47 protein-coding genes (1 of these 47 cut by a window edge) are annotated in these 57,671 nt (G+C 58.7%); 28 read left to right on the top strand and 19 right to left on the bottom strand.

What is annotated here, in order from left to right:
• The 4 genes in view from WC392_06925 to WC392_06910 are tightly spaced (at most 12 nt apart) and all read left to right on the top strand, a layout consistent with a single transcriptional unit that may run on beyond the window.
• Positions 1–2,202, top strand: the 3' portion of a protein-coding gene (locus tag WC392_06925) for an N-6 DNA methylase (protein MFA5242094.1). It extends 285 nt beyond the left edge of the window; only the last 2,202 of its 2,487 coding nucleotides appear in the window; its start codon lies off the left edge, out of view; it ends in the stop codon at positions 2,200–2,202.
• 3 nt (positions 2,203–2,205) lie between these two features.
• Positions 2,206–2,937 (top strand): hypothetical protein, encoded by a 732-nt coding sequence (locus WC392_06920; protein ID MFA5242093.1) that lies wholly within the window; start codon positions 2,206–2,208, stop codon positions 2,935–2,937.
• 12 nt (positions 2,938–2,949) lie between these two features.
• Positions 2,950–3,960, top strand: coding sequence for a DNA-binding protein (locus WC392_06915; GenBank protein ID MFA5242092.1), 1,011 nt, complete (start codon positions 2,950–2,952; stop codon positions 3,958–3,960).
• Position 3,961: 1 nt separating this feature from the next.
• Positions 3,962–4,414 (top strand): type II toxin-antitoxin system death-on-curing family toxin, encoded by a 453-nt coding sequence (locus tag WC392_06910; protein ID MFA5242091.1) that lies wholly within the window; start codon positions 3,962–3,964, stop codon positions 4,412–4,414.
• 177 nt (positions 4,415–4,591) lie between these two features.
• Here the strand turns inward: WC392_06910 and WC392_06905 are convergent, their stop codons facing one another.
• From WC392_06905 to WC392_06870, 8 genes are all read right to left on the bottom strand, one after another.
• On the bottom strand, positions 4,592–6,061 hold the full coding sequence (locus WC392_06905) for an NADH-quinone oxidoreductase subunit M (protein ID MFA5242090.1): 1,470 nt from the start codon (positions 6,059–6,061) through the stop codon (positions 4,592–4,594).
• A gap of 202 nt (positions 6,062–6,263) precedes the next feature.
• The gene (locus WC392_06900) at positions 6,264–7,778 is read right to left on the bottom strand and encodes a proton-conducting transporter membrane subunit (protein ID MFA5242089.1); all 1,515 of its coding nucleotides are present in this window, start codon (positions 7,776–7,778) and stop codon (positions 6,264–6,266) included.
• Complete coding sequence (locus WC392_06895; GenBank protein ID MFA5242088.1) at positions 7,778–9,331, bottom strand: proton-conducting transporter membrane subunit; 1,554 nt, start codon at positions 9,329–9,331, stop codon at positions 7,778–7,780. The genes WC392_06900 and WC392_06895 overlap by 1 nt, the downstream gene beginning before the upstream one ends.
• Positions 9,328–9,510, bottom strand: a complete 183-nt coding sequence (locus WC392_06890; protein ID MFA5242087.1) for a hypothetical protein — start codon at positions 9,508–9,510, stop codon at positions 9,328–9,330. Before WC392_06890 ends, WC392_06895 begins: the two co-directional genes overlap by 4 nt.
• Entirely contained in the window at positions 9,507–12,800 is a 3,294-nt protein-coding gene (locus WC392_06885; GenBank protein ID MFA5242086.1) for a DUF2309 domain-containing protein, read from the bottom strand. The genes WC392_06890 and WC392_06885 overlap by 4 nt, the downstream gene beginning before the upstream one ends.
• A gap of 243 nt (positions 12,801–13,043) precedes the next feature.
• Complete coding sequence (locus tag WC392_06880) at positions 13,044–14,495, bottom strand: NADH-quinone oxidoreductase subunit M (GenBank protein ID MFA5242085.1); 1,452 nt, start codon at positions 14,493–14,495, stop codon at positions 13,044–13,046.
• A gap of 48 nt (positions 14,496–14,543) precedes the next feature.
• Positions 14,544–16,691 (bottom strand): solute carrier family 23 protein, encoded by a 2,148-nt coding sequence (locus WC392_06875; protein MFA5242084.1) that lies wholly within the window; start codon positions 16,689–16,691, stop codon positions 14,544–14,546.
• A gap of 4 nt (positions 16,692–16,695) precedes the next feature.
• The gene (locus WC392_06870; GenBank protein ID MFA5242083.1) at positions 16,696–17,106 is read right to left on the bottom strand and encodes a hypothetical protein; all 411 of its coding nucleotides are present in this window, start codon (positions 17,104–17,106) and stop codon (positions 16,696–16,698) included.
• A gap of 254 nt (positions 17,107–17,360) precedes the next feature.
• On the opposite strand from WC392_06870, the gene WC392_06865 reads away from it, so the two are divergent.
• Both WC392_06865 and WC392_06860 read left to right on the top strand, forming a co-directional pair.
• Complete coding sequence (locus WC392_06865; protein MFA5242082.1) at positions 17,361–18,839, top strand: ATP-binding protein; 1,479 nt, start codon at positions 17,361–17,363, stop codon at positions 18,837–18,839.
• A gap of 4 nt (positions 18,840–18,843) precedes the next feature.
• Positions 18,844–20,208, top strand: coding sequence for a sigma-54 dependent transcriptional regulator (locus WC392_06860; protein ID MFA5242081.1), 1,365 nt, complete (start codon positions 18,844–18,846; stop codon positions 20,206–20,208).
• 4 nt (positions 20,209–20,212) lie between these two features.
• On the opposite strand, the gene WC392_06855 is transcribed toward WC392_06860, so the two are convergent.
• The gene (locus WC392_06855; protein ID MFA5242080.1) at positions 20,213–20,773 is read right to left on the bottom strand and encodes a carbonate dehydratase; all 561 of its coding nucleotides are present in this window, start codon (positions 20,771–20,773) and stop codon (positions 20,213–20,215) included.
• Between the two features lie 80 nt (positions 20,774–20,853).
• Here WC392_06855 and WC392_06850 point away from each other — a divergent pair, with 80 nt between their 5' ends.
• From WC392_06850 to pal, 4 genes are all read left to right on the top strand, one after another.
• Positions 20,854–22,647, top strand: a complete 1,794-nt coding sequence (locus tag WC392_06850; GenBank protein ID MFA5242079.1) for a SulP family inorganic anion transporter — start codon at positions 20,854–20,856, stop codon at positions 22,645–22,647.
• A gap of 69 nt (positions 22,648–22,716) precedes the next feature.
• Positions 22,717–23,055, top strand: a complete 339-nt coding sequence (locus WC392_06845; protein ID MFA5242078.1) for a hypothetical protein — start codon at positions 22,717–22,719, stop codon at positions 23,053–23,055.
• A gap of 14 nt (positions 23,056–23,069) precedes the next feature.
• Positions 23,070–24,995 (top strand): TSUP family transporter, encoded by a 1,926-nt coding sequence (locus tag WC392_06840; GenBank protein ID MFA5242077.1) that lies wholly within the window; start codon positions 23,070–23,072, stop codon positions 24,993–24,995.
• 63 nt (positions 24,996–25,058) lie between these two features.
• Complete coding sequence (pal, locus tag WC392_06835; GenBank protein MFA5242076.1) at positions 25,059–25,574, top strand: peptidoglycan-associated lipoprotein Pal; 516 nt, start codon at positions 25,059–25,061, stop codon at positions 25,572–25,574.
• A 287-nt stretch (positions 25,575–25,861) separates the two neighbouring features.
• Here pal and WC392_06830 read toward each other — a convergent pair whose 3' ends face one another.
• Positions 25,862–27,727: a SulP family inorganic anion transporter gene (locus tag WC392_06830; protein MFA5242075.1), complete on the bottom strand. Its 1,866-nt coding sequence runs from the start codon at positions 27,725–27,727 to the stop codon at positions 25,862–25,864.
• A gap of 187 nt (positions 27,728–27,914) precedes the next feature.
• On the opposite strand from WC392_06830, the gene WC392_06825 reads away from it, so the two are divergent.
• The 8 genes from WC392_06825 to WC392_06790 are packed head-to-tail and all read left to right on the top strand — an operon-like array spanning position 27,915 to position 35,483.
• Positions 27,915–28,883, top strand: coding sequence for a chromate resistance protein ChrB domain-containing protein (locus WC392_06825; protein ID MFA5242074.1), 969 nt, complete (start codon positions 27,915–27,917; stop codon positions 28,881–28,883).
• The gene (gene chrA / locus WC392_06820) at positions 28,880–30,223 is read left to right on the top strand and encodes a chromate efflux transporter (protein ID MFA5242073.1); all 1,344 of its coding nucleotides are present in this window, start codon (positions 28,880–28,882) and stop codon (positions 30,221–30,223) included. Before WC392_06825 ends, chrA begins: the two co-directional genes overlap by 4 nt.
• Before the next feature lie 10 nt (positions 30,224–30,233).
• Positions 30,234–30,548: a rhodanese-like domain-containing protein gene (locus WC392_06815; protein MFA5242072.1), complete on the top strand. Its 315-nt coding sequence runs from the start codon at positions 30,234–30,236 to the stop codon at positions 30,546–30,548.
• A complete protein-coding gene (locus tag WC392_06810) occupies positions 30,545–31,000 on the top strand; it encodes a chromate resistance protein ChrB domain-containing protein (GenBank protein ID MFA5242071.1) in 456 nt (151 codons plus the stop codon). The genes WC392_06815 and WC392_06810 overlap by 4 nt, the downstream gene beginning before the upstream one ends.
• A complete protein-coding gene (locus WC392_06805; GenBank protein ID MFA5242070.1) occupies positions 30,997–32,235 on the top strand; it encodes an MFS transporter in 1,239 nt (412 codons plus the stop codon). Before WC392_06810 ends, WC392_06805 begins: the two co-directional genes overlap by 4 nt.
• A 21-nt stretch (positions 32,236–32,256) precedes the next feature.
• Positions 32,257–32,487: a PP0621 family protein gene (locus WC392_06800; protein MFA5242069.1), complete on the top strand. Its 231-nt coding sequence runs from the start codon at positions 32,257–32,259 to the stop codon at positions 32,485–32,487.
• Between the two features lie 18 nt (positions 32,488–32,505).
• Entirely contained in the window at positions 32,506–34,128 is a 1,623-nt protein-coding gene (locus tag WC392_06795) for an ATP-binding protein (protein MFA5242068.1), read from the top strand.
• Positions 34,125–35,483, top strand: a complete 1,359-nt coding sequence (locus tag WC392_06790; GenBank protein ID MFA5242067.1) for a sigma-54 dependent transcriptional regulator — start codon at positions 34,125–34,127, stop codon at positions 35,481–35,483. Before WC392_06795 ends, WC392_06790 begins: the two co-directional genes overlap by 4 nt.
• 150 nt (positions 35,484–35,633) lie before the next feature.
• On the opposite strand, the gene WC392_06785 is transcribed toward WC392_06790, so the two are convergent.
• On the bottom strand, positions 35,634–37,634 hold the full coding sequence (locus tag WC392_06785) for a TonB-dependent receptor (GenBank protein MFA5242066.1): 2,001 nt from the start codon (positions 37,632–37,634) through the stop codon (positions 35,634–35,636).
• A 57-nt stretch (positions 37,635–37,691) separates the two neighbouring features.
• Positions 37,692–39,293, bottom strand: a complete 1,602-nt coding sequence (gene nadB / locus WC392_06780) for an L-aspartate oxidase (protein ID MFA5242065.1) — start codon at positions 39,291–39,293, stop codon at positions 37,692–37,694.
• A 195-nt stretch (positions 39,294–39,488) separates the two neighbouring features.
• Here nadB and rpoE point away from each other — a divergent pair, with 195 nt between their 5' ends.
• The 6 genes from rpoE to WC392_06750 all read left to right on the top strand — a co-directional run bounded on the left by rpoE (position 39,489) and on the right by WC392_06750 (position 46,112).
• Positions 39,489–40,088: an RNA polymerase sigma factor RpoE gene (gene rpoE / locus WC392_06775; GenBank protein ID MFA5242064.1), complete on the top strand. Its 600-nt coding sequence runs from the start codon at positions 39,489–39,491 to the stop codon at positions 40,086–40,088.
• A gap of 2 nt (positions 40,089–40,090) precedes the next feature.
• Complete coding sequence (locus tag WC392_06770) at positions 40,091–40,579, top strand: sigma-E factor negative regulatory protein (GenBank protein ID MFA5242063.1); 489 nt, start codon at positions 40,091–40,093, stop codon at positions 40,577–40,579.
• On the top strand, positions 40,576–41,532 hold the full coding sequence (locus WC392_06765) for a MucB/RseB C-terminal domain-containing protein (GenBank protein ID MFA5242062.1): 957 nt from the start codon (positions 40,576–40,578) through the stop codon (positions 41,530–41,532). The genes WC392_06770 and WC392_06765 overlap by 4 nt, the downstream gene beginning before the upstream one ends.
• Positions 41,533–41,536: 4 nt before the next feature.
• Entirely contained in the window at positions 41,537–42,010 is a 474-nt protein-coding gene (locus tag WC392_06760) for a SoxR reducing system RseC family protein (protein MFA5242061.1), read from the top strand.
• A gap of 5 nt (positions 42,011–42,015) precedes the next feature.
• Positions 42,016–43,395 carry a DegQ family serine endoprotease gene (locus tag WC392_06755; GenBank protein ID MFA5242060.1) on the top strand — a complete coding sequence of 460 codons (1,380 nt, stop codon included), beginning with the start codon at positions 42,016–42,018 and terminating at the stop codon, positions 43,393–43,395.
• A 71-nt stretch (positions 43,396–43,466) separates the two neighbouring features.
• The gene (locus tag WC392_06750; protein ID MFA5242059.1) at positions 43,467–46,112 is read left to right on the top strand and encodes a cation-transporting P-type ATPase; all 2,646 of its coding nucleotides are present in this window, start codon (positions 43,467–43,469) and stop codon (positions 46,110–46,112) included.
• Here the strand turns inward: WC392_06750 and rsgA are convergent.
• The 5 genes from rsgA to WC392_06725 form a co-directional block, all read right to left on the bottom strand.
• Complete coding sequence (rsgA, locus tag WC392_06745) at positions 46,096–46,959, bottom strand: ribosome small subunit-dependent GTPase A (protein ID MFA5242058.1); 864 nt, start codon at positions 46,957–46,959, stop codon at positions 46,096–46,098. The genes WC392_06750 and rsgA overlap by 17 nt on opposite strands.
• A gap of 70 nt (positions 46,960–47,029) precedes the next feature.
• Positions 47,030–47,584, bottom strand: coding sequence for a hypothetical protein (locus tag WC392_06740; GenBank protein MFA5242057.1), 555 nt, complete (start codon positions 47,582–47,584; stop codon positions 47,030–47,032).
• Between the two features lie 92 nt (positions 47,585–47,676).
• A complete protein-coding gene (locus tag WC392_06735) occupies positions 47,677–48,036 on the bottom strand; it encodes a hypothetical protein (protein MFA5242056.1) in 360 nt (119 codons plus the stop codon).
• Positions 48,037–48,124: 88 nt separating this feature from the next.
• Positions 48,125–48,436 carry a cytochrome c gene (locus WC392_06730; GenBank protein MFA5242055.1) on the bottom strand — a complete coding sequence of 104 codons (312 nt, stop codon included), beginning with the start codon at positions 48,434–48,436 and terminating at the stop codon, positions 48,125–48,127.
• A gap of 68 nt (positions 48,437–48,504) precedes the next feature.
• On the bottom strand, positions 48,505–49,755 hold the full coding sequence (locus WC392_06725) for a M48 family metallopeptidase (protein ID MFA5242054.1): 1,251 nt from the start codon (positions 49,753–49,755) through the stop codon (positions 48,505–48,507).
• A gap of 99 nt (positions 49,756–49,854) precedes the next feature.
• On the opposite strand from WC392_06725, the gene orn reads away from it, so the two are divergent.
• Both orn and glgP read left to right on the top strand, forming a co-directional pair.
• Complete coding sequence (gene orn / locus WC392_06720; GenBank protein MFA5242053.1) at positions 49,855–50,403, top strand: oligoribonuclease; 549 nt, start codon at positions 49,855–49,857, stop codon at positions 50,401–50,403.
• Between the two features lie 60 nt (positions 50,404–50,463).
• A complete protein-coding gene (glgP, locus tag WC392_06715; GenBank protein MFA5242052.1) occupies positions 50,464–53,025 on the top strand; it encodes an alpha-glucan family phosphorylase in 2,562 nt (853 codons plus the stop codon).
• A 7-nt stretch (positions 53,026–53,032) separates the two neighbouring features.
• Here glgP and glgA read toward each other — a convergent pair whose 3' ends face one another.
• On the bottom strand, positions 53,033–54,505 hold the full coding sequence (glgA, locus tag WC392_06710; GenBank protein ID MFA5242051.1) for a glycogen synthase GlgA: 1,473 nt from the start codon (positions 54,503–54,505) through the stop codon (positions 53,033–53,035).
• A gap of 44 nt (positions 54,506–54,549) precedes the next feature.
• The gene (locus WC392_06705; GenBank protein MFA5242050.1) at positions 54,550–54,930 is read right to left on the bottom strand and encodes a DsrE family protein; all 381 of its coding nucleotides are present in this window, start codon (positions 54,928–54,930) and stop codon (positions 54,550–54,552) included.
• A gap of 317 nt (positions 54,931–55,247) precedes the next feature.
• Between WC392_06705 and gnd the strand changes: the two genes are divergently transcribed.
• Together gnd and zwf are read left to right on the top strand one after the other, a co-directional pair.
• The gene (gnd, locus tag WC392_06700) at positions 55,248–56,168 is read left to right on the top strand and encodes a decarboxylating 6-phosphogluconate dehydrogenase (GenBank protein ID MFA5242049.1); all 921 of its coding nucleotides are present in this window, start codon (positions 55,248–55,250) and stop codon (positions 56,166–56,168) included.
• On the top strand, positions 56,165–57,649 hold the full coding sequence (gene zwf / locus WC392_06695) for a glucose-6-phosphate dehydrogenase (GenBank protein MFA5242048.1): 1,485 nt from the start codon (positions 56,165–56,167) through the stop codon (positions 57,647–57,649). The genes gnd and zwf overlap by 4 nt, the downstream gene beginning before the upstream one ends.
• Positions 57,650–57,671: the final 22 nt, after the last annotated feature.

Below are 57,671 nucleotides of genomic sequence, written 5' to 3'. Positions count from 1 at the left end.
GTCCCGCCGCTGTTCCGCGACATCTTCAAGAACGCCTATCTGCCTTACCGCGACCCTGAAACATTACGTAGTTTCCTCAAGGAAATAAACGGCTTCACCTACGACCACTCTGAGCGACTGGGCGATGCCTTCGAATACCTGCTTTCCGTGCTTGGTAGCCAAGGCGATGCCGGTCAATTCCGCACCCCGCGCCACATCATCGATTTCATGGTCGAGATCGTCGACCCGAAGAAGAACGAAAGCATTCTCGACCCGGCCTGCGGCACGGCGGGCTTCCTGATTTCCGCCTGGAAGCACATCCTCAAGCACAACACCAAGGAGCGCAGCGGCGACCTGCTCACCCCCGACGAGCGCCAATACCTCGCCGCCAACATCCACGGCTACGACATCTCGCCCGACATGGTGCGCCTGTCGCTGGTCAACCTGTACCTGCACGGTTTCACCGATCCGCACGTCGTCGAATACGACACGCTGACCAGCGAAGAGAAGTGGAACGAAACCGCCGACATCATCCTTGCAAACCCGCCTTTCATGTCGCCGAAGGGCGGTATCAAGCCGCACAAACGTTTTTCGGTGCAGGCCAGTCGCTCGGAAGTGTTGTTCGTTGATTACATGGCCGAGCACCTCAGCCCGCAAGGCCGTGCCGCCATCGTTGTGCCGGAAGGGATCATTTTCCAGAGCGGCACCGCCTACAAGCAACTACGTGAAATGCTGGTAAAGAACTCGCTGGTGGCGGTGGTATCACTGCCTGCCGGGGTGTTCAATCCTTACAGCGGCGTCAAGACCTCGATTCTGATTCTTGATAAACGATTGGCGAAAACCACTGATTCGGTGCTTTTCGTCAAAGTGGAAAACGATGGCTACAACCTCGGCGCACAACGGCGCGCGGTGACGGGGAGCGGCCTGCCGGAAGCTCAACGGCACCTGCGTGAGTTTTTTTCCAATGCCGAGGCTTTTGAAAATAGTGCGATGGCGCACAAGGTAGAGCGGGCGCGGATAGGTGAGAACGGTGAATGGAATCTGAGCGGGGAGCGCTACCGTGACAGGGAAACGACTGCCAGCGAGTATCCTCATGTGCCCCTCGCTACCATAGCCGAGATCGCCGCAGGCAATTCTGCGCCGCAGGATGCCAAGTACTTCGAAAATGGCAAATTTCGCTTTGTGCGGACTTCGGATGTCGGAGCGGTTCATCTTTCTGATTCGTTCGCCAGCAGTGCCGACAGGTTGAATGAGTTAGCCGTGGAAGAACTACGGCTACGACTGTTTCCGCCAGGCACGATTCTGTTTCCCAAGAGCGGCGCTTCGACATTTCTGAACCATCGCGTGGTTCTGAAGGAAAGCGCCTATGTTTCCAGCCACCTTGCCGCAATCATTTGTGACCTCAGCAAAGCATTACCAGCGTTTGTCTATCGTCTGCTATGCGAGATTGACGCACGGACGCTTACGCCGGATCAGGCATATCCATCTCTGAAACTGCCGGACATAGGTGGAATATCAATTCCCCTCCCGCCCCTCAAAATTCAGGAGGAAATCGTCGCGGAAATCGAGGGCTATCAGAAGATCATCGACGGCGCCCGGCAGGTGGTAGAGAACTACCGGTCGCGAATCAATGTGCAACCGGATTGGCCGCTTATTCCACTCAGCGAGTTGTTCAGTACAAAATCAGGCACAACCCCAAGGAGAGATAACCCCGCCTATTTTTCAGGCGGACACATTCCATGGGTGAAGACGCTCGATCTGAGCGATGGGCCAATCCACGACACCGAGGAGCGGGTTACTGACTTGGCACTTGCCGAAACTCATTTGGAGATTTTGCCGAAAGGCACTGTATTGATCGCGATGTATGGCGGGTTCAACCAGATTGGGCGAACTGGTGTTTTGGAGATTGGAGCCGTCCATAATCAAGCGATGACCGCACTACTGCCGACTCCCAAAGTCGAACCCTACTACCTCAATGCGATATTCGTGTCGTTCAGAGAACATTGGAAGACGGTTGCCAACAGCACCCGGAAAGACCCGAACATCACCAAGAGTGACGTTATCAATTTCCTTCTCCCCCTTCCAGATATTGACACCCAGCGCGCCATCGTCACCGAAATCGAGGCCGAGCAAGCCCTAGTCAACGCCAACAAGGAACTGATCACCCGCTTCGAAGTCAAGATCAAAGCCGCCATCAACCGCGTCTGGTCTGAAGCCGAGTAAACCATGGATGACGCACTGGCGATTCGCGATTACCTCCCCAATTCGTTCAAGAATTCGAACGATGGGGATTACATCGCCTTTCTGTGGGAGGTATTCGAGAGCAACTACGAAAGCGGCAAATACCAGTTCGCCATGCTGGCGTGCCACATGCTCTACATGAGTTTCGTCTATTTCTCGGTGTGGCAAATCAAAACCAGGCGGAAGGATGCGTTCTCCATGTCTCTGGTCGGCTTCTCCAAGGACGATGAAAAAGGGTTACTGGAAGCCACTTCGCCATTTTCATTCTGGACAATCAACGAGGCACGGATCTTCCGCTTTCTCAAGCTGATCGGTTGCACCAACAACGACATAGGCAAGTTTGCAAAGCTGGTGCAGCAACGCAACGACATCGCCCACTCCAACGGCAATATTTTTTTCAGCGATCAAGCTACCGCCGACAGCAAGATTGGCGAGATATTGGACCAGATGGCCGCCATCCAGAGCCACATGCGCCCGGTGATTCACGAATGCCTGAAACACTTCCTGCTGGAAAGCCACAACCCGGACGAACGGGAATACTACGATGACGCTGACCAGATTCGGGAAGTGCTGATCCACGCCAATTATTTTTCGCAGAAGGACATCGAGGATTGTTTGGGCTTCGATATAGACAGCTTAAGCGGTCACGCGCATTTCGAGGCGCTCAAGACGCTGTTCGCGGCATACCTGGCGGAATACACACAACAAGATGATTAAACGGAAATAACTATGGCTGAAGACCTGACCACCTCGCAGCGCGAGCGCCAGAATATTCTCAATAACCGCTATGCCTTGGCAAAGGCCGAGGCGCATCTGGCGTTGGGCGGTTTGCCTTATGACGGTGAGAGTGTATTTACCAAGGCCCAAGCCGCAGAACTGTTTGAGGTAGACGACCGCACCATCGAGCGCTACCTGGCCAGCAACGGGGACGAACTGAGCCAAAACGGTTATCGCCTGTTAAAGGGAAAATCTCTTAAAAACTTCAAGTTAGCCCATGTCTCCGACATCAATGTCGGAGACAAGGCGGCAACCCTTGGGGTGTTCAGCTTCCGGGCGCTGCTTAATCTCGCCATGTTGCTGACCGAAAGCGAGAAAGCCCGCGCCATCCGTAGCCGTATTCTGGACATCGTGCTGGACGTGGTAGCGGAACGCTCCGGCGGGCATACCAAGTTCATCAACCAGCGCGACCAGGATTACTTGCCTGCGGCGTACCAGGAATTCAGCTACCGGCAAGTGTTTACCGATGCCCTGCGTGATTGCCTGTCGATGGGCGATATGAAATACAGCATTTACACGGACAAGATTTACAAGGCAATTTTCAAGGAAAACGCCCAGCAGTATCGCCAGATTCTGAAGCTGGCCGACAAGGACAATACCCGTGAAACCATGTATGCGGAGGTGCTGCGCACCATCGCCAGTTTTGAAAGTGGACTGGCAGGCCACATGCAGCAATTTGTTGAAGCTCAGGGGCGCAAACTGACCCCGCGCGAACTGGATGCCATGATTGCCGATGCGGAAGCCAGCCCATACATGAAACCAATCCTGGACGATGCGCGCAGCCGTATGGCAAGCCGTGATTTGTGTTTCAGGGATGCCTTGCATCATGCGCTGGAGTCGTATGTTCAGACCGTGCCGGAAGCCGACTTTGAGCGCTTCTTGGGAGAAACCAGCCGGACGCTGGAAGAGCGATTAAGCGATCCTGAAACGCTAGCGGTATTCAAGCGCCTTAAAGATCGGTGACATGAGCGACATCCGGATATTCTATTTCGATGCCGCCCACGCGATTCGGGAGCATGACTGGATCATCGAAAATTCAGGTGGCTTGGCTGGTATCCGGGAAATCGGCTACCTTGAGAGTGTTCTTGATCATATCCAGAACGACCTCTACTACCCGGAGTTTGAGGGAAAACTGTCGCACCTCATTTTTGCCATCAACAAATTTCATGCTTTCAATGATGGCAACAAGCGTTCCAGCATCGCCTTGGGTGCGTATTTCCTTGAATTGAATGGCTTTGACTACTGTGTCACCAAATTTGTCTGTGAAATGGAAAACATCGCGGTCTGGCTGGCTGAGGACAAAATTGGTAAAGAACTACTTGGTGAAATCGTGGTATCCATAATCATGGATGATGATTATCCGGAAGATTTGAAGTTAAGGATTCTTCATGCGGTTAGTGGTGAGACCGGACCTTGAACCACAATGAAAATCTAATCCATCCATACTCACAATGCCGGCCCCCTCGGCTCACAGGTTTTCGATTTCCGCGATGACTGAAGCGGCGAAACCGCTTCGCGTATCTTCTTTAGTGGCCCGAATGGATGCGGCAAGTCGTCTGCGCTGCGCGGGGTGGCTAAGCCACGCCTTTGATGCTTACCGTTTCTGAAAATTAGCAACCCAGGCTTCACCAGCCGGTTTGATCACATCTAGCACGAGTGAGGGATAAAAACCAACAGCCAGGATCAGGAAGGCAAAGATCACGGCGATTGCCAGCTCGCGCGGCCGCAGGTCCATGGCATCCGCCACCACCGGATTGGTGACCGGGCCAAGGAAGGTTTTGCGGTAAAGGCTGAGGAAATAGGCTGCACCCAGCACCATGGCGAACAGGGCGGCAAGTCCCGCGCCGGTGTGGTGCTTGAACACCGAAATCAGAATCAGCAATTCCGCGGGAAATCCGCTGGTGCCCGGCAGGCCCATGCCGGCGAAGCCGAACAGCAGAAAGAAACTCGCGAGCATCGGCATGGAGCGTGCCGCACCGCCCAGGCTCAACTGGTCTGTCGAGCCGGTGCGGTGGTGCAGGGCGCTGATGAGCAGGAAACCGCCGCCCGCCGCCAGGGTGAAATTGAGCAGTTGCAGCACCGATCCCTGCAATCCCTGCAAGTCGTAAGAGGCAACCCCCAGCACCACCAGGCCCACGTGCGACAGGCTGGCATAGGCCAGCATGCGGCGCAGATTGGTTTGCGCCAGCGCGGCGACCGCACCATATATCACGCCCATGGTCCCCAGCGCCACCAGCAGCCAGTGCATCTGTTGTGCCGCTTGCGGCGCCAGCGGGATGGCGAAGCGGATCAGGCCGTAGGCGCCGAGCTTGATGCCGACCAGCAGGGCAGTGACCGCCGCCGGCCCCTCCATGGCCACCAGCGGCAGCCAGGTATGGAGCGGGAAAACCGGAATCTTGACGGCAAACCCCAGCAGCAGGAGTAAAAACACCGCGAGCTGCATTTTTGCGGGGATCGGCGTTGCCAGCAAGGTAGGCAGGTCAAATACCAGTTCTCCGCCGCTGGTCGCATGGCTGAAGGCGAGCAGGATGAAGCCGAACAGCAGGGGGATGCCGCCCGCCACCATCACCAGGATGTATTTGACCGCCGCATAGCGCCGGTTCGGCCCGATCCCCCACAGGCTCACCAGGAAATAGAGCGGGATCAGCGACAGTTCCCAGAAGAAGAAAAACAGCATCGTGTCGAGCGAGCAGAAAATGCCCAGGGTGGCCGTTTCCAGCACCAGCAGCAGGCTGTAGTAGAGGCGCGGCAAGGTGGTCACGCTGTTCCACGAAGACAGGATGACGCCGATGAACAGCAGGATGGTGGCGGGCAGGAACAGCAGGGAAATGCCGTCCACGCCGACCAGGTACTGGATGTTGAGGCTGGGAATCCAGCGCGCCTGCTCCACCAGCTGAAAACCGGACTGGCTGGGGTCGAACCGGAATATCACCGCCAGAACGATGCCCAGGTCGAGCAGGACCGTCGCCAGGGCGATGCGCTTCGCCCATTCCGGGCGCGGCAGCAGCCAGGTCAGCGCGGCGCCGAGCGGCAGGGTGAGAAAGAGCAGGCTTAGCAGAGGCATGTTCATCCTAAAAACCTCAGTTCGATAACCACGGAGGGCACGGAGAACACGGAGAAGCAGGGTAGGCAGGGATGGGCGACTTGTCGCCCAACTCGCAAAGGTAGTTTGCGGTCACCCAACGGGTGATTGCCAAATATCATGCTATCTATTGTTTTTACTCCGTGTTCTCCGTGAACTCCGTGGTTAACAGCTTTTTCTAGGTTCATGGGTGTGCGAATCTCCCCGCCAGCGCATGCAGCGGCGCCTCGATCAGCTTCATCCAGGGTTCGAGGTAGAAGCCGGCGATGAGCAATACGGCCACGGCGCTCCCGGCTACCAGGTATTCCATGGGCAGGGTGCGTTCGATGGCGCCTACCCTGGATGTTTCGCCGCGCGGCGCGAGGAAGGCGCGCTGGAAGGCCCACAGCAGGAAGCCCGCCGCCACCACGTTGCCCAGCGCCACAGCGACGGTGAGCAGGGCGCCAAGGCGTTCGATGGAGGCTTCCAGCACCAGATGGACAGCATCGAAGCCTGGCGTGCCGGGCATGCCCACGATGGCCAGGCCGCCGAGCAGGAAACTGGCGCCGATGAAGGGGATGCGGTCGAACAGGCCGCCCAGCTGGTCGAGCACGGTGGTGCGGGTACGGCGATAGACAAAGCCGACCATGAACAGCATCACCGTCATGGCCAGACCGAAATTGACCGCCAGCAGGATGCTGCCCTGGAAGCCCTCGGCGTGCAGCGAGAACAGCCCGATAATCAGCAGACTGGTGTGACTGACCACGGCGAAGGCCATCAGGCGGCGCAAATCGCTTTGCAGGAAGGCCAGGAAGGCGGCGTAGAACACCCCTGCCGCGGCGAAGGCCACGGCGAAGCTATGCCATTGCACCACCGCATCCGGGACGATGGGGAACACGAAACGCACCAGGCCGTAGATGCCGACCTTGACGCCGAGCAGGATGGCGGGCGCGATGGCGACATTGCCGTGCTGCGTCACCCAGGGCAGCCAGCCGTGCAGGGGAAAGATCGGGGCGCGAATACCCAGGCCATAGAACAGCAGGAAGAAAATCACCGAGCCGACCGCGCCGCTGATGGGCACGGCGCTCAGATCGGCCAGTTCGAAACTCCAGTCGCCACCCGTCGCCTCGGCGTGGAACCAGCCCAGCAGCAGGGTGCCCAGCAGCAGCAGCAACAGGCCGGTGCCCTGGAACTGATAGAAGCGCGCCAGCATGGTGTCTTTTTCCGGCGAGGTGGCCCAGTTCCACAGCAGATAGCCGACCAGCCCCAGTTCCAGCGCGGAGGCGAGCACGAACCACAGCAGGTTGGTGGTCACCAGCAGCGACATCAGCACGCCTTCAACCGCCAGGATGACCGCCAGCAGGCGTGCCGGCTCGGCCAGGCCGCGCACCAGGCTGTAGATGGTGAGCAGCAGCACCAGCAGCGCGGTGAGCAGGACGAACAGCACGGTGACGCCATCGGCGGCGGCATGATAGGAAAAGGGGTCGAGCAGGACCAGTTTTTCGGCCAGCTGAAAGGCGGGTGAGGCAGCCTTGATGGTGCGGAACAGGTCGATCGCCAGCAGCAGCTCGATAATGGCGACACCCCGGCCGATGACTATGGCGTCGCGCCGCTCCCCGAGCATGAGCAGCAGGCCGGCGCCCAGCAGGGGAACCAGTTGCAGCATGCCGAGAATGGGGTAGGCCGCCTGCTGGGTCCAATGTATTTCGTTCAGCATCATCACAGAATCACCACCAGGGTTGCCATGATCAGCAGCAGGAGATAGCGCGGCTGCGAGAGCAGCCCCTCCATCGCCAGCAGATAGCTGCCGATGTGAGCCAGGGTGCGGCTCAGCCTGCTATCGCCGCCCTGGAACAGCAGGCGCGATTCGAAGCGGTGCAGCTTGAGCGCGGCCCATTCCAGGAATGCGCCAGCCAAACCGCTGCCACGCACGATTTTGTCCTGATTCATTTCTTCGCCGCTTGCCACCTTGAAGGCCGGGACCACCGCGGATTCGGGCAGGCCGACCAGGCGGCTCACCACGTTGTCATCCAGGTTGCGGACGTCCCTCGCGAGTTGCTGGGTGGGCCTCACCAGCAGCCAGTCGCTCAGGTGCTCCAGCCAGAAGCGTTGCAGCGCGGCGGTGTAAAGCTTTTGTTTGCCCTGCAGCCAAGCCGGGGCAGCCCGGGTGGGGCCGCCCATCAGGTGCATGTAGGAGGGCGAGGCGAGGAACTGCCAGGCGCGCCAGCTGGCGTGCAGCCCGAGGTGCCAGGCGGCGAGCGTGAACCAGCCCATTCCGCAGGCGAGGAACATCAGCCCGACCTGGGTGGTGGTGGCGAACATCAGCGCGCTTTTCACGTCGCTCTGGGTGAGGCCGCTGAAATAGCCATACAGTGCGGTGAGCAGGCCCAGCACCGCGATCAGCGACATCAGCGCGGGCGCCTGGCGCAGCAGCGGTTCCATGCGTATCAGCAGATATACCCCGGCATGCACCATCAGGGCGCCGTAGAAAATCGCCGAGGAGGGGGTCGGGCCTTCCAGCGCGCGGGCGATCCAGGGCGAGAAGGGGACTTGCGCCGACTTGGCCAGCGCCGCCACCACGAAACCCAGGGCGAGCAAACCGGCGGAGAGCGTGCCGAGCTGGTTGGCGTGCAGCAGGCTGGGCCATTCCACGCTGCCTAGCCAGATGAATGCCAGCGAAATGCCGAGGATGAAACCGGCATCGCCGATACGGTTGGTGACAATGGCGCGCAGCGCATTGATGCTGGCGGTGGGGCGGTCATAGGCATAGCCGATCAGCATCCAGGAACTGACCCCCGCCAGTTCCCAGCCGGCGAAGGTCAGCGCCACGTTGCCGGCCAGAACGATCAGCAGCATGCCGGCAGTAAACAGGCTCATGCCGAGGAAGAAGCGGTGGAAACCGGCCTCGCGGTGCAGGTAGTTGCGCGAGAACATCAGGGTAAAGGTGGCTATGAAGGCGACCAGCGTGGCGATGGGCAGCGACAGTGCGTCGAGCATGAAGCTGACGGGCAGATTGATTGCGCCGCTGGAGAACCAGGTGCCGACGCGTACATGGCCCGGCACGCCCTCGAAGAGGGCGAGGATATCCAGGCCGAGCAGCAGCAGCAGCGCGGTTCCGGCACAGTAAATGGCAATGCGTGCGCTGAGCGGTTCGGCCAGGTCGCCTTTATCGCTCCCGCTGAGGATGCGCAGCGCAATTCCCGCCGCGCCCAGCAGGGGCAGCAGGGGGATCAGCCAGGCCTGTTGCGGGGCCAGTTCGAGCAGGTAGTTCATGCTGAAATCCATTTTTTAACCACGGAGGGCACGGAGAGCACGGAGAGCACGGAGTTAAAACGGCCGATGGCATGCTGCAGGGTGACCATCTTCCAGGCGAGGCTGCAAATATCCCAGGATTGCTTTTCTTCGTGCTCTCCGTGCCCTCCGTGGTTATGCAATGAAATTTCAATATTCATTTCCCGGCCTCCAGTTCGACCGGGCATTGCAGCAGCGCGGGCGGCAGCGGGTCGCGCCGGCCCGCGAACCAGTCGAGGGAGCGCGCCACGGTGGGCAGCGTTTCCTCATTGCCATGCCAGGGCAGCCAGCCCCGGGCCGGGTCGAACAGCTGGATGTCCGCGCTGTCCGGGTCCTTGGCGGCGACTACCATCCATTCCTTGCCGACCAGCTCCTGCAAGGCAGGCTGGCGCTGGTAGATGGCGGTGATCAGCTCGATTTTGGCTTCCACCACCACCAAGAGGCGCATCGGCTCGTGAATTTCGATCATCTGGCGCGGCAGGCCGGTGCGCAGGTCGGAGGAGGCGCCCTCCATGACGCCGAACAGCCCGGCGATGTTGTGCATGATCTTGCTGCTGCAGCCGTAGTATTCGTTGTCCACCATGGAAAAATAATATTCGAGCGAAATTCCGGCGCCGACCGGGCCGTTGATCAGCAGGTGGCGTTCCAGGATCAGGCCTTCCGGGTCGATGGTCGTATCGTATGAAATCAGGAAAGCGCGCCGGTCAAAAAATGCCCCCCGGCTCATGGAGCGCCGCCCGATGAAGGCGCAGGCATTGGTGGCGTGCCCCAGCTCCGGGCGCGGCTGGGAGAAATCGTGGCGGCGGTTCTGGATGTGGCGCCAGGCTTTCATCAGGGCGGGGTTGCCGGGCGCGGAGGCGAAGCGGCGGCAGCGTTCCTGGGCGTGCAGGCGGGATGCCTGCGCCACTTCCTGGCGCAGTTTGGCAAAGGCGGCTTGCAGTGGTTCGGGGACGAGGTCCTCGTCGTACCAGGTCACGATGTCGTCGCAGGTGTTGTGTTCCGCGCTCAGAAACCAGGTCGATGCGGGAATGACGATGCCTTTTTCGGCCAGCATGGCGCGGATTTCCGGGCGGTTGACCATGGTGGCGAAGGCGCGCGCGTTGGGGCCGCTGTGGCGGCCCGAGCAGGCGCCGCAATCGTAGGCGGCCATGTGCGGGTTGTTCTGGCTGTTGGAGCCATGCCCGGCGATGACCACCAGCGGCGCAAAACCTGAAGCCAGGCCCATGCCGCGCAGGAAACCGTACATGCGCTCGGCCTGCTCGCTGCCGGTAAAGCCCAGGCGCGGCGCTTGCGGCGTGGCAGCGGGACTGTCGTCGGGCGCGGTCAGGGTAATGCGGGTGGGAACGGGCCGGTCGAAGGCGCTGGCGAGTTTTTTTGCCCATCGCCCCATGCGCGCCGGCGCCAGCAGCTTGCCGCCCAGCACGGCGAGCGTGGCCGGAGCCGCCGCGGCCGCGATCAGCGCGGGCAGGATCAGTCCCCGGCGCGTGTCCTGGTGCAGGTGTCTGGACCAGCGCATGCGCCGCTCGTGGCGCTGGTCATGCGCCGCGCGCTGCTGTTCAAAACCTGCCTGCTCGATTTCCCGGACTTCGTGGGCGGGGATGATGACCACGGGGATGACCGGGCACAGCGGGCCTGCCTCCTTGTCATCCAGCCCGCGCCAGTTCATGAAGATGCCGTAATGGGCCGCCGCGCCCAGGGTTTCGAGCCGCGGGTTGACTTCTTCGACATGGCGGCGCAGGCCTTCCTCGCGGTCGTCCAGGCAAAAAACCAGCTGGGCCTCGGGCAGGCGCTCGCGCGTTTTCCACGGCCCGCGTTCATGGTTGGCCTGCAGGGCGGCAAAAATTTGCTCGCGGTAGTTGCGCTCGTAAGCCAGCAGCCAGACATAACCGCGCTGGCCGGAATCCAGCAGCTTGAGGCAGTCGAGCAGGGCTTCCGCGCCAGCGCGCCCCATGGCCGAAATGTCGCGGCCCGCCAGGCCGAGGTGCTGGGCGAGACAGAACAGCGGCCAAGCCGAGCCGGAAACGCTGACGCCGCCGCGCCGGTCGCCGGCGGGGGTCTGCTGCCAGCTCCACAGCAGCTGGGCCATGGTTTGCCAGCCCTCGTCGTGGGTGTTTTCCTTGCGGTTGGGGGCTTCGCGCGTGAGTTGTTCGGCGAAGCTGATGAGATATTCCGGCAGGCGGCCCTCGAACAGGGCGTGGCGCACCATCAGTTCGGCGGGCAGATGGCGGAAGTACCAGCGCAGCCCCGAAAGCGTGGCTTCGATGCGCCAGTGGCGGCGGCACAGGCGCTGGGCGAAGAGGCGCTCCATCACCAGGCGCACGGCGAGGTAGTCCATCATGTCCACCGGCGTGGCCATGCCGCCATAGCCGGGGTGGTTGTGGCGCCACAGCGCCATGCCGGACCAGCCTGGAATCTCCAGCGCCAGCCGTTCCAGGTAGCCTTCCCAGCGCTCCTCGGGCAGGCCGAACAGGCGCAGCTCCTGGATGATGGTGTCGAGCGGATCGGCGGGCAGGCGGTCGGCCAGCATGCGCCAGTCGGAAAGGTCGTTGAGCACCCAGGACAGGTCGTTTTCCGCGCTTTCGCGGCAGGCGGCGTAGAAGCCTTTGGGCCGCGCCGGGTTGTGCCAGGCGGCCATGCCCTGGTCGAGGTGGGCTGACAGGTAGCGGATCAGCAGCGGGCGGATCTCGTCCAGCAGATCCTCGCCGGTCAGGGCCAGCAGCAGGCCGCGCAAGGTCCATTCGCTGCCCACCTTGTCGAGCAGGGTGTCGAGCAGATGGGCGGCGTCCTTGCGGATCAGCCGCTCCACCAGCGGGCCTTCGCCAGCGTGGCCGGTTTCCTCCGCGATGCGCGCGGCCATTGCCTCAACGTGGTCGGGCGAAGGATCGAGCAGCTCTTCCGGGTGGCGCAGCTCATGTTCCAGTCCCAGGGTGGTGAGGCAGGCGGACCACAGTTCAGTCAGGGCGGTTTTTTCATCCGTGCCCGTGGTCAGGCGGTTTCTGCTTTCCTGCCCGGCCGTGGGCTGGAAACGTTCCAGGGCATGCAGCTCCTCCACCTGCCATTTAAGCTGGCTGCGCGACAGGCGCTTGAAGGAATGCAGCAGGCCGGGTATCAGCACGTCGCGGCGCTGCAGCGGGCCGGTAGTGGTGTGCGCCACTACGGCAGCGGCGTCGAGCGCGGGCAGGCTGTCGAGCGCGGCAACCAGGTCGCCGCGCGTGATGCGGCCCTCGGCAAACCAGGCGCGGTAGCGTTCCTCCGGCAGATAGCCCTGGGCGCCGGTGAGCTTGCACGAGGCGGCGAGCGCCTGGTCGAAAGGCAGGTGCTGAAAGCCGTGCAGCGTGTTGTGGTGGACGAAATCCCGGATCGGCGCCTGCGCGGGCAGGACATGCTCGAAGTGATGAATCAGCGCATGCAGGCGGGTGCGGATGTCGCGGTTTGGCGTGTCTGCGTTCATCCTGAACCTTAGTTTGAAACCACGGAGAACACGGAGGACACGGAGAAGCGGGGTAGGCAGGGATGGGCGGCTTGTTGCCCAACTCGCAAAGGCAATCTTGGGCCTTTTATGGCTTCACCCAACGGATGAATGCCAAACGATATGCAATCGATTGCGATGCACTGAGTTTGCCGAAGTGTTTTTACTCCGTGCTCTCCGTGCTCTCCGTGAACTCCGTGGTTAACTGGTTTTTTCAGGTTCATCTCAGCCAAACACCTTGCTCAATTGCCCGACCGAGGAGGAAATCAGCCCCAGGGCCGCGCCGGGAAAAATGCCCACCAGCAGAATGCCGCTCGCCAGCACGCTCACGGCGGCGAGTTCAGCCCGGCTGAGATCGGGGATCTGGCGCATCTCTTCGCGCACCGGTCCGGTGAACAGGTGCCCCACGGTTCTGAAGGCGTAGGCGGCGCTGATCAGCACGCTCAGGGAAAGGATGATGATCCAGCCGCTCCAGCGCGCGAAACCGCCCGCCAGGACGTGAATTTCGGCAATGAAGCCCGCCGTGCCGGGAAACCCTACCGCCGCGACCAGCGCCAGTACGGTGAAAAAGGCGAAGCGCGGCATGACCTGCACCAGCGAGCTGTAGTCGGCGATGTCGCGGGTGTGGGTGCGCTCGTACAGCAGGCCGATGAGCAGGAACAGCGAGCCGGCCACCAGCCCGTGCGCCACCATCTGCATCACCGCGCCGTTGAGGCCGGCTTCATTGAGCGTGGCAATGCCCAGCACCACCACGCCCATGTGCGACATGGAGGAGTAGGCCACCATTTTTTTCAGGTCGCGCTGGTGCCAGGCCAGCACCCCGCCGTAGATCATGCTGATCATGCCTAAAGCGGCGAGCCAGCCCTGCAGCGCCTGCACCGCCAGGGGCAGCATTTCCGCGGCGCGGATCAGTCCATAGGCGCCCATCTTGGCGAGGATGCCGGAAAGCAGGATGGGCACCGGGCTGGGGGCTTCCACGTAGGCCAGGGGGAGCCAGCCGTGGAGGGGGAAAATCGGCACCTTGACCCCGAAACCGATCAGGAGGCCGAGGAAAATCATGATTTGCGTCTCTCGCGGCAGGCCGCGCGCGCCCTGGGCGATGGAAGTGATATCGAAGCTGTGGCCGGGGTTGGCATCGTAAAGCAGGAGCAGGGCGATCAGCATGAATACCGAACCGCCCATGGTGTAAAGCACGAAGTTGAGTGCCGCGCGGTGCTTGTTGGCGCCGCCCCAGCGGTCGATCAGGAAAAACAGCGGGATCAGGGTCAGTTCCCAGAAGACGTAGAAAAGCGACCAGTCGCGCGCCATGAACACGCCCAGCATGGCGGATTCCAGCAGCAGGACCAGGGCGTAATAGCCCTTGACGCGCTTGGTGATGCAATTGGACGCCAGGAGCGTGACCACGGTAAGCAGGGTGCCGAGCAGCACCATGGGGAAGGAAAAGCCGTCCACGCCGAGGGAAAACGCGCTGCCCAGGCGCGGGTTCCAGACATGGGTTTCGAACAGCTGTATGCCCGGGAGGGCGGGGTCGAAGCGGCCCAGCAATCCCCACGCCAGCGCCATGGCCGCGCCTGCCGCAAGCAGGGCGGTGAGGCGGATCAGGCGCTGGCTGTTGCCCGGCATCAGGGCAATGAGGACTGCGCCCAGAATGGGAATGAGCAGGAGGATTCTTAGCATGGCCGGTTCAGAACCCGATGTTGCCCAGCCTGAATGGCGGCGACGGCATCATGCCGGGCGCCGCAACTGGCAGAAAGCGCCTTCGTGCGTGCCCAGGCAGTTATAGATGGCCTCGAAGGCCTGATCCTCGTTGGCGAAGATGTTGTTCTGGGTGATCAGCTCGAACAGGCCGGTGTGGCGCATGACATCGAGCACCTGCTTCTTCAGGCCGGTGAACACCATGGTCATGCCGATGCTTTGCAGGCGCTCCACCAGGTGATGGATGACTTCCTCGCCGGAGGCGTCGAGCTGGTTGATGCCGTCGCCCACCACCACGAGGTATTTCGCGTTCGGCTTGTTGGCGGCCGCTTCCAGGATGGCGTCCTCGAAGAAGGGCACGTTGGCGAAATACAGCGAGCCGTCGAAGCGCAGCACGATGATGTTCTCGTCGGTCGGCAGATCCTTGTGCACGCTGATGTCGCGCAGGGTGCCATCCTTGTAGCGGCCGAGAATGGCGACGCGCGGCGACATGGTGCGGTAGAGATAAAGGATGATGGCCAGGCCCGCCCCGGCCATGATGCCGTTGTCGAGGTGCGGCGCGAAGGCCAGGGTGGCGATGAAGGTCACCACGGCGGCAACGCCGTCGTGCTTGTGCGCGTGCCAGGCATGCTTGATCGCCTTGAAATTGACCAGGCCGATCACCGCCATCATGATCACCGCCGCCAGCACCGCCTGCGGCAGGTGATACAGCAGCGGGGTGAGGAACAGCAGGGTGACCAGCACGATAATCCCGGCAAAAACGCTGGACATGCCGGTCTTGGCGCCGGCCCCGATGTTCACCGCGGAACGCGAGAACGAACCCGATACCGGGAAAGCCTGGCTGAAGCTGCCGACGATGTTGGAGAGGCCCTGGCCCAGCAGTTCCTGGTTGGGGTCGATGCGCTGCTTGGTCTTCGCGGCGATGGCCTTGGCGATGGAAATGGCTTCCATGAAGCCCACCAGGGAGATTACCAGGGCGCTGGAGAGCAGCGTCATGATGGTCTCCCAGCTCAGTTGCGGCAGGCCGAACTTGGGCAGGCCGGAAGGAATGGCACCAACCACCTCGCCGCCGCCGGAGAGCTTGAGCTCGCCCTCGCTGAGCTTTTTGATGCGATAGCGGTAGCCGTCGGGCTGCTCGCCCTGCGGTACCGTGCCTTTCAGGTAGAGCCGGTCCGGCGCGCCATTGGCGCCAGGCACCAGTTCCAGCTTGAACTTGCGCAGCGTGCGGGCTGACTTGCGGTTTTCATCCTCCACGTCCTTGAGCGTGCCTTCCAGCAACTCGACCTCGTAGTGCAGCGTGGCGATGGAGGTGTCGTTGTCGCCCTCTTCCTTTTCCAGTTTCTTGATGCGCACCTGCCGGGTGGCGATCTGGTTGCCGATGGCGCTGATGCGCGCCTCGGTCTGGCTGGCCAGGTCGGCCACTTCGCGCACCTCGGGGGTCATGATCTGTTCGGTTCTGGCCTTGGCATTGTGCTCGAAGCCGAGCGACCAGCTGGCGATGGTGGTGACGGCCACGGCAATCAGCACGCCGGGCATCTTGGGCGCGTATTTCTTCAGCCCCCACATGATGGCGAAAGCGGAAACGCCCATGATCAGGGTGGGGATATGGGTGTCGCCGACCTGTTGCAGCACGCCCCAGATGTCATTGATGAAGTGCTCGCTGCGGCCCATGGAAACGCCGAACAGCTTGTTGAGCTGGGACAGGCCGATGATGAGGGCGGCGGCGTTGGTGAAGCCGACGATCACCGGGTGGGAGAGGAAGTTGACCACCACGCCGAGCTTGAAAATGCCCAGTGCCAGCTGGATCAGCCCCACCAGCAGGGCCAGCAGGATGGCCAGCGCGACGAACTGCTCGGAGCCGGTGGCGGCCAGCGGAGCCAGGGCGGAAGCGGTCAGCAGCGAGGCCACGGCTACCGGGCCGGTAGCAAGCTGGGCCGAGGAGCCCCACATGGCGGCGATGATGCCGGGCAGAAAAGCGGCATACAGGCCGTAGTAGGCGGGCAGCCCGGCCAGCTGGGCGTAGGCCATGGACTGGGGAATCAGCACCAGCGCCACGGTGATGCCGGCGATCAGATCGGCCTTGAGGTAGGCAGGGCGCAGGGGGAGCCACTTCAAAAAGGGCAGGAACCTGGTGAGAGACATGGAACGGCTCGATGTTTGTGCTATTTCGCTGGACATTTTTTTATTCCTGATTCGATTTACGTGGGGCGGCTGTTACCAGCGGGCATTCCAGTTTTTTCCAGGGGTCGCTGTTCCTGTCCTGGGCTAGCGATTCCCAGCCCTCCAGGGAGTCGATCACCACCGCGGAGACGCATTCGTGCGTGTTGGCATAATTCACAATGTCGCGCCGCCGCAATGCCGGCTTCCTGGTCAGGCTGTAATACAGCCCTTCCTGGCGCAAGGTTTCGAGCAGCTCCTGCAATGGCAGGGGCAAGGTTTCGTCCTTGACGATCGCCATGATTTCCAGGCCGGCATCCATTCTTTTGCACAGGCTGAGTGCGGATGCAAGCAAGCGCTGGTCGATGCTGTCCTCGCGCACGGCAAGCAGTACTTTTCTCTCCGGTTCCGGCCGCGCCGGTTGTATGCGGGACATCGCCGTTCCTCCCTTGGACGCCTGTGACATAGCGGTTTTCGTGCCAGGCCTGGATGGCTATTCCTATCGTGATGAATAAAAAGGAGAAATGCCGGTTACGGGAGATTCTCTTGGATTCTATTCTTATGTTGCAAATTGCAATCATGAATCTGTTTTTTATTGTAAATCGCTATTTGAATGGCTTTTTATCAGGTGTTGCCGATGTGTTATGGTTCGTTGCAAATTGCAATTGTTTTGCTGTATGCTCCACAGCGATGAACTCACTGCGCCAGAAAATCACTTTCGGCTACTATGCGATCGGCACCATGATGGTCGGCATATCGCTGTTCGCTTTCGTGGAACTGCGCCTGATCGAGGAGAAAATTCTTGCTGGAGGGCTGATTTCGGAATTTTTCGATACCACCCTGGAGGTTCGCCGCTTCGAGAAGAATTATTTTCTCTACCGGCAGGCTGCGGACATGGTGGAGAACCGGCGCTATGTCCTGCATGCGCAGGCGCTGCTGCGCGAGAATGACGAGGCCTTCGGCGCATTTGCCAGTGCGCCGCGAATCGCTGGTCTGCATGACGGTTTGAGCCGCTATGCGGTCCTGATGGACGAATACGAGCTTGCCGGGGAAGCGGATGAGTCTCGCAAAGAAGGCCAGGTAGCCCGCATCCGCAAGCTCGGCCAGGAAATCGTCGCCGTGGCCGAGGAAATCGCCCGCGCCAAGCGCTCCACGCTGCAAACCTCGGTTGCCCGCTACCGGCTGGCGCTGCTTGCCTCGATTGCGCTGCTGGTGCTGGCGGTGATCGCCATCGGCCAGATTTTGTCGCGGCGCGTGGCCCTGCCGCTGAAAAATATGGAAGAAAGCATGGAAGCAGTGGCCAATGGCAAGCTGATGCAGCTCGATATGCCTGCCAATGACCGCGAGATTGCTTCCCTTGTCAATGCCTTCAATCATGTCCTGCGTGAGCTGGAATTGCGCCACCTGTTGCGCTCCGAGAAGCTGGCTTCGCTCGGAACAATGCTCTCCGGCGTGGCGCATGAGCTTAACAACCCTTTATCCAATATTTCCTCTTCCTGCCAGATCCTGATGGAGGAGGGCGAAACGGCTGATCCGGCTTTCAGGAACGAGTTGCTGGGGCAGATCGACGAACAGACTATCCGGGCGCGCAATATTGTCCGTTCCCTGCTTGATTTTGCACGCGACCGGGAGTTCAAGATCGAACCCCTGAATCTGGCGCAACTGATTGAGGAAACCTTGCGTTTTCTCAGGGGTCAGGTGACAGCCCAGATTGCACTGACCGTCGAGGTGCCGGCGGGCCTTGTGCTGCAGGGCGACAAGCAGCGTCTGCAGCAGGTGTTCCTCAATCTGGTCAAGAATGCGCTGGAGTCCCTGGAAGGGGCGGGTGAGGTACGCATCAGTGCCGTGCTGCGCGAGGACGCCTCTGCTTCCCCGCCGCTCGGCAGCGGCGCCCATTTTCATCTCTTGGGTCGCTGTGAAAACCGTGGAGCGGTGGTCGACATCGGAATCCGGGATAACGGCAGCGGCATCCCCGCCGTTACCCTGCCGCGTATTTTTGACCCGTTTTTTACTACCAAGGATGTGGGTAAGGGTTCGGGCCTGGGGCTTTTCGTCGTTTTTGAAATCATCGAGGAACACGGCGGCTGCATCGCGGTGGAAAGCGAGCCCGGCAAGGGCACGGCTTTCCTGATCCGTCTGCCGTTACATCAAGATCACAAGGAAATATAACTGCATGGCTAATCAGGGAAGACTGCTGATTGTGGACGACGAAAAGGTCGCCCTCAAAAATCTGGAACATGTCATGAAGAAGGAGGGCTACGAAATCGTCGCCACCCAAAGTGGCGCCAATGCACTTGCTTACCTTGAAAAGCAGGCCTTCGACGTGGTGCTTACCGACCTCAGGATGGAGAAGGTGGACGGCATGCAGATATTGAAGAAGTGCCGCGAATCCTGTGCCGATACGGAAGTCGTGCTGATTACCGGTTTTGCTACCCTGGAATCGGCGGTGGAGGCGATGAAGCATGGCGCTTTCTACTACATTGCCAAACCCTTCCGGCTCGATGAAGTGCGCCAGGTGGTAAGCGAGGCACTGGAAAAGGTGCGCCTGCGGCGTGAGAACCGTAGCCTGCGCGAGCAAGTGGAAAGTTTTCAGGGCAAGATCAGGATCATCACCCAGGATGCCGCCATCCAGCGTTTGCTGGAAATGGCGCGCCAGATCGCCCCCACCGGTTGCAACGTCCTGATCACCGGCGAATCCGGCACAGGCAAGGAACTGTTCGCGCGCTACCTCCATACTCACAGCGAACGCAGCGAGGGACCGTTTCTGGCCATCAATTGCGGCGCCTTCAACGAGGAACTGCTCGCCAACGAGCTGTTCGGCCACGTCAAGGGGGCCTTCACCGGCGCCGGCAGTGACAAGAGAGGCCTGCTGGAAACAGCTTCCGGAGGAACTCTGTTTCTTGACGAGATTACCGAGATGTCGCCCTCTATGCAGGTGAAGCTGCTGCGCGTGATACAGGAGAAGGAAGTGCTGCCGCTGGGCGGAACTTCGCCGATCAAGGTAGATGTGCGCTTCATCGCAGCAACGAACCGCGATGTGCAGGACATGGTGCGGCAGGGTGGTGGTTTTCGGCAGGATCTGTATTTTCGCCTCAACGTGGTCAACCTGCACATCCCGCCCCTGTCGCAGCGCAAGGAGGATGTGCCTCTTCTGGGGTATCACTTCCTGCGCAAATACGCGACGCTGATGAAAAAGAACATGACCGAGATTGCGCCCGAGGCCATGGATTTGCTCAAGATTTATGATTTCCCCGGCAATATCAGGGAGCTGGAGAATATCATCGAACGCGGGGTCGCCATCGCCAACGGCCCGGTGATCGAGGCTGCCCATCTGCCCGACGACCTGCGCGAATTGTCCATCCGTACTTTCCGCAAGAAGGATGGACGCATTCCCTCGCTGGAAGAGCAGGAGAAGGATTACATCCGCTGGGTACTGCAGGAGTCCGGCGGCAACCAGACCCTGGCGGCACAGATACTGGGCATCGACCGGGTGTCGCTATGGCGCAAGCTCAAGCGCTATGAGCTGGAGATGCAGTGAGCTCTTAAAACTCGTTCTGCAATTTCTTGTAACCCCTCACCAGTTCCTGGTTGGCGCGGGCTACTGATTCGGAGAAATCCGCAGCCTGTGGGGTGACTTGTTGGATGGTTTGTAGTTCCTCGCTGGAGTGGATGTTGGTAGTTGAGGGGACATAGAACCCTGGAGGGATTGAGCAGCCTTCCACAACCGAATTGTGGCGCACCACTGAGCGATCTCCCACGGTGCAGTTGAACAGCACCGAATTGAAGCCGATGAATACATTGTCGCCTACCTCGCACGGTCCGTGCACGATGGAGCGGTGCGCGATCGAGGTGGTTCGACCGATTTTTACCAGCCCGCCAGCCTTGGAGTGGATGACCACTCCGTCCTGAATGTTCGAGTTCGCGCCGATCACAATTGGTTCCATTTCCCCGTCTTCATTTACCTCGTCGGCCCGGATAACGGCATAAGGCCCGACAAACACATTCTCTTCAATAAATACCTTGCCACAGATGATGGCGGTTTGGTCTACATAAGCAGATTCATGGATAGACGGCAGGTCACCGTTCGGGTTTTTGCGGATCATTAATATCTCTAGTATCAGGTTAATCGGTGATATTATGATGCAAAATACAACACCAGTATTAAATTATGCAATCCGATGCAATGATAAAGAAACCGCAAAGCTGCAATCTCTGGTTTAACAAGCTGTTTCCCTTTTTGCGCTGGTGGCCGCTAGTTGACCGTGCGTCCACCAAGGCCGACCTGATCGCCGGCATCACCGGCGCGATGATCGTGCTGCCGCAGGGCGTGGCCTTTGCCACCATCGCCGGCATGCCGCCGGAATACGGCCTCTACGCCGCCATGGTGCCGGCCATCATCGCCGCCCTGTTCGGTTCCAGCCTGCACCTGGTGTCCGGCCCGACCACCGCCATTTCCATCGCGGTGTTCGCCGCCATCAGCCCCTTCGCCGATCCCGGCTCGCCGCAATTCGTCAGCATGGTACTCACGCTCACCTTCCTCACCGGCCTGTTCCAGCTCATCCTCGGCCTCGCCCGCATGGGGGTGCTGGTCAATTTCATTTCCCACACCGTGGTGATCGGCTTTACCGCCGGCGCGGCACTGCTCATCGCCGCCAGCCAGGTGAAGAATTTCTTCGGCATCAGCATCGAGCGCGGCGCGCACTTTCACGTGGTGATCGAGCAGCTGTTCCTGCAGGCCGGCAACATCAATCCCTATGTCGCGACCGTGGGCGCCATCACGCTGGCGACCGGCATTGCATCGAAGAGATTCTTGCCGAAAATCCCCTACATGATCGTGGCCATGGTGGCCGGCAGCGTGGCGGCGTTGCTTGTCAATCTGGAATTCGGCGCGGAAACGACGGTGATCAGGACGGTCGGCGCGCTGCCAGCGCATTTGCCGCCCTTATCTGCGCCTGATTTCAGCCTGGATACCTTGCGCAAGGTGCTGTTTCCGGCGCTGGTGGTGACCATGCTGGCGCTGACCGAGGCGGTTTCCATCTCGCGCTCCATCGCCACCAAATCCGAGCAGCGTATCGACGGCAACCAGGAATTCATCGGCCAGGGTGTGTCCAACCTGATCGGCAGCTTCTTCTCCGGCTATGCCTCGTGCGGCTCCTTCAACCGCAGTGGCGTGAATTACGCGGCGGGTGCGCAGACGCCGCTGGCCACGGTGTATGCCTCGATTTTCCTGCTGCTGATCCTGCTGATGGTAGCGCCCTTGGCTTCTTACCTGCCTAACGCCGCGATGGCGGGCATCCTGTTCCTGGTCGCCTGGGGACTGATCGACTTTCACCATATTTTTTCCATCGGCAAAACCAGCAAGGCGGAAACCGTGGTGCTGTGGGTGACCCTGATCGGCACCCTGGTGGACCTGGAAAAAGGCATCTTCTTCGGCATCCTGCTCTCGCTCACGCTCTATCTCTACCGCGTGTCCCGTCCGGCCATTGACCCGGTGGTGCCGGCCAAAGAGGAAGGCGCCTACCACTTCGTGGACGCCCACGGCCAGCACGAATGCCCGCAGTTCCGCATCGTGCGCATCAACGGCTCGATTTTTTTCGGCGCGGTAGACCATGTGCAGAGCAGCCTGACGCAGATCGACGAAGCCAACCCGGCACAAAAAACCGTGCTGATTGTTGCCAGCGGCGTCAATTTCATTGACGTGGCAGGCGCGGAAATGCTGGCCCAGGAAGCCAGGAGAAGAAGAAAGCTGGGCGGCGGCCTGTACTTCTACCGCTGCAAGGATTCCATCTACAAATTCCTGCACAAATCCGACAAGCTCGACGATATCGGCGAGGGGGGGTTCTTCCCCGCCATGTCGAACTGGATTCACCCGATTTACGACACGCTGGACCCTGAAATCTGCCGCAGCTGCCAATACCGCATCTTCAGCGAATGCCAGAAGCGCCTGCCGGGTGGAGAGCTGAGGGCGGAATCCTGATCTGAATGGCAACGGTGGTGCCGTGAGCTTGCAAGAGGCAAGGAGCGAATTATCTTGAGGAGCGTCACCATGAATCTGCACAAGGCACATTGGGGTAAAGTGATTTTCTGGGGTGGCATGACGGCCCTGCTGTATGTCGGCCTGTTTTACTATTCCGACCTTCTCCTGCATTTCGCCCACACCACGCCCGATGCCTGTGTCGTGGGTCATGGCGCCGAAGCGGTCTACTTCCACAAGGCGGATGTGTCGGCTTGTGCCGCCCAAGGCGGCCTGCTCGAAAAAGGCCACTGGCTCTATACTTTTATTCCCATCCTGATCGCCTTTGCCATTTCCTTCACGCACGGAATTTTCACCGGGCTGTTCTGGGACATCATGGGCCTCAAGCCCGCGCACCACGAAGCTAAATAACCAACGAGGCAGCCATGGAAACGGTCCAATTCATCGATCTCAATGCCGCCACGGTTTTTCTGCTGGTGCTGATCGGCTTCGTGGCCGGCATGGTGTCCGGGTTCATCGGCTCGGGCGGCGCCTTCGTGCTGACGCCGGCCATGATGGCGCTGGGGGCGCCGGCCATCGTGGCGGTGGCCTCGAACATCTGCCACAAATTTCCCAAGGCCCTGGTCGGCACGGTCAAGCGCCACAAATACGGCCAAGTGGATATCAAGCTGGGATTGGTAGTCGGGGTTTTTGCCGAATTTGGCGTGCTCTACGGCAAGCATGTCATGACCGGGATCAAGCGCGATTTCGGCGCCGTGGGGACCGATCTTTATGTCTCGGTGGTTTTCATCGTGGTGCTGGCGGTGGTCGGCGGCTTCGTGCTGCGGGATTATCGCAAGCTGAGGAACATGGACCACGAGGCGGAGCAAGAAATACCGAAGCTGGCGAAGTGGGTTCATTCGGTCAGGATCCCCGGCACCATGGTGTATTTCCCCTCCGCCAAGGCCAGTATTTCGTTGCTGTTCATCATCCCCACCGGCTTCGCCACGGGCTTTCTCGCCTCGGCCATCGCCGTGGGCGGCTTCATCGGCGTGCCCGCCATGATTTACCTGCTGGGTGTCCCGGCCATCATGGCGACAGCCACGGAACTGCTGATCGCCTTCATCATGGGCCTGGGCGGCACCATTTTCTACGGCCTGGAAGGCGTGGTGGACGTGCGCCTCTCCATGCTGATCCTGCTCGGCTCGCTGTTCGGCATCCAGCTCGGCGCGATCGGCTCCACCTACATCAAGGACTATCAGATCAAGCAGGTGATGGCGACCATCATGCTGACGGTGCTGTTCTCCCGGTTTTTCTACATTCCGGGCTATCTCTCCGATCTGCATCTGATCGGCGCCATGGCGCCGGGCAACATCGCCACATTGAAAACTCTGGGGGACAGCGTGCTGGCTGTCGCCCTGATCCTGGGGGCTATTTCCGTGCTCACCGCGCTCACCCGCGGCATCGCGGAGCACCGCAAGGCCGAGCTTGCCGCCGAGCGGACGGAAAAACTGGAGGCTATTTCATCCAGTGTCAACCTCGATCCGACCGGGCGCTTCGAACGCATCATGGTGGCAACCGACGGCTCGGAATTCAGCAGCGGCGCTATCAGGGTAGCGACCGAAATGGCCCGCCGCAACCATGCCAAGCTGCTGATCGTGAGCGTCGCCGTTTTCAACCCCGAATACAGCACCTCGGTTCCCGGCCTGGAAGCGGCGGCGGACGAGATGGCCCGGCGTCATGCCAAGAGCGCCATGGAACTGGCCGCCGGGCTTGACCCCGAACTGGTGGTGATGAAGGCGGAAGACCCCTACATGGGGATCGTCGAGGCGGCCGAGGAATATCGCGCCGACATCATCGTCATGGGGCGGCGCGGCAAGCGCAACCTGGCGCGCGCCATGGTGGGTGATGCCACCGCCAGGGTGATCGGGCGTGCATCCTGCAATGTCCTGGTGGTGCCGCGCGGGGCGGGAAATTGCAAAACCGGCATCCTGGTTGCCACGGACGGCTCCCGTTTCTCCGATGCGGCGGCAGTGACGGCCGGGAAACTGGCCGCTGCCAACAATTTGCCCCTCACGGTAGTTTCTGTCGTGTTGCCGAGCCACAACCAGCAGCGCAGGCAGGAAGCGCAAATCGCCGTCGAGCGCGTCAGGAAAGGTCTGGAACGGGAAGGCCTGGCGGTATCCGTCGCTGTGGTGGAAGGTGAGCGCGCCGATGAGGTGATCGTGGCCCAGGCGCGGAAATCCGGCGCGGACATGATCGTCATGGGCAGCCACGGGCGCACCGGCCTGGATCGCGTATTGCTGGGCAGTGTTGCCGAGCGCGTGATCGGTCGCAGCGAAATTCCGGTACTAGCGGTCAAAGCGGCGTGAAATGGGCAAGGTATTTTTTATCGGTGTGTTGGGTTGATTAATTTAGTGCAAGGAGTGTTGGCGATGAAGAAAGTGGTACAGGGTTTGTTATTGGTCGGTGTGCTGGGTGGCTGTGCTGCCCAGGACGTGAAGGATACTGGAGTAGCGAAGCAAGCAGCTCCGGCGGCGCAGCAGGGCGTGGCCAAACCGGCAGATCAGAAGGCGGTGCCAGTCAATCCGCTGAAAGATCCAAACAATATTCTTTCCAAACGCAGCGTCTATTACGATTTCGACAAGCCGGACGTGAAGGCGGAGTACAAGCCGATGGTCGAAGCGCACGCCATGTATGTGACCGGCCACAAGGACGTCAAAATTACGCTGCAGGGCAATACCGACGAACGCGGCAGCCGCGAGTACAACATCGCTCTGGGTAACCGCCGCGCAGAGGGCGTGAGAAAAATGATGAACGTGCTGGGCGTGCCGGACAGCCAGATTGAAACCGTCAGCTTTGGCGAGGAAAAGCCCCGCGCCACCTGTAATGACGAATCCTGCTGGAAGGAAAACCGCCGCGCAGATATTGTCTACGAGGGCGAAAAATAACGCGCTTTAAGGTGATTACCCCGGCCGGGTGGAGCGATCCCCCGGCTTTTTTATTGTTCATCACAAGGTTAAAACCACCGGCTTTAGCTGGTCAGTTTTAGCTGAATTGATGCTTTATAACCATTCAGGAAGGAGTAGAACTTCGCCATAAGTCCGATGTAGGTTGGGTTAGGCGCGGTTTTTGCGCCGTAACCCAACAAACCTGACCATCAAGAACAGGTTTTGAAGTTTGGGTTTGTTGGGTTACGCGATAAGGCCGCTAACCCAACCTACATGAGACGCGTCGTTCAATCGACGCGTATCCGGACTTTCAGTCCGAAATTCAAACCCATCAGCTTTAGCTGGTGGTTGTTTATTTCGCTGTGACCGGCAACTCTCAGCTCTCCACCCGGCAGGCGTTTCTGGCATTCGCTGAAGATGCGGTATTGGCAGCTGCGGCAGATTTCAGGGTCGAGCGTGTCGTAAATCGGGTGAATCCAGTTCGACATGGCGGGAAAGAATCCGCCCTCGCCGATGTCGTCGAGCTTGTCGGACTTGCGCAGGAATTTGTAGATGGAATCCTTGCAGCGGTAGAAATACAGGCCGCCGCCCAGCTTTCTTCTTCTCCTGGCTTCCTGGGCCAGCATTTCCGCGCCTGCCACGTCGATGAAATTGATGCCGCTGGCGACAATCAGCACGGTTTTTTGTACCGGGTTGGCTTCGTCGATCTGCGTCAGGCTGCTCTGCACATGGTCCACCGCACCGAAGAAAATCGAGCCGTTGATGCGCACGATGCGGAACTGCGGGCATTCGTGCTGGCCGTGGGCATCGACAAAATGGTAGGAGCCTTCCTCTTTGGCCGGCACCACCGGGTCGATGGCCGGGCGGGACACGCGATAGAGGTAGAGCACCAGCGAGAGCAGGATGCCGAAGAAAATCCCCTTTTCCAGGTCCACCAGGGTGCCGATCAATGTCACCCACAGCACCACGGTTTCCGCCTTGCTGGTTTTGCCGATGGAGGCGATGTGATGAAAGTCGATCAGTCCCCAGGCGACCAGGAACAGGATGCCCGCCATGGCGGCGGTGGGCAGGTAGGAGGCAAGCGGCGCCACCAGCAGCAGGATCAGCAGCAGGAAGATCGAGGCGAATACCGTGGCCAGCGGCGTTTTCGCGCCGGAGGCGTAATTCACGCCGCTGCGGTTGAAGGAGCCGCACGAGGCGAAGCCGGAGAAGAAGCTGCCGATCAGGTTGGACAGCCCCTGGCCGATGAATTCCTGGTTGCCGTCGATGCGCTGCTCAGACTTGGTGGCGATGGAGCGCGAGATGGAAACCGCCTCGGTCAGCGCCAGCATGGTGACCACCAGGGCCGGAAACAGCACCTTGTGGATGGTGGCATAGGAAAAGTCCGGCAGCGACAGCGGCGGCAGATGCGCCGGCAGGGCGCCCACGGTCTTGATCCTGGTGATCGCCGTGCCGAATTCAAGGTTCATGAAGTAAGCCAGGATACTGCCGGCCACCATGGCCACGATCATGTAGGGGATTTTCGGCATGAATTTTCTGGAGACAATGCCGGTCGCCAGGGTAACGGCACCCACGGTCGCGACATAGGGATTGATGTTGCCGGCCTGCAGGAATAGCTGCTCGATCACCACATGAAAGTGCGCGCCGCGCTCGATGCTGATGCCGAAGAAATTCTTCACCTGGCTGGCGGCGATGAGCAGCGCGGCGCCGGCGGTAAAGCCGATCACCACGGTATGGGAAATGAAATTGACCAGCACCCCCATGCGCGCCAGGCCGAGGATGAGCTGGAACAGGCCGGTGAGGAAGGTGAGCGTGAGCACCATGCTGACGAATTGCGGCGAGCCGGGGTCGGCGAAGGGGCTGATGGCGGCGAACACCGCGATGGAGATGGCGGTGGTCGGGCCGGACACCAGGTGCAGGCTGGAACCGAACAGGGCGGCGATGATGGCCGGCACCATGGCGGCGTAAAGGCCGTACTCGGGCGGCATGCCGGCGATGGTGGCGAAGGCCACACCCTGCGGCAGCACGATCATCGCGCCGGTAATGCCGGCGATCAGGTCGGACCTGGTGGAGTTGCGGTCAACCAGTGGCCACCAGCGCAGGAAGGGGAAGACACGGAACAGCCAGAGTTTGCAGGAAGGGCAGTTTTCCAAGAGGTAATCCTGTTTTGCTTTAGAGATGGTCTAAAAAAATATTAAAAAATGAATTTGTTTTGATTTGCTAATGGAGGCTTATTTTACAGGTGCTTATGGGTGACATAAAAGTGAAATGATTTAATAATTGTTCAATTCGTAACGTAAATATGTAACAATAATTACAACCATTCAAATCTGGATGATCATGAAACCTGCTTACAGCACCGACAAATGGCTGGCCCTGGTGGTCAGCCTGCCCGCTGCCAATGCCACCCTGCGCATGCGCATCTGGCGTGCCACCAAGGCGCTGGGCTGCGCCGTGTTGCGCGATGGCGTCTATCTGCTGCCTGCCGGGCGCGGCCTGCGCCAGGCACTGCGCATGCATGCGGAAGAGATCAAGCAGGGCGGCGGCAGCGCCTATCTGCTCAATGTCGCCAACCCCTCCACCGAGGAAAAGACCGATTTCCAGAGCCTGTTCGACCGTGGCGAGGAATATCGCCAACTGATGGAGCGCATCAACGCATTCACTGCCGCGATCGGCACCCTGGATGCGGCTGCCGGGCGGCGCCAGCTCAAGGTGCTGTGGCGCGATTTCGAGGCGCTGGTGGCGCTGGATTATTTTCCCCGTGGCGGCAAGGTGGAAACCGATGCCCTGCTGGCCGCGGCGGAAGCAGCCTTCCTCTCCAGCCTGACGCCGGGCGAGCCGCAGTTTGCCCCGGGCAGCATTACCGGGCACAACCGGGCGGATTACCAGGGACGCCTGTGGGCCACGCGCAAGCATTTGTGGGTGGATCGCATGGCCAGCTCCTGGCTGATTCGCCGCTTCATCGACCGCGATGCCCGTTTCCTGTGGCTGGAAAAGCCGGAGGATTGCCCGCCCGAGGCGCTGGGCTTCGATTTTGACGGCGCCGCATTCACCCATGTCGGGCAGCGCGTGACGTTCGAGGTGCTGCTGGCGAGTTTCGGGCTGGAATCCGATCCCGCCCTGATGAAGCTGGCGGGGCTGGTGCATTACCTCGATGCCGGGGGCCTGCCGGTGGCCGAGGCGGCGGGGCTGGAACTGGTGCTGGGCGGGCTGCGCGCCAGCCAGCCGGATGATGATGCCCTGCTGGCTGCGGCGGGCGGGGTTTTCGACGGGATTTACATGAATTTCAACACAGGAGAATCGATATGAGCGAAGCAAACGGTCTGGTGCGGCCCGCGCACCCGACATTCTGGGAGGCCTTCAGGTACTGGCTCAAGCTGGGCTTCATCAGCTTCGGCGGCCCCGCCGGGCAGATCGCCATCATGCACCAGGAACTGGTGGAAAATAAGCGCTGGATTTCCGAGCACCGCTTCCTTCATGCGCTCAACTACTGCATGGTGCTGCCCGGCCCGGAAGCACAGCAGCTCGCCATCTACATCGGCTGGCTGCTGCACCGCACCTGGGGCGGCATCGTCGCCGGGGTGCTGTTCGTGCTGCCCTCGCTGTTCATTCTGGCGGGGCTGACTTATGTCTACCTGGCCTTCGGCGATGTGAAATTCGTCCAGGGCGTGTTCAACGGCATCAAGCCGGCAGTGGTGGCCATCGTGGTGTTCGCGGCCTGGCGCATCGGTTCGCGCGCGCTGAAAAACAATCTGCTGTGGGCAATGGCCGCGCTGTCCTTCATTGCCATCTTCGCGCTGAACATTCCCTTCCCCTACATCGTGCTGGGCGCGGGGGTGCTGGGCTTCATCGGCGGCAAGATCCGGCCGGAGCTGTTCAAGGTCGGCGGCGGCCACGGTGCCAGCAACAAGGAATATGGCCCGGCGCTGCTCGACGACGACACTCCGCCTCCGGCACATGTCAAATTCAGCGCACCCCGGCTGGCCGTGCTGCTGATCGTCAGCCTGGCAATGTGGGGCGCGGCGATGGCCGTGCTGCCTGAAGGGACGCTGCTCGACATGGGCGAATTCTTCACCAAGGCCGCGCTGGTGACTTTTGGCGGCGCCTACGCGGTGCTGCCCTATGTCTATCAGGGCGGGGTGGAACATTACCACTGGCTCAGCGGCGCGCAGATGATCGACGGCCTGGCGCTGGGCGAAACCACGCCGGGGCCGCTGATCATGGTGGTATCCTTCGTCGGCTTCGTGGGCGCCTGGACGAAAGCCATTTTTGGCCCGGAGGCGCTGTTCCTGGCCGGTTTTGCCGGGGCTTCCGTTGCCACCTTCTTCACCTTTTTGCCCAGCTTCGTCTTCATCCTGGCTGGCGCGCCGCTGGTCGAAGCCACTCACGGCGACCTCAAGTTCACCGCGCCGCTGACCGGCATCACCGCCGCCGTGGTGGGTGTGATCCTGAATCTGGCGATCTTTTTCGGCTGGCATGTGATCTTCCCGCACGCCACCGAGGCCGCGCCTTTCTCCGGCGGCTTCGAATGGTTCTACGCCCTGATTTCCCTTGCCGCCTTCATCGCGCTGTGGAAATTCAAGCAGGACATCATGAAAGTCATCGGCGCCTGCGCGGTGCTGGGGCTGATTTACACCTTTGTGATCTGAGGAGAAAAACATGGAACGCACCATCAAAGCCGAAATCCTGAAAACCGAATTGAGCGGCAAGCATCTCATCGACGTGCGCCGCAAGGCCGACCTGGACGCCTCCAGCGAACAAGTGCCGGGCGCCGCCTGGCATGACCCCGAGCAACTGGCAAACTGGGCGGATACGCTGCCGAAAGAGCAGGACATCGTGCTCTACTGCGTGCGCGGCGGGTCGGTGTCCAATTCGGTGGTGGACGCGCTCCAGGCCAGGGGACTGAAGGCGCGCTTCATCGAAGGCGGCATCGAGGGCTGGAAGGCAGCTGGCGGCGAGGTGGCGGCCAAATGAAATGGATCACCCGCGAGCGCCCGAAAATCGACCGCATCGCCTGCCCCTGGCTGATAGCGCGCTTCATCGACACGGCGCCGGAGTTTCTCTATGTGCCGGGCGGCGAGGTGATGAAAATCGCAGCTGAAACCGGCGCTACGCCCTACGATGTTCCTGGTGTGGAGCTGGGGCATCATGGCCCGGCATGCAGCTTTGATGCGTTCATCGCCAAATATGCGCTGAAAGACCCCGCTCTGGACAAGCTGGCGCGCATCGTGCGCGCAGCCGATACCAGCAGCCCGGAACTGGCGAAGGAAGCCGCCGGCCTGCTGGCGATTTCGAAAGGACTGTCGCTCAATTTCGAGGACGACCACGAGATGCTCCAACACGGCATGGTGATCTATGACGCGCTCTACGCCTGGTGCGCTGACACGCCGCTGAAGAAAGTGGTGAGATTGATCGGCCTGAAGTGATCGCGCGCCTGATCCTGCCACCGGGGGTGGACCGCGTAGCGCTTCCCCTGTTGGCGGGACGCGCCCTGCGCGCCTTTACCGATGGCTATGTGGCAGTGCTTCTGCCTGCCTATCTGCTGGTGCTGGGCCTGGACGTGTGGACCGTGGGGCTGCTGAGTACCGCGACCCTGCTGGGCTCGGCGCTTGCCACCCTGGCGCTGGGCGCCTGGGGCCACCGCTTTCATTCGCGCCGCCTGCTGCTAGGGGCGGCAGTGCTGATGGCCGTGACCGGGCTGGGCTTTGCCGGTTTTTCTTCTTTCTGGCCGCTGCTCCTGATTGCCTTCGTCGGCACCCTCAATCCCAGTTCCGGCGATGTCAGCGTTTTTCTGCCGCTGGAGCACGCGCGACTGGCGGAGGCGGCACAGGGCGATGCCCGCACTGCACTGTTTGCCCGTTACAGCCTGACCGGCACCCTGTGTGCTGCGCTGGGTGCTCTGGCCGCCGCTGTGCCGGACGGGCTGGCGGCTTACGGGATAGACCGCCTTCCTGCTTTGCGTGGCATGTTCGTGCTGTACTCCGTAATCGGGGTGACGGTCTGGCTGCTCTATCAGCGCCTGCCCGAGCCGCCGCCACACGATCTTCCAGCGCCACCGGCGCCATTGGGCGTTTCGCGCGGCATCGTGCTGCGCCTGGCGGCCCTGTTCTCGCTCGATGCCTTTGCCGGCGGGCTGGTGGTCAATTCGCTGCTGGCCCTGTGGCTGTTTCAGCGCTTCGGCCTGTCACTGGCGGCGGCGGGGACGTTCTTTTTCTGGGCGGGACTGCTGACGGCTGCCTCGCAACTGCTTGCGCCGTTGCTGGCCCGGCGTATCGGCCTGCTCAATACCATGGTGTTCACCCATATCCCCGCCAATATCTGCCTGATTCTGGCCGCGCTGGCGCCCTCCCTGCCGCTGGCCATCGGCTTGCTGCTGATGCGCGCGGCGCTGTCGCAGATGGATGTGCCGACCCGTTCGGCTTATGTGATGGCGGTGGTGACGCCGCCCGAGCGGGCCGCCGCAGCCAGTTTTACCGCCGTGCCGCGCAGCCTTGCTTCGGCGCTCAGCCCCACTCTGGGCGGCGCGCTGTTCGCCAGCGGCTGGCTTGCGGCGCCGCTGCTGGCTTGCGGCGTGCTCAAGATTGCTTACGACCTGGCGCTGTGGCGTTCCTTTCGCAAAGTGGACAAGCAGGATCAGCCGCCTGATAATCCAGCTCATTAAACGCATCAATCGGGGAAGCACTTGATCAAGATATTATTGCTGGCGGTGGGCGTTTGGCTGATTTACAGCCTGCTGAAAAAATATGGCCGCAGTGTGGAGAAGGATGAAGAGGGCGCGCCACCTGCGTCGATTGAGGAGGACATGGTGCGCTGCGTGCAGTGTGGCGTTCACTTGCCGCGCAGCGAGGCGATCCTGTCCCGTGATGAATTTTTCTGCTGCGACGAACATCGCCGCCTGCGTCATCCAGACTGAAGTTTTTTCATTCATCAGATGAGCGCATCCTTACTTCGCAGGCTTGACCCGGTTTGGGACTACTTCAAGCTCCGCTCTCCGTCGCCGGATGCTTACTGGAAGTCGCTGCACTACTTCAATCTCTACCGGCTCGTCGTCTCAGGCCTGTTTGTGACGGTATTCATTTTCCTCGGGACGATGCCGGTTTACGGTGAGCAGCATCCGGGGATGTTTCTGATCGTCAGTATTCTTTATGTGATGTTCAGTGCTCTCATGACCCTGGCCATCAGCACGCGCTGGCCAGGTTTTAATCTCCAGCTGAGTGTGCAGGCGCTGGGCGACGTGGTGTTCATTGTCCTCCTGATGCATGCCAGCGGCGGCATCAAGAGCGGTCTTGGCCTCTTGCTGGTGGTGGCGCTGGCGGCCAGCAGCCTGATCAGCAAGGGGCGGCAGGCGATGTTTTACGCGGCCATGGCCAGTATCGCCGTGCTGCTGGAACAGAGCTATCAGCTGTACGTGCTCGACGTAAAAGATGATTATTTCCAGGCCGGGCTCTTGAGCATGGGTTTCTTTGCCACGGCGGGCATGGGGTATTTTTTCGCCCGGCAGGTGATGGAAAGCGAACGCCTGGTCGAGCAGAAAAGCATTGACCTGGAGAACTTGTCCCAGGTCAATGCGCTGGTGATCCAGTCCATGCAGGACGGGGTGATGGTGGTGGATGACCGGGGCCGGGTACGCAGCCACAATATCCAGTGCGAACGGCTGCTGGGTACGCCGTCACACTTCAGGCACGAGTTGCGCCTTTATGATTATGCGCCGGCAATCGCGGAACGCCTGACGCGCTGGCGTGGCGACCGGACGCTCGGTTTTCCGCCGTTGCGCATATCGGCAACAGGAAAACAGATCGGTACCCGTTTCAGCCCGATTGAAAGCGGTGCCGAGGCCGGGGCGGTCATTTTTCTTGAGGACGTCAGCCAGCAACAGGCCCAGTCGCAGCAGATCAAACTTGCCGCGCTGGGCCGTCTGACCGCCAATATCGCGCACGAAATCCGCAATCCGTTGTCTGCCATCGGCCATGCCACGCAGCTGTTGCAGGAAGAAGAGCACGATAAAACCGAAGCCCGTTTGTTGCAGATTATTCGCGACAACACCCTGCGCCTGGATCGCATGGTGCAGGATGTGCTGCAACTCAACCGGCGCGACCGGGCGCAACGCGAAACCCTCAACCTGGATGTTTTTCTGGGCGGCTTCATCGAGCAATTCTGCCTGGCGGAAAAAATCCCGGCCACCACCATTTCGCTGGAAATGGAGACGCATCCCACCATCTGCTTCGACCGCTCGCACCTGCATCAAATACTCTGGAATCTGTGCCGCAATGCCTGGCGTCATGGCCGGCAGGCTGATGCCAGCATACGGCTTTACGTTTCCGCCGCGCACCTGGACAACGTGGTGCAGATCGATGTCATCGACGATGGGCCGGGGGTTGACAAGGCGCTGGCCGGGCAGTTGTTCGAGCCGTTTTTCACCACTTTCAGCAGCGGCACCGGGCTGGGTTTGTACATTGCCCGTGAAATATGCGAGGCTAATGAAGCCAGCCTGGACTATATTGAGGTGGCGCCGGGCGGGCAGTTCAGGATTTGTTGCAAAGGAGGTTCCTGTTGAAACGTACCATAGCGAATGCAACAAACTATCTTGCCCTGATCGTGGATGACGAAGCGGATATTCTCGAATTGCTGGAACTGACCCTGCTGAAAATGGGGCTGCAGGTGGAGCGCGCCTCGACAGTCAAGGCCGCGTTACAGAAGGTGCAGGAACAGGAATTCGACCTGTGCCTGACGGACATGCGTCTGCCGGACGGCGAAGGTCTGGAAATCGTGCGTTATATCGGGGCCAACTGCCCAAATTTGCCGGTGGCCGTGATTACCGCCCATGGCAGTACCGAGAATGCGGTTGCAGCCCTCAAGGCCGGGGCGTTCGATTATTTGTCCAAGCCGGTTGCGCTCGATCAGCTTCGCGCCGTGGTCAAATCCGCGCTCAAGCTGCCTTCTGTGGTCGAGCCGTCGGCACCGGAAGGCTACGCTTTGCTGGGGCAGTCCGGTGCCATCCAGCAAGTCAGGGAACTGATCGAAAAACTTGCCCGCAGCCAGGCGCCGGTTTATCTCACAGGCGAATCGGGTAGCGGCAAGGAGCTTGCCGCGCGCCTGATCCACGAAAAGAGCGCCCGGCGGGAAAAAACTTTCGTGCCGGTCAACTGCGGCGCGATCCCGGAAAACCTGATGGAAAGCGAGTTCTTCGGCTACCGCAAGGGCGCCTTTACCGGCGCTGACCAGGATCGTGACGGTTTTTTCCAGGCCGCCAGCGGCGGCACCCTGTTTCTCGATGAAGTGGCCGATCTGCCGTTAACCATGCAGGTCAAACTGCTGCGCGCGATCCAGGAAAAAAAGGTACGCAAGGTCGGCGCCACTCAGGAAGACCCGGTGGATGTGCGCATCATCAGCGCCACGCACAAGAAGCTGGCGGATTGCGTGGCGAGCGGAAGTTTCCGCCAGGATCTTTACTACCGCCTCAATGTGATCGAGCTCAAAATGCCATCGTTGCGCGAAATGAGCGATGACGTGCCGCTGATCGCCGGGAATATCCTGGCCCGGCTTTCGCGCCAGGCGCATGGCGCGGCGCCCGAATTGGCGCCGGACGCGGTCGAGGCGCTGCAACGCTATGATTTTCCCGGTAACGTGCGCGAGCTGGAGAATATTCTGGAACGCGCGCTGGCCCTGTGCGGCAACACCCATATTCACAAGGATGATCTGTATCTGACCGAGGTGGTGGCGGATGATGATCCTGCCCGTCACGAGCCGGGCGGAAAATGGCCGCTGCCGGATTATCTCGACCGGGTGGAAAAGGAAGCGCTGCAGGAAGCGCTGGAGAAAACCCGCTACAACAAGACCGCCGCCGCGAAGCTGCTGGGGATCACCTTCCGCGCCTTGAGATACCGTCTGGCGCGGCTGGGGATAGATTGAACCTAATTTCAGGCCACAGAGAACACAGAGATATGGAGCGGATTTTGGCTGTGTGGCATTTCACCCGGCAGGTGAAGGTATTTTCTCCGGCCGGCCTTTGTTTTTCCTCTGTGAACTCTGTGTTCTCTGTGGCCAAATGAGTTTTTTAGGTTAAAAGCTGTAACTCAGCAGCGTCCACCATTGCCGCGTTCCGCGCGGATAATCGTCGGGGTAAATTCCCTGCTGCATGCTCACGGCAGGGTAGCGCACCTCCTGATCGAACACGTTGCGAACGCCGGCCCGCAGGGTCAGCCCCTTGGTGTTTGCGACATTGAACAGGCGGGCGGAAATGTCGGTCACATTGTAGCCGCCCAGGGTGGCGCGCGCGTCACCCTCTTCACGGCTGCGCTCGCCCACCTGGCGTAGCCGGATGCCAAAGGAAAGATCCTGGCTGGCGCGGTACTCCAGGCCGGCGTTGGCGAGCCAGTGGCCGGCGCCGGGAATGGCCTGCCTGGTAGTCTCGTCACGGGTGTTGAGCCAGGTCAGATTGCCGGAGAATTTCAGATCCCTGGTCAGCCAATGCTCCCCTTCCAGTTCCACGCCCTGGGACATCGCTCCATTGCTGTTGCTGTAGCCGGTATAGGCAGGAGAGTCGATGAAAACGATCAGGTTCTTGAGGTCGGAATGGAACAGGGTGATTCCGCCGCTGCTGCCATTGCCCTTGTAGAGATAGCCCAGTTCGGTGGTGGCGACGGTTTCTGGGCGGATGTCGGCAGGCTGGCCGCCGTTGTATAGCTCGTAGAAGGTGGGGGCGCGAAAGGCTTCAGCGTATTGTGCCTTGAGAATGTGTCCGGGCGCCATCTGCCAGACTGCCGCCAGGCGTGGGGTGGTGCTGTTGCCGATGTCGTCATAACGGTCGTGGCGCAGGCCGGCGGTCAGGGTGAAATGCTGGTTGATGCGGAATTCGTCCTGGGCGGTGAAACTGTTGACCCTGCGTTTCATGCTGGTATCGATAAAGCTGGGGCCGATGTCCCAATAGGGGTAATTCCAGTTCCAGCTGGCCGAGCCGATTTCGACGCTATTGATGGACCACCCCAGCAATGCCGTATGTTGCCCCTGTTCCCAGGCCAGGTCGGCTCCCGCGGTGAGGCGGGTTTCACGGTAATCGCGGCTTAGCCAGACCGGGCCGTCAATGGCCGGATCATAGGCAGCACCAGGACTAAGGTAAAGACGGTCGCGGACATGGCTGAAATCCTGCCAGCCGAGTTTGAACTCGCCCTGCAGCGCCGGGGCGAATTCCACCGCCTGCTTGAGTTCCAGCGCGCGGTGACGGTGGCGGGTAACGATGCGTTTCTCGTCCGGCGGCAGGATGTTGTTGATGCCGTAGTGGTCGCCCGCGCCATCTTCCAGCCACAGGGCGGAAAGCGAGAATTTCTGATAATTCAGCCCGAACAGCGCGGAGCGGTAATCCATTTTGTCGTTGATCCGCCCCGGCGCATTGGACAGGGCGCCGAAGCCGTCCGCATAGAGCTGGTCCTGCCCTGTCTGGCCGCCGCCCTGCGCCTTCCAGCCGGCCAGGTTGAGGTTGAAATTGAGGCCGGTCTCCGCATTGTCGAACGACATCACGCCTCCGCCCGCCAGCACCTCACCCTTGCCCGCCGCGGCGAACAGGCGCTGTCCCCGCTTGCGGGTGATGATGTTGACCACGCCCATGTAGGCGGATTCGCCATACATCGCCGAACCCGGGCCGCGGATCACTTCGAGGCGCTCGGCCTGCTCCACCGGCATGTTGAGCACCGGGTTGGCGAGGCTCATCAGTTCCGAATTGAGGGCGATGCCGTTGACCAGGATCTTGATGGCGCCGGAGGAGTAGGACTTGCCCACGCCACGCACGATAATCTGGCGTGTGCCGGTTTCGTCGATGGATTGTTCAAACCCGGGCACCAGCGCCAAAGCCTCCCACACCGTGCGCGCACCCTGGGTCATGAGGTCGTCGCTGTGGAGAATGGAAACCGTTCCTGGGGCGTAATCGATATTGAGCTTGGTGCGGGTGGCAATGCTGGTTTGCTCGCCCAGATCGTCGAGCAGAGAGGCGGAAAAGTGATCTTCTGCCTCCGCTGCGTGACTGAAGGTCAGGGCGAGGGTGAGGCTTAAAGTGATTTTTTTATTCATGCGAGTGCTTTGCCAACAGTGAAAGGTGGATTATTGAATCGTGAAATATTGCCTTCTCTAATCGGGTGTCAGAACCGTATTTTCCGCCGCGGGCAACTGCTCCGGGTAGTCCCGGCTGAAATGCAGGCCACGGCTCTCGTGCCGCAGCATGGCGCTGTGCACGATCAGCTCCGCGGTCTGGACCAGGTTGCGCAGTTCGAGCAGATCGTTGCTGATGCGGAAATTGCTGTAGTACTCGTGAATTTCCTCCTGCAGCAGCCTGATCCGTTTCAGTGCGCGCTGGAGGCGCTTGCTGGTGCGTACGATGCCGACGTAGTCCCACATGAAGCGGCGCAGCTCGTCCCAGTTGTGGGAGATGATGATTTCCTCGTCGGCATCGGTGACCCGGCTTTCGTCCCACTCCGGCAGGGGGGGCAGGGGCGAATCCTTCTGTTCCAGGATATCCCGCGCCGCAGCCTGGGCGAACACGATGCATTCCAGCAGCGAATTGCTGGCCAGCCGGTTTGCGCCGTGCAGGCCGGTATGGGCCACTTCTCCCACGGCATAAAGGTTGTGGATATCGGTGCGGGCGCGCAGGTCGGTCATGATCCCGCCGCAGGTGTAGTGGGCGGCGGGCACCACGGGGATGGGGTCGCGCGTGAGGTCGATGCCCAGTTCCAGGCAGCGGGCGTGGATATTGGGAAAATGTTCCTTGAGAAAGGTCTCGGATTTGTGCGAGATGTCGAGATAAACGCAATCCAGCCCGCGCTTTTTCATTTCGAAGTCGATTGCCCGTGCGACCACGTCGCGTGGCGCCAGCTCGGCGCGGGGGTCATGGTCAGGCATGAAGCGGGTGCCATCCGGCAGCAAGAGCCGCCCGCCTTCCCCGCGCACCGCTTCGGTAATCAGAAATGATTTGGCATGGGGGTGATAAAGGCAGGTGGGATGGAACTGGATGAATTCCATGTTCGCCACCCGGCAGCCGGCGCGCCAGCCCATGGCAATGCCGTCACCTGTGGCCACATCAGGGTTGGTGGTGTAGAGATAAACCTTGCCAGCCCCGCCCGTGGCCAGGACGACATGCCGGGCGGCGATGGTCTTGACCGTGCCGGACTGGTTGTCGAGCGCATACAGCCCGAAGCAGCGGTTGGCCTGCACGGGGTCGCTAAAGCCGAGTTTTCTGCCGGTGATCAGGTCGATGGCGATGTGTTCTTCCAGCAGGGTGATGTTGGGATGGGCCTTGACTTGCTGCGACAGGGTCATCTGCACTGCCGCGCCGGTTGCATCCGCGGCATGCACGATGCGGCGGTGGCTGTGACCGCCTTCGCGCGTCAGGTGCAGTTCCTCGGCATGCAGCTCGTCATGGCTGAACTGAACACCTTGCCGGATGAGCCATTCGACCGCGGATTTGCCATGTTCCACCACGAAACGCGTGGCCTTTTCGCCACATAGCCCGGCACCGGCAACGAAGGTATCCTGAATATGCGACTGGAGCGAATCGTCGTTGCCCAGCACTGCCGCGATGCCGCCCTGGGCCCAGCTGCTGGCGCCATCAAGCAGGGACTTTTTGGTAATGAGTCCGATTTTTTTATGTTCTGCCAGATGCAGGGATAGCGTCTGCCCTGCCAGCCCGCTGCCGATGATCACTACGTCAAATTGTTCCACGTGGGGTTCCGTCATGATTCAGGTGGGTGAATGCGGAAAAATCATACCATGCGCCTCCTCTTATGCATGCAATGACGGCATGGAGAATGAACTATTTACTACCGTTGCCTGTCTTTGTGAATAATGAAGTGCTTGCGTTTTCTGCTCGGCGGGTGAAAACGCTATACTGCATACCTACAAAAATAAGCTGTTTCAGGGAGTAAGCCCAGAATGGGTGACAGGGAAATTGACCAGCAACTGGTCGAGCGCGCGCAGCATGGCGACAAGCGTGCCTTCGAGTTGCTGGTGATCAAATATCAGCGCAAGCTCGCCCGGTTGCTGTCGCGTTTTATTCGCGATGCGGCCGAGGTAGAGGATGTGTCGCAGGAGGCCTTTATCAAGGCTTACCGCGCCTTGCCCTCGTTCCGCGGCGATAGTGCGTTTTATACCTGGCTGTACCGGATCGGCATTAATACCGCCAAAAATTATCTGGTTGCCCAGGGGCGGCGGGCGCCTACCATTACCGAGTACAGCCCCGAAGATGCGGAAAATTTCGAGGATGCGGGGGAGTTGCGCGATATCAATACGCCGGAACACGAGTTGATGACCAAACAGATTGGTCAGACAGTGAACTCTGCGATGGCGGTGTTGCCAGAGGAGTTGAGAACGGCGATTACCTTGCGCGAAATCGAAGGGTTGAGCTACGAGGAAATCGCAGAAGTGATGAACTGCCCGATCGGGACTGTCAGGTCGCGGATATTCAGGGCACGAGAGGCAATCGCCGAGAAGTTGCGGCCCTTGCTGGATACACATAAAGACAAGAGGTGGTAAGCATGAAAGAGCAAATTTCCGAATTCATGGACGGCGAGGTGGATGAAGCCGAAGCGAAACGGCTGATCGCTGCATTGCAGTCTTCAGAGGCGCAACATGAATGGCATGCCTACCATCTGATTGGCGACGAACTTCGCGGCACATCTTCAGTTTCCGGTGATTTCATGGATCGATTCAGATTGAGTTTGGCCGAGGAGCCGACGGTTCTGGCACCCAAACGGCTTGCCAGGCCACATGCGAGAACTTTTGCCCTGTCCGCGGCAGCATCGGTTGCTGCTGTGGGGTTCGTGCTCTGGGCTGTGATGCAGACGGGCAACGAAAGCGCAACTTCCAGCATGCTGGCGGCAAACGCGCCGCAGGCGGAGCTGGCCAGCACCAATGTCAACCCATACTTGCTGGCGCATCAGGAATACTCGCCCAGTGTTTCGATGCGTGGCATGGCGCCTCATGTACAGATGGTGTCGGAAGTGAGAGAGGTTGCTGCGCGATGAGGGCTGGCCGTTGTGTGGTGGTAGTGATTCTGTCTTGCCTGCCGGGGTTGGCCGTAGCGGAAGCGGGTGGTGATGCTGCCATCTGGTTGCAGAGGATTGCCTCGGCCGCCCACAATCTCGATTACAGCGGAACTTTTGTGTACCAGCGCGGCGCCCACATGGAAACGTCCAGCATTACCCACATGATGGATGAGAGCGGCGAGCATGAGAAGCTGGAAGTGCTGGATGGCCCGCCGCGCGAAATCATCCGTAACAATGATGAGGTGATCTGTTTTACGCCCGAAAGCAAGGGTGTCATGGTTGAAAGACGCAGGTCGCAAAAGAGTTTCCCCGCACTTTTGCCGCTTCAGTTGTCGGGTATTGGCGAAAATTATGTCGTCAAGCTTGGCCTGGTGGAGCGCGTGGCAGGTCATGATTGTCAGAATGTCGTACTGGAACCGCGCGATGTTTATCGTTATGGCCATCGCTTTTGTGGTGAAAATGGCAGCGGCCTGTTGCTCAAGGCCAGTACGCTGAATGAAAAAAAAGAGGTCATAAATCAGTTCTTTTTCACCCATGCCAGAATTGGCGGAACCATAGACCGCGAGCAATTGAAACCCAGATATGCCATGCACCAGCATATGAAGCCGCAGGACATTCCAGCCATGGTCGATTCGGGCTGGCAGGTAAAATCGCCGCCCGCGGGATTCAAAAAAATCATGGAGCAGAAACGGACTTTTCCAGGCAAGAAGGTTTCTGCCAACCATCTGGTGTTTTCAGATGAACTGGTTGCGGTCTCGATCTTTGTCGAGCCTTTGGCGGGGATGCAAAAATCGGTTACCGGCCTTTCCAGCCAAGGTTCAATCAATGTTTACACCAGGCCGGTTGCCGAGTTTCAGGTCACAGTGCTGGGCGAAGTGCCTGCCGCGACCGTGATGCAAATCGCCAATTCCGTCTCTTTTGCGGGCAAATAATCGCATGCTTGAAACCGAAGGTGTAGTGATTCGATTGGGCGTGGATGGGGCTTATGTCGAAACTTCACGCGCCTCATCCTGTGGAACATGCAGTTCCAAGCAAAGCTGTGGCACTTCCAGCATGAGTCAGTTGCTTGGCGGGAAGACGAGATCATTCCAGGTGTCGAACCCAATTGGCGCAACGGTGGGTGAGCGCGTGGTAGTCGGGCTGGAAGAATCCGCACTGCTTGCAAGCTCCCTGCTCGGCTATGTATTGCCCCTGGTGTCATTGCTGGCGGGTGCATTGCTGGGCAGCCTGTTTGCGCCTGCTGGCGCCGTAACGGACCCGTATTCCGTATCGGGAGCAGTCATCGGGTTGATACTGGGCTTTGTCACGCTGAAAGGGGTGACTGCGAGGGCGGGTGGTCAGCGACAGTTTCAGCCGGTGATTCTGCGCCGGGTTTTTTCTTGCAATATTGTCAAACTTGCTGAGGATTGATAAGGATGAAAAGAGTTATCGCTTTTTTTGCGCTTTTTCTATCTTTGACTGCGTTATCCCACGCCAGGGAATTGCCGGATTTTACCGAACTGGTGGAAAAACAGGGCGTAGCGGTCGTGAATATCAGCACGACCCAGACCGTGCGCAATGAACACGCTTTTCCCCAAATGCCGGAGTTGTCGGAAGATGACCCGATGCACGATTTTTTCCGGCGCTTCATGCCGCCACGCAAGGGCCCACGCGAACATCAGTCACGTTCGCTGGGTTCGGGTTTCGTCCTGAGTGCGGATGGTTATATCCTCACCAATGCACATGTGGTGGATGCGGCCGATGAAGTCATTGTGCGTCTGACTGACAAGCGCGAATTCAAGGCCAAAGTGATCGGCAGCGATCGCCGCACGGATGTCGCCCTGGTAAAAATCGACGCCAGCGGCCTGCCTGCGGTGACGATAGGCAAACCCGACCTGCTCAAGCCTGGCGAATGGGTGTTTGCCATTGGTTCGCCGTTCGGCTTCGATAACAGTGTCACCGCAGGAATCGTGAGCGCCAAGGGGCGTTCGCTGCCGCAGGAAAATTATGTGCCCTTCATCCAGACCGATGTGGCAATCAACCCCGGCAATTCAGGCGGTCCACTGTTCAACATGAAGGGCGAGGTGATCGGCATCAATTCGCAGATCTATAGCCGTAGCGGCGGATTCATGGGGCTTTCCTTCGCCATCCCGATTGACGTGGCGATCGACATCAGCGATCAGTTGCGAACTCAGGGCAAGATCAACCGTGGCTGGCTCGGCGTGATGATTCAGGAAATGACCAAGGAACTGGCGGAATCATTTGGTCTGAGCAAGCCCATGGGCGCCCTGATTGCCAACGTGGACAAAGGCAGTCCGGCCGACAAGGCTGGCATGGCGGCAAGCGATGTAATTCTCAAGTTCGATGGCAAAGTGGTGGAAAATTCCAGCGAGCTGCCGCGTCTGGTGGCTTCGGTCAAGCCTGGCAAGCGGGTAACGGTACAGCTCTGGCGGAAAGGCGCATACAAGGACGTCGCGGTGGTGGTGGGTGAACTTCCCGACAAGATGGGCCGCGCCCCAACAAAAACCAGCAAGGCGGGTAACAAGCTTGGCCTGACCTTGAGCGAACTCGGTGAGGAGCAGAAGCGGGAGCTCAAGATCAGCGCCGGGTTGCTGGTGGAAGACTCGGATGGCGCTGCGGCACGCGCGGGTGTCAGCCGTGGCGACGTAATCCTGTCGGTCAACAACCAGGATGTAAAAAGCCTGGAGCAATTCAACGAACTGGTAAACCAGTATGGCTCGGGGCGGGTGATCGCATTGCGTATTCTGCGCGGAGATCGTTCCCTCTATGTTCCGATTCGTATCAACGGCAAATAGATTCTTAACTGATATTCAACTGGGCAGGCCGGGTTAGTTTCCCCCCGCTTGTTGCCGGCTGATCGGCGGCAATGAAGATTCATCGCCTGGCTCCGGAAGTAGCACTTGCCAGTCTGCACAGCGGGCCGGATGGCCTGAGCAGCGCAGAGGCTGCGCGGCGTCTGCTTGAATACGGCCTGAACCGGGTCGAAGCATTACCGGCCGAGCCGCTCTGGCTCAAATTCCTCAAAGGGTTTATCCATTTTTTCGCGCTGATATTGTGGTTCGCCGCAGTCCTGGCCTTTGTCGCAGAATGGCGTGCACCAGGCGAGGGTATGGCAACGTTGGGCTATGCCATTCTGGGTGTGATCCTGCTCAATGGCGTTTTCTCTTTCTGGCAGGAATACCGTGCCGGACGGGCTCTGGCAGCTTTGCTTGAATTGTTGCCCCGTCTGGTCAAGGTGCTTCGTGCGGGCGCAGTGTCGCAAATTGAGGTCTCGCAACTGGTGCCGGGTGATGTAGTCCTGTTGCAGGAAGGGGATGGCGTGCCAGCGGATTGCCGTCTGATTGAAGCATTTGGCGTGCGCGTCAACATGGCAACGGTGACGGGTGAATCCCGTCCCAAGGCGCGGGAAGCCAAGGCCAGCAGCGAAGAGGAGTTGCTGCACGGCGGCAATATCCTGCTGGCGGGCACGGCCGTGGTGGCGGGCGAATGCAAGGCGGTGATTTTCGCCACCGGCATGAACACCGAGTTTGGCAAAATTGCGCATCTTACCCAAGTCCCGGGTGAGCGCCTTTCTCCCCTGCAGCGCGAAATTGTCCATCTTTCGCGACTGGTTGCCGCGCTGGCCCTGGGGCTGGGCGTGTTGTTCTTTTTCATCGGCCAGGCGATGGGGCTGTCATTCTGGGCCAATTTCATTTTTGCTATCGGCATTATCGTTGCCAATGTGCCGGAGGGCTTGCTGCCTACGGTCACTCTGTCGCTGGCCATGGCAACGCAGCGCATGGCGAAGCGCAATGTGCTGATCCGGCATCTGCCGTCTGTCGAAACACTGGGTTCTGCCTCAGTGATCTGCACCGATAAAACCGGAACCTTGACGCTCAATCGAATGGAAGCGAAGCATCTGTTTATGCATGGCGCATTCGTCACGCCTCGGGAATTGTCTGGTCCTGCCGCAGAGGAATTGCTCGCGGTTGCGCGCTACTGCCATACCCTCAAGCAAATGGAAAATCACGCTTGGCTGGGCGATCCGATGGAATTGGCGCTGGTACACATGGCAGAGCAATCCGGGTGTAAGTGGCCAGATCAACCCCGTCTGGACGAAGTGCCGTTCGATGCCGACCGCAAGCGCATGTCCACCCTGCACAGGACGCAGCATGGAGCAATGCTTTACACAAAGGGTGCGCTCCTGACGGTGCTTCCCTTGTGCACGCATTTCAGCACATCTCGGGGCGTCTTGTCTTTGACGCCGGAAACAAGCGACCGTTTGCAGGAGGCCGAACTGGAACTGGCGCAGCAAGGCCTGCGTGTCCTGGCGCTGGCGACTCGTGCGGTACGTGAAAACGAGCCGCGGGAGCAGTTGGAACAAGGCCTGACCCTGCTCGGGCTGGTCGGCCTGGAGGATCCGCCGCGTCCCGAAGTGGCGCCAGCGATCCAGACGTGTCGCGAAGCCGGGATCAAGGTCATTATCGTCACCGGCGATCATCCCCATACTGCGCGGGCGATTGCCCGTGAAATCGGATTGTGTCAGTCGCCCACGGTATTGACCGGCGATGACCTGCAACGCATTTCTGCCACACAATTGCAACTGAAACTGGATCTGCCTGAAATTATTTTTGCACGCCTCAAGGCGGACCAGAAAATGCGCATCGTCCATGCCTTGCAGAAAAAAGGCCATGTCGTTGCGGTGACCGGAGATGGTGTAAACGATGCGCCGGCGCTGAAACAGGCGGATATCGGTATTGCCATGGGGCTGAGTGGCAGCGATGTGGCGCGAGAAGCAGCGGACATGATTTTGCTGGATGACAATTTTGCCAGCATCGTCGCCGCGATCGAGGAGGGGCGGGCGGTATTCGGGAATATCCGCAAGTTTATGACCTATATCCTGACCTCCAATATTCCTGAAATCGTGCCTTATCTTGCTTTTGTTCTGTTCAAGATACCCCTGCCGCTGACGGTGATCCAGATCCTGGCCGTGGATCTGGGTACCGATATGCTGCCCGCCCTCGGATTGGGGGCTGAAAAACCTCATCCCGAGGTGATGCGCAAACCACCCAGGGCACGTAATGAACGCTTGCTGAATGCAGCCTTGGTACTGCGTGCCTACCTGTTTCTTGGGGGGATGGAAGCCTTGGCCGCGCTAGCAGCGTTCTTCTTCGTTCTGCATGGTGCTGGCTGGCGCTATGGGGATACCTTGCTGCCGTATGACCCGCGCTATCTTCAAGCTACGACTGCTACGTTGAGTGCGATTATCGTGATGCAGATTGTGAATGTATACATTTGCCGTAGCAGTCGTGATTCAGTCTTTGCCCGGAATCTGTTTGGCAACCCTCTGATCGTGGGGGGCGTGTTGGCGGAAATGGCGCTTATTCTGCTGATTGACTATACCCCATGGGGCAATGCGCTGTTTGGCACCTTGCCGATCGGGCTGGAGGTGTGGATTTATATTATTCCCTTTGCTTTAGCCATGCTGGTGCTGGAAGAAGTCAGGAAATGGTGGGTCAGGCGTTGCCGATAAGCTTCTGGTAAGTTGCTAGCCTGCGCTGTTGTATCGTGCCCGTTTTTGCGGCTGCAAGCACCGCGCAACCAGGCTCGGATCGATGACGGCAGTTGTTGAATTTGCACTGGCCGAGATAAGGGCGGAATTCGATAAAGGCATGGTCTAACTCTTCCGGCTTGAGATGGTGAAGACCGAATTCCTGCAAGCCGGGGGAGTCGATGATGTGGCTTTCCGGGTTTAGATGGTAGAGCCGCGCATGCGTGGTTGTATGCTTGCCCGAATCGAGCGTAGTGGAAATCTCTCTCGTCTCGGCTTTTACTTCAGGGAGCAGGGCATTGATGATGCTCGATTTCCCCATTCCTGACTGGCCCACCAGTACGCTGGTTTCACCTTGCAGATAGGGCAGGAGAGGTGATGTGTCCTGATGCGCGGAGAGCGGCAACAGTGCGTAGCCGAGGTCACGGTAAAGAGCAAGCTTTACCATTGCCTGCGCCGTTTCGGATTTCAGATCGGCTTTGTTGAGTACGATCAGCGCCTTGATCCCGGCACTTTCCGCTGCGATCAGGCAGCGGTTTATCAATTCTTCATAAAAGCTGGGTACTGCCGCGAGCACAATGATGATTTGTGTGACGTTTGCCGCGATGACTTTCTCCCGGAAGGCATCCGAGCGGTATAGCAGCGAGCGACGCGGCAAAATGGCTTCGATGACGCCCTGATCTGGTCCCGTGTACTGGATCCTCACCTTGTCGCCACAGGCCGCGCCGCCTTTTTTGCCTCGTGTAACGCAGGCGACTAGCTCCCCGCCAGCGAGTTCAACTGTGAACCGGCGTCCGTAGCTTGCAGTAATTTGACCTTCATGGAACATTTGCACGGCTGCAAGGATAAACAAAAAATGCCCGCAAGCGGGCATTTTTTGACAATACGGATAAATCTACTTAGAAATTCAGGCCAATCTTGGCGGAAACCAGCCAGTTGTCCATGCCTTTTATGCCCGGTGCGATTTCCTTGTTAAGGGAGTCTTGGTAGCGGGCGCCAGCACCGGCGAAGAAGTGGCCGTTACGGTAATTGACGCTGCCGGAGAGTTGAACGCTGGACATGTCGGCTTCCTGTTCGCCAACGTAACCATGTATGTAGCCAATGCCAGGGCCACCACCAACGGTCCATCCCGGCGCGACCGAGACGTAGTAATGCGGGTTCATCTCAAAACTGGTCAGCGAAGCGTTGCCATGCTCATATTTGCCAATGTTGAATTGCTGGCGAATCATGCCAGTTGGCGGCTGGAACCATGGACAGTTCAGCGATAGTTCCGCCCCCTGGTATTCACTGGCGCCAATGTCTTTGACATCCATGGAGCCAACCACTGCCGAGAGTGTGATTTCAGGCTTCCAGCCATCATTCTTGACGGGGAGGAAGGTCCAGCCATCGGCCAGGGCAGAGCCGGATATGGCCAGGGTGGAGAGGACGGCGATTGCGCTTAACTTGATTTTCATATGAGAGGTCTCCTGAGCTATTGAGCAGAACTATTTTGGAACGCGGCAACTTTAAAACATCTGGGGGGTAATATCAATTGGCAAGCGCCTGTTTAATTGGGTTTCTTGTCCAGTGCTTCCATCGTGATGGAGACTTCGCTGAAATAACGAATCGCGAGGGGGTCGCCTGAGAGGGAGTCGATCTTGCTCCAGTCAGCGGCCTGCACCTGTTTTTGGAAAGGTTTATATCCCTTGGCCTGACATGTCAGGGTTCCAGGCGCATTTTTCGGCATGCCGTCCACTTTGCCTGGGGCATGGAATTCACGCGGGCCGGCCTTGTCCTCAAAACTACAGTCCGCGGGGATGTTGGAGCTGACCGTGATATGGCTGTTGGCTGGCCGGCTATTGCAGGCCACCATGCAGCAGCCTCCCAGAGATGTGACGATCAGGCCCAGTGCCAGTAGTCGTTTCATTGAAGCCCCTCCGAACAAAATGGTAATTTCACGAGGGGCGATTGTGAGCCTGCTGGTTCAGTTTGACAAGAAAATTATGATCCTGTGATCACTTCAGACGATAGTAGGTGGCGTTGAGGTAAGCTGCAACATGGGCTTCTTCTTCTGGAAACCAACCAGCGCCAACGTTGTTATTGCATGCCTTGACGCGAGCGGTCAGTTGTTCCTTGCTGGTGGCTTTGCGGTCGGCGCGGGTGTATATCTTGCTGCCATCGCCGCCGAATTTTGAGACATGGCAGGTAATGCAGGATTTGTCGTGCAGCGTCTTGCCGATCTTGGCGTCGCCTTTGTCCATGGACTCGGCAATGGCTGGAGTGGTTGCCAGCAGCGCGAGACTGAGAGCGGTGAGAAAAAATTTCATGAGGTTCTCCCTTTCAATGTGAGATGGACGATTGAATACTTTAACAAATAACTCGGATATTGTGCAAATCAACTTTTCCCTGCGAGCGATCTCAAGTAGGCGATCCTTTGTGTGGCAGCCGGATGTGAATCATAGAAAACCGAGTGCAGCGGATCGGGTGTTAGCGTTGCTGCATTGTCATTGTAAAGCTTGACCAGTGCCTGGATCAGTGCTTCGCCGCTGGAATTTTCGGCTGCGTAGCGGTCGGCCTCGAATTCATGCTTGCGTGAGTAAAGACTGGCAATTGGGTTAAACAGGAAAGTAAAGAACGGGCTAACCAGCATGAATAATAGCAGGGCCGTATCGGTGCTCCGAGTCGTGACACCCAGGCCCTGGTAAAACCACCCCTGCGGCATGAGCCAGCCCAGCAGCCACAGCCCTGCCAGGCTGAGAATGAACATGGAGAGAATGCGTTTGATGACATGGCGGCGTTTGAAGTGCCCCAGTTCATGGGCCAGCACCGCCTCGATTTCATCGTGATTGAGGCGCGCTAACAGTGTGTCGAAGAACACGATACGTTTTGAAGCGCCCAGACCGCTGAAATAGGCGTTGCCATGGCTGCTGCGCTTGGAGCCATCCATGACAAACAGCCCCTGAGATTTGAAACCGCATTTCTGCAGCAAGGCTTCAATGCGCGTAGCAAGCCTTTGGTCTTCCAGTGGCGAGAATTTGTTGAACAGAGGTGCAATCACGGTAGGATAGAGGGTCAGGATCAGCAGATTGAAGCCCATCCACGCAAGCCAGACATAGAGCCACCAGTGTTCGCCCATTTGCGCCATCAGCCACAGCACACCGAGGAGCAAAGGAATGCCAAGCGCGCTGAGGAGCAGGGTTTGTTTGAACAAATCGGCCAGAAACAGGCCGGGTGTCATTTTGTTGAAACCAAACCGTGCATCAATGACGAATGTTCGATACAGACTGAGTGGTATTTCCAGCAGGCTGGAGATGACAAGGACGCTCACAATGAGTGCCACGCCACGCCACAATCCATCGCCCAGGACGTTTTGCCAATAGTCCGTGAGCGCCTGAATGCCACCACCCAGGGTGAATGCCAGCAGAAGTGCTACGTCCAGCAGGCTGTGAAGCATGCCGAGCCGAGTCTTGCTGCTGGAGTAATCCGCCGCCTTGTGGTGCGATTCAAGGGAGATGCTGTCAGCGAAATCCTGCGGTACAGCCTGGCGGTTAAGCTGGATGTGGCGCAGATGGCGTTGAGCCAGCCATAGCCGGGTCGCAGTGGTAAGCAGCAAGGCAAAGGCAAAAATCAGGGTAAAAACCGGCATTGTGAGAGGTTCCAGCGCACCAGCTTGGGGGGCGCTCAAGGGTGACGATTGATTGGGGGCATGCCACAATATGCGGCTTGATTTAAATGGAACAATATTATGGCACAAGAAAACAACCAGAATCTGATCTGGCTGGATATGGAGATGAGCGGACTCAGCCCGGAAACAGACTTCGTCCTGGAGGTCGCGCTGGTGATTACGGATGCGCAGCTCAATACCGTTGCGGAGGCGCCGGTGCTGGTGGTGCACCAGGCTGATGCGGTGCTGGACAGGATGGATAACTGGAACAAGGGAACCCATGGTAAATCAGGTCTGATTGACAAGGTCAAGGCATCCCGCTTGGGTGATGCAGAGGTGGAAGCGCGCATGATCAATTTTTTGCAGCAGCATGTTGGCGCGGGCAAGTCCCCCATGTGCGGCAATTCCATTTGCCAGGATCGACGCTTTCTTGCCAGGCACATGCCTAAGCTGGAAGCCTATTTTCATTATCGTAATCTGGATGTGAGTACGATCAAGGAGCTGGCACGACGCTGGCGCCCCGAGCTTTATGATGGTTTCAAGAAAGAAAACCGGCACGAAGCCCTGGCGGATATTTATGAGTCGATCAATGAACTGAAATATTACCGTGAGCATTTCATGAGGCTGTAATGGGTGGCATGGGGTTTGCTGCTTTAGAGCGGGCTGAGTCGCGTCAATTAAAGGATTTCCATGAAACAGGGCACTACGTTCACACTTGAAGTCAATCCCAGGATTCCACGCAAGCTGATCCGGTTGGAGGAGCTTGCCAATAATTTATGGTATAGCTGGGACAAGCCGACCCGCACGCTGTTTGCTCGTCTGCATCCCGGTTTGTGGGATGCCGTGGGGCACAATCCCAAGGTCTTTCTGCGCCGGGTGGATGAGCAGCGTTTGCTGGATGCGGTGGAAGACCAGGTTTTTCTGGCGACCTATAACCGTGTTCTGTCGGCCTATGACTCTTACCATCATGAACTGGTGAGCCGCAATGGAGAGGACCAACTCGCTGACCGTGATCTGGTCGCTTATTTCTGCGCCGAGTTTGGGTTCCATGAGAGCTTTCCCATCTATTCCGGTGGTCTCGGGATTCTGGCGGGCGATCACTGCAAGGCGGCCAGCGATATGCGCGTGCCGTTTGTGGCGGTGGGCTTGTTGTATCGTCAGGGCTATTTTTCCCAGACCATAGAGTGCGACAGCGGCAACCAGGTCGCCAGTTATGCGGATTCCAATTTTAACGAGCTGCCCGTCACGCCCGCGCTACGGGATGATGGCGGTGAGATCCACCTGACGGTCGAGTTGCCAGGCCGGCAAGTGGCCGTCAAAGTGTGGCAGGCGGTTGTGGGTCACGTCCGGCTTTATCTGCTGGATACCGATCTGGAGGAGAATACTTGCGATGATCGCAATATTGCCCACCAGCTCTATGGGGGCGATCGCACCCTGCGGCTTAAGCAGGAAATCATTCTCGGTGTAGGCGGGGTGCGAGCATTGCAGGCTCTGGGCATCAAGCCAACGGTTTGGCATATCAACGAAGGCCACGCAGCTTTCCTGATTCTGGAACGGGTGCGCCATTTAATGGCCGAGCATCAACTGGATTTTTCCAGTGCATTGGAGGCAGTCGCGGTCAATACGGTATTTACGACACATACACCGGTCCCCGCCGGGCATGATCATTTCTCGGATGGCATGATTACCGAGTATTTTCAGCACTTCTGTCAAGACATCAAGATTGGCGTGGGTGATGTGATGCAACTGGGTCTGACCCCGGAGAGCCCCGAATTCAACATGACCGCTTTGGCGATTCGCGGCTCTCGCCACCAGAACGGGGTGAGCAGGATTCACGGCAGCGTGTCCTCGCGCATTTGTTCCGCGATGTGGCCTGAGGTGCTGCCTGAAGAAAACCCGATGGCTTATGTCACCAACGGAGTGCATGTGCCGACTTTTCTGGCACAGGAATGGGCTGATCTGTTTGATAACGTGTTCGGATATGAATGGCGGCATCGCATGTCGGAGCCGGATTTCTGGAGCCGGATAGACGAGATTCCTGATCAGCTCTTCTGGAGCGTGCGTCAATCGCTCAAATCCCAGATGCTTCAGCTGGTGCATTTCCGCAAGAGCGCGCAGCATTTCCGCGACAATGGTAGCGAATCCCACCTGGACAGGATGCTGAAGTTTGTGGACAGATATGACCCCAACGTCCTGACCATCGGTTTTGCCCGCCGCTTTGCCACATACAAGCGTGCCACTTTGCTGTTCGAAAATATCGACTGGCTCAAGGAAATTCTTTCCAACGATGAACGGCCGGTGCTGTTTCTTTTCGCCGGCAAAGCTCACCCCGCAGATCTGCCAGGCCAGGATTTGATCCGCCAGGTGCAGGGCATCGCCAATTTGCCGGAGTTCGAAGGCAAGATCATGCTGGTGGAGGGCTATGATCTTGGTTTGGCAAGGCGTCTGGTTTCGGGGGTGGATGTGTGGCTCAACAATCCGGTTTACCCGCTCGAGGCAAGCGGCACCTCAGGTATGAAGGCCGGCATGAATGGAGCGATTAATCTTTCCGTGCTCGATGGCTGGTGGGGCGAGGGTTACGATGGCACCAACGGCTGGGCGATCAAGCCGGCGCCTACCTGGATGGAATCCTATCGGCGTGACAAGGAAGAAGCGCAGACCCTGTATGAAATTCTCCAGGACAGGGTTATTCCAGCCTATTACGAGCGCGGCAAGATGGGGTATTCACCGGATTGGGTGAAAATGTCCAAGCGTTCCATGGCAACCATCCTGCCACGCTTCAATTCCGGACGCATGGTGGATGAATACGTCACCAAGTTTTATGTTCCTGCCAGCCGGCAGGGTCAACGTTATGAGCAGGATAATTTTTCCGGGGCAAAGCTTCTTTCCGAGTGGAAAAAGAAAATCCGCTCTGCCTGGCAAGGATTGATGCTGCACCGAATGGATGTGCCGTTGAATCGCATCAGCTTTGGCGAGACTGTACGCCTGGAAGTGGCGCTGAATATGAATGCCCTTGCACCTGAAGATGTCGTGGTTGAATTATTGATTCGCCGGTCAGCCAAGCGGGACAGGCTGGATTACCTGCATTTCAATTTCAGCCATTACGGCATGAGCGCAGATGGGAAGGAACATCTGTTCGCTCTCGACCTGTCCCCCGATTTATGCGGGCGGCTGGATTACAAGGTCAGGGTCTACCCCTACCACGAGTTGCTGACCCATCCCCTGGAGATGGGTTTGATGCAATGGCTCTGAGGCGTGCTCAAGCGCTTTTCAGAATCATTTCGTAAAGCGCGAGGTACTCCTCGGCACTCCTGCTCCAACTGAAGTCGCGGTGCATGCCGTTGGCCTGGATCTTGCGCCAGGAGGGCTGGTCGTGATAGGCATCCAGCGCCCGGTGGATGCATTCGTTCAGACCATGTGTGGTTGCATGTCTGAACACGAAGCCAGTTGCTGTGCCGTTGGCTATGTTTTCGGATGTGGCATCCACTACCGTGTCCGCCAGCCCGCCCGTGGAGTGCACGACCGGTGGCGTGCCGTAACACTGGCTGTACATCTGGTTCAGCCCGCAAGGCTCGAATCGCGAGGGCATGAGAAAAATATCCGCACCCGCTTCAATCTGATGTGAAAGCGCTTCATTGAAGCCAATGATCGTGGCCACCTGATCCGGATGGTTTTGCGCCAACTGCAGGAACGCTGTTTCCAGCGCTACCTCGCCGCTGCCCAGAATGACCATCTGCACCGGGTGTTCAAGCAGGAAGGGTGCGATGGTGGGCAACAGATCCAGCCCTTTCTGATGCGTCAGGCGGCTGATCACGCCCAGTAAGGGAATGTCCGGGTTTTCCGACAGTCCGAGTTTTTGTTGCAACGCGCGCTTGCAGGCGGCTTTTCCGGCCAGATTGCCGGCGCTGTAGTTGTGATCCAGCAGTTTGTCTGTGGCCGGATCCCATTCCTTCACGTCAATGCCGTTGATGATGCCGGTGAGGTCCAGATAGCGATGGGCCAGCAGCCCCTGCATGCCGAAGCCCAGAGGTTCCTGCTGGATTTCCTCGGCATAGGTGGGGCTTACAGTCGTAATGTGCTTGGCGTAAAACAATCCGGCTTTTAGGAATGAGAGTTGCCCATAATATTCTGCGCCGTTGATAGCAAAGCTTGAGGCAGGCAAACCCAGGGGTTCGGTCAGCAAAGCGGGGAAGGTGCCCTGAAACGCCATGTTGTGAATGGTCATGACGGTAGCGGCACTGGGGGCTGGGCTGAAATTCAGGTAGGCGGGGGTCAGGCCACTTTGCCAGTCGTTGCACTGCACAATATCCGGATGCCAGGCCAAAGGGCTGCCCGAACTACCCAGCAGGGCTCCCACCTTGGAGAGCAGGGCGAAGCGGTGTGCATTGTCGGCCCAGTCATGGCCTTTGGGGTCAGTGTAAGGGCCGCCATCGCGTTCATAAAATAGCGGGTAGTCAATGATCAGCAACGGTACGCCGCTTCCCGGTAATTCGGCTTCCAGCAGTTTGACTTCGCCATGCACACCGCAATCTGTAAGGGTGGTGAGTAAACGCTTGTTTTTGAGGCTGTCCATGACCTTGGGGTAGCCCGGCAGTAACACTCGTACGTCAACCTTGTACTCACGCAATGCGGCGGGAAGTGCTGCGCTGACATCGGCAAGGCCGCCGGTTTTGAGCAGAGGGGTGATTTCAGGTGTAATGAATAGAACTTTGAGTGATTGATTAAGCGGCATAACGAATTCCTGATATTTCGGCAAGATTCAAAGCAAGAAAGTGGTCAAGGTCTGATGTAGGCATAGCCTTTTTTTTGCTTTTCCATCAGATAAACCACCCCGGTTCGTGTGAAATCAAGGTCAGGCAACATGTCTGCAGGGGTGAGGCGCTCGCCATGCATGGTGTTTTCACAGGCTACAACATTGACGCCATGTCTAATGACTTCATCCACCCTGGGCGCAACTTCGGATTCGAGTTTGAGCATGTCAATCGCAGGACCATAGACAACGATCTCTATGGCGACATTGTGTTTGCCCAGTTCGGTGATGACATTCATGGCGTTAACTAGAGTCAGATTCCACTTTTGCGCGTCGCTGTCAGTTACCTGAAAAACAACTTTATAAGGCGCTTTGGCTACTTTGGGCGAGGGCGTCTGATCGGACATAGCTGAAGAGATGCTGGTAGTAAGAAGGAAGATAAAACAAATAGTTAAATATTGCCTGAAAGATATTGTACGCATAAAAACTTCTGTAGATGCCCGGATTTCCTTCAATGATGCGTGATAACCCGCGCAATCTCAAGGTGAGACAGTAGATCGCAAGTCGCATGCATGTGTGAAGATGGGAAAACCCGGATCAATTTGCCTTGGAGCGCTGATTACGGCAGCTCGATATCCATGACGATATCAAAGGCGTGCTACGCTTTGTAATTCATAATGTTTATTGCCTTAAAATACATCAGCGTACTCACCCTGGAGGAAGAATGAAAAAAATTGCTATGGTCGGTCTTGGACGTATGGGTGGAAACATGGCGCGCCGTTTGCGGCTGGGTGGCGCGGAAGTCGTGGCCCACAATCGGAGTTTCGCGGTGACGCAGCAGTTGGCGGCTGAAACGGGTCTTCTTGCTGTCGAAACGCTACAGCAACTAGTTGAATCTCTAGGCGATGGGCCGCGCATCATCTGGCTCATGCTTCCGGCTGGTGAGGCAACGCAGCAGGCGCTGGATACGCTGGTTCCCATGCTGGGTGCGGGCGATATCGTGGTGGATGGCGCCAATGCCTTCTACAAGGATAGTCAGCGCCGTGCCGGGGAGCTCGGGGCGTGGGGCATCCAGTTTGTGGATGTGGGTGTGTCTGGAGGCGTGTGGGGCTTGCAGAATGGTTATGCCATGATGGCCGGAGGTGAACCGGCGGCAGTAAAGCAGCTCGAATTCTATCTGAAGATACTTGCACCGGCTCCGGATAAAGGCTGGCTGCACTGCGGCCCTGCCGGTTCCGGACATTTTGTGAAAATGATCCACAACGGCATCGAATACGGAATGATGCAGGCCTTTGCAGAAGGATTTGCCTTGATGAAGGGTAAACAGGAATTTGATCTAGATCTGGGCGCAATTTCAGAAATGTGGCGCCACGGCAGTGTGGTGCGCTCCTGGCTGCTTGATTTGAGTGCGGATTTCCTGCGACAGGACCAGGATCTGAGTGCAATCGCACCATTTGTCTCGGATTCTGGCGAAGGCCGCTGGACTGCGTTCGAAGCTATTGAACAGGGTGTGCCTGCGCCGGTGATGAGTCTGGCGTTGATGATGCGCTTCGCCTCGCAGGGTTCCAATGATTTTCCTGCCAGGATGCTGGCCATGATGCGTAAAGGTTTTGGCGGTCATGCCATCAAAGAGGGGGCAAAATGAACCATGATCACAAGCTTCACCCGTGCAGCTTTGTCATTTTTGGCGCTACTGGCAATCTTTCATCGAACAAGCTGTTGCCCGCTCTGTATCACCTGGAGCAGAAGAAACGCATGCCCGAGAATATGAGCTTCATCGCTTTTTCCCGCCGCGAGTGGGGGCAGGATGAATGGTTCGAGCACATGGATTTGAGTTTGCGGAACAAGCTCGGCGAGAATTTTGATGATGAGGTATTCAAACATTTCGCCGCGCGCTTCAGCTATGTGCAGGGCGAGCTTCACGATGTGGAAGCTTATCGCCGTCTAAAGGAGGAAATCAGTTGTCAGAAAGGCGGGGTGTGCTCCCATGTGGTGTTTTATCTCGCCATCAAGCCCACCGAGTTTGGCGCGGTAATCAATCATCTTGATACGGTTGGACTTAATAAGCCACGCGGCTTGCACCGAATGGTGGTGGAAAAACCCTTCGGCGAAGATATTGAGAGCGCACGCATGCTCAACGAACTGTTGCACCGGCATTTCGATGAGGAGCAGATTTTTCGTATCGACCATTACCTGGGCAAGGAAACCGTGCAGAACCTGCTGGTATTCCGTTTTGCCAACACGCTGATCGAGCCTTTGTGGAACCGGAATTTTATCGATCATGTGCAGATCACGGTGGCTGAAGATGTTGGGATCGAGAAGCGCGCCGATTATTACGATAAGGCAGGGGCGTTGCGCGACATGCTGCAAAACCACCTGATGCAGCTCCTCACTGTGGTGGCGATGGAGCCACCGCCTGAACTGGAGGCTGATGCGCTGCGAGACGAAAAGGTCAAGGTATTGAGATCAATAAGGCCAATTGCGAAGCGCGCGATACATGCGCACGCATTTCGAGCCCAGTATGCCTCTGGTTTCATCAACGGGGAGCCTGTGCGTGGATACCAGCAAGAAGAAGGGGTGGAGCACAATTCCGCCACAGAAACTTTCGTCGCCGCGAAGTTTTATATTGACAACTGGCGTTGGCGTGGCGTGCCGTTCTATCTGCGCACAGGCAAGCGCATGCCAAAATCGATGTCAATGATTGCTATCCGCTTTCGCCATCCACCGCAACAATTATTCCGTGAAACTGCGGTAGAAACCATCGAGCCCAACTGGGTGCTGCTTTCGATTCAGCCTTCTGAAAGTATGCACATGGAGATCCATGTCAAGCAGCCCGGGCTGGGAATGGATACGCGCGTCATTCAGATGAATGCCTCCTACCGCAAGGCGCATGAGGCGCCGCTGGATGCCTACGAGGCGTTACTGCTCGACGTGATCGAAGGTGACCGTACTTTGTTTATTCGCTTTGATGAAGTTGAGTGGTCGTGGAGAGTGGTAGATCCCATTTTGAAATACTGGGAACAAGAGCGTGAATTCATTCATACCTATGCGGCTGGTAGTTGGGGGCTGCACGAGGCCAATCGTCTTTTTGACAGTGAAGACCAGGAATGGCGCAATGAGCTTTGATTGCCAAGAGTTTGGGTACTGT

It is taken from the genome of Sulfuricella sp. (genome assembly GCA_041651995.1).
GTDB lineage: Bacteria > Pseudomonadota > Gammaproteobacteria > Burkholderiales > Sulfuricellaceae > Sulfurimicrobium.
The sequence above is the reverse complement of the archived record's forward strand: the minus strand, read 5'-3'. Positions and strand labels throughout refer to the sequence as shown.

Excerpts from the sequence above, each read along its gene's own strand:
- WC392_06920 (MFA5242093.1), top strand. The coding sequence starts at position 2,206 with ATGGATGACGCACTGGCGATTCGCGATTACCTCCCCAATTCGTTCAAG.
- WC392_06915 (MFA5242092.1), top strand. The coding sequence starts at position 2,950 with ATGGCTGAAGACCTGACCACCTCGCAGCGCGAGCGCCAGAATATTCTC.
- WC392_06910 (MFA5242091.1), top strand. The coding sequence starts at position 3,962 with ATGAGCGACATCCGGATATTCTATTTCGATGCCGCCCACGCGATTCGG.
- WC392_06905 (MFA5242090.1), bottom strand. The coding sequence starts at position 6,061 with ATGCCTCTGCTAAGCCTGCTCTTTCTCACCCTGCCGCTCGGCGCCGCG.
- WC392_06900 (MFA5242089.1), bottom strand. The coding sequence starts at position 7,778 with ATGATGCTGAACGAAATACATTGGACCCAGCAGGCGGCCTACCCCATT.
- WC392_06895 (MFA5242088.1), bottom strand. The coding sequence starts at position 9,331 with ATGAACTACCTGCTCGAACTGGCCCCGCAACAGGCCTGGCTGATCCCC.
- WC392_06890 (MFA5242087.1), bottom strand. The coding sequence starts at position 9,510 with ATGAATATTGAAATTTCATTGCATAACCACGGAGGGCACGGAGAGCAC.
- WC392_06885 (MFA5242086.1), bottom strand. The coding sequence starts at position 12,800 with ATGAACGCAGACACGCCAAACCGCGACATCCGCACCCGCCTGCATGCG.
- WC392_06880 (MFA5242085.1), bottom strand. The coding sequence starts at position 14,495 with ATGCTAAGAATCCTCCTGCTCATTCCCATTCTGGGCGCAGTCCTCATT.
- WC392_06875 (MFA5242084.1), bottom strand. The coding sequence starts at position 16,691 with ATGTCCAGCGAAATAGCACAAACATCGAGCCGTTCCATGTCTCTCACC.
- WC392_06870 (MFA5242083.1), bottom strand. The coding sequence starts at position 17,106 with ATGTCCCGCATACAACCGGCGCGGCCGGAACCGGAGAGAAAAGTACTG.
- WC392_06865 (MFA5242082.1), top strand. The coding sequence starts at position 17,361 with ATGAACTCACTGCGCCAGAAAATCACTTTCGGCTACTATGCGATCGGC.
- WC392_06860 (MFA5242081.1), top strand. The coding sequence starts at position 18,844 with ATGGCTAATCAGGGAAGACTGCTGATTGTGGACGACGAAAAGGTCGCC.
- WC392_06855 (MFA5242080.1), bottom strand. The coding sequence starts at position 20,773 with ATGATCCGCAAAAACCCGAACGGTGACCTGCCGTCTATCCATGAATCT.
- WC392_06850 (MFA5242079.1), top strand. The coding sequence starts at position 20,854 with ATGATAAAGAAACCGCAAAGCTGCAATCTCTGGTTTAACAAGCTGTTT.
- WC392_06845 (MFA5242078.1), top strand. The coding sequence starts at position 22,717 with ATGAATCTGCACAAGGCACATTGGGGTAAAGTGATTTTCTGGGGTGGC.
- WC392_06840 (MFA5242077.1), top strand. The coding sequence starts at position 23,070 with ATGGAAACGGTCCAATTCATCGATCTCAATGCCGCCACGGTTTTTCTG.
- pal (MFA5242076.1), top strand. The coding sequence starts at position 25,059 with ATGAAGAAAGTGGTACAGGGTTTGTTATTGGTCGGTGTGCTGGGTGGC.
- WC392_06825 (MFA5242074.1), top strand. The coding sequence starts at position 27,915 with ATGAAACCTGCTTACAGCACCGACAAATGGCTGGCCCTGGTGGTCAGC.
- chrA (MFA5242073.1), top strand. The coding sequence starts at position 28,880 with ATGAGCGAAGCAAACGGTCTGGTGCGGCCCGCGCACCCGACATTCTGG.
- WC392_06815 (MFA5242072.1), top strand. The coding sequence starts at position 30,234 with ATGGAACGCACCATCAAAGCCGAAATCCTGAAAACCGAATTGAGCGGC.
- WC392_06810 (MFA5242071.1), top strand. The coding sequence starts at position 30,545 with ATGAAATGGATCACCCGCGAGCGCCCGAAAATCGACCGCATCGCCTGC.
- WC392_06795 (MFA5242068.1), top strand. The coding sequence starts at position 32,506 with ATGAGCGCATCCTTACTTCGCAGGCTTGACCCGGTTTGGGACTACTTC.
- WC392_06785 (MFA5242066.1), bottom strand. The coding sequence starts at position 37,634 with ATGAATAAAAAAATCACTTTAAGCCTCACCCTCGCCCTGACCTTCAGT.
- nadB (MFA5242065.1), bottom strand. The coding sequence starts at position 39,293 with ATGACGGAACCCCACGTGGAACAATTTGACGTAGTGATCATCGGCAGC.
- rpoE (MFA5242064.1), top strand. The coding sequence starts at position 39,489 with ATGGGTGACAGGGAAATTGACCAGCAACTGGTCGAGCGCGCGCAGCAT.
- WC392_06770 (MFA5242063.1), top strand. The coding sequence starts at position 40,091 with ATGAAAGAGCAAATTTCCGAATTCATGGACGGCGAGGTGGATGAAGCC.
- WC392_06765 (MFA5242062.1), top strand. The coding sequence starts at position 40,576 with ATGAGGGCTGGCCGTTGTGTGGTGGTAGTGATTCTGTCTTGCCTGCCG.
- WC392_06760 (MFA5242061.1), top strand. The coding sequence starts at position 41,537 with ATGCTTGAAACCGAAGGTGTAGTGATTCGATTGGGCGTGGATGGGGCT.
- WC392_06755 (MFA5242060.1), top strand. The coding sequence starts at position 42,016 with ATGAAAAGAGTTATCGCTTTTTTTGCGCTTTTTCTATCTTTGACTGCG.
- WC392_06750 (MFA5242059.1), top strand. The coding sequence starts at position 43,467 with ATGAAGATTCATCGCCTGGCTCCGGAAGTAGCACTTGCCAGTCTGCAC.
- rsgA (MFA5242058.1), bottom strand. The coding sequence starts at position 46,959 with ATGTTCCATGAAGGTCAAATTACTGCAAGCTACGGACGCCGGTTCACA.
- WC392_06740 (MFA5242057.1), bottom strand. The coding sequence starts at position 47,584 with ATGAAAATCAAGTTAAGCGCAATCGCCGTCCTCTCCACCCTGGCCATA.
- WC392_06735 (MFA5242056.1), bottom strand. The coding sequence starts at position 48,036 with ATGAAACGACTACTGGCACTGGGCCTGATCGTCACATCTCTGGGAGGC.
- WC392_06730 (MFA5242055.1), bottom strand. The coding sequence starts at position 48,436 with ATGAAATTTTTTCTCACCGCTCTCAGTCTCGCGCTGCTGGCAACCACT.
- WC392_06725 (MFA5242054.1), bottom strand. The coding sequence starts at position 49,755 with ATGCCGGTTTTTACCCTGATTTTTGCCTTTGCCTTGCTGCTTACCACT.
- orn (MFA5242053.1), top strand. The coding sequence starts at position 49,855 with ATGGCACAAGAAAACAACCAGAATCTGATCTGGCTGGATATGGAGATG.
- glgP (MFA5242052.1), top strand. The coding sequence starts at position 50,464 with ATGAAACAGGGCACTACGTTCACACTTGAAGTCAATCCCAGGATTCCA.
- glgA (MFA5242051.1), bottom strand. The coding sequence starts at position 54,505 with ATGCCGCTTAATCAATCACTCAAAGTTCTATTCATTACACCTGAAATC.
- WC392_06705 (MFA5242050.1), bottom strand. The coding sequence starts at position 54,930 with ATGTCCGATCAGACGCCCTCGCCCAAAGTAGCCAAAGCGCCTTATAAA.
- gnd (MFA5242049.1), top strand. The coding sequence starts at position 55,248 with ATGAAAAAAATTGCTATGGTCGGTCTTGGACGTATGGGTGGAAACATG.
- zwf (MFA5242048.1), top strand. The coding sequence starts at position 56,165 with ATGAACCATGATCACAAGCTTCACCCGTGCAGCTTTGTCATTTTTGGC.